The organism is Geodermatophilus sp. SYSU D01045, from assembly GCF_054050295.1.
This window is the reverse complement of the sequence record NZ_JBJGZB010000018.1, coordinates 1-54,805: the sequence shown is the minus strand read 5'-3', so window position 1 is coordinate 54,805 and position 54,805 is coordinate 1. Positions and strand designations below refer to the sequence as shown.

General features: G+C 76.4%; 60 protein-coding genes, 3 tRNA genes and 1 pseudogene (1 of these 64 cut by a window edge). 32 read left to right on the top strand and 32 right to left on the bottom strand.

The genetic code is table 11. The annotated features are described in order from the left end of the window. A protein-coding gene (locus tag ACI798_RS16080) for a glycosyltransferase (protein WP_457048377.1) crosses the window boundary here: on the bottom strand, positions 1-823 show its 5' portion. 104 nt of this gene lie to the left of the window's left edge; 823 of the gene's 927 nt are visible here — the first part of the coding sequence; its start codon is at positions 821-823; its stop codon lies off the left edge, out of view. Positions 824-902: 79 nt separating this feature from the next. Here ACI798_RS16080 and ACI798_RS16075 point away from each other — a divergent pair, with 79 nt between their 5' ends. Next, positions 903-1,955: an inositol monophosphatase family protein gene (locus ACI798_RS16075; protein ID WP_456941843.1), complete on the top strand. Its 1,053-nt coding sequence runs from the start codon at positions 903-905 to the stop codon at positions 1,953-1,955. On the opposite strand, the gene ACI798_RS16070 is transcribed toward ACI798_RS16075, so the two are convergent. Further along, a complete protein-coding gene (locus ACI798_RS16070) occupies positions 1,952-3,358 on the bottom strand; it encodes an FAD-dependent oxidoreductase (protein WP_456941792.1) in 1,407 nt (468 codons plus the stop codon). The two genes, ACI798_RS16075 and ACI798_RS16070, sit on opposite strands and share 4 nt — an antisense overlap. 75 nt (positions 3,359-3,433) lie before the next feature. On the opposite strand from ACI798_RS16070, the gene ACI798_RS16065 reads away from it, so the two are divergent. Next, the gene (locus tag ACI798_RS16065) at positions 3,434-3,742 is read left to right on the top strand and encodes a putative quinol monooxygenase (RefSeq protein WP_456941791.1); all 309 of its coding nucleotides are present in this window, start codon (positions 3,434-3,436) and stop codon (positions 3,740-3,742) included. 82 nt (positions 3,743-3,824) lie between these two features. On the opposite strand, the gene ACI798_RS16060 is transcribed toward ACI798_RS16065, so the two are convergent. From ACI798_RS16060 to ACI798_RS16030, 7 genes are all read right to left on the bottom strand, one after another. Then, entirely contained in the window at positions 3,825-4,634 is an 810-nt protein-coding gene (locus ACI798_RS16060; protein ID WP_456941790.1) for an Fpg/Nei family DNA glycosylase, read from the bottom strand. Next, a complete protein-coding gene (locus ACI798_RS16055; protein ID WP_457048376.1) occupies positions 4,627-6,000 on the bottom strand; it encodes a cryptochrome/photolyase family protein in 1,374 nt (457 codons plus the stop codon). Before ACI798_RS16055 ends, ACI798_RS16060 begins: the two co-directional genes overlap by 8 nt. 48 nt (positions 6,001-6,048) lie before the next feature. Next, complete coding sequence (locus tag ACI798_RS16050; RefSeq protein WP_456941788.1) at positions 6,049-6,369, bottom strand: GNAT family N-acetyltransferase; 321 nt, start codon at positions 6,367-6,369, stop codon at positions 6,049-6,051. A 124-nt stretch (positions 6,370-6,493) separates the two neighbouring features. Further along, on the bottom strand, positions 6,494-6,664 hold the full coding sequence (locus ACI798_RS16045; protein ID WP_456941787.1) for a hypothetical protein: 171 nt from the start codon (positions 6,662-6,664) through the stop codon (positions 6,494-6,496). Positions 6,665-6,712: 48 nt separating this feature from the next. Next, positions 6,713-7,009: a hypothetical protein gene (locus ACI798_RS16040; protein ID WP_110004333.1), complete on the bottom strand. Its 297-nt coding sequence runs from the start codon at positions 7,007-7,009 to the stop codon at positions 6,713-6,715. Positions 7,010-7,207: 198 nt separating this feature from the next. Then, positions 7,208-7,732 carry a hypothetical protein gene (locus tag ACI798_RS16035; protein WP_456941786.1) on the bottom strand — a complete coding sequence of 175 codons (525 nt, stop codon included), beginning with the start codon at positions 7,730-7,732 and terminating at the stop codon, positions 7,208-7,210. Between the two features lie 80 nt (positions 7,733-7,812). Then, positions 7,813-7,885, bottom strand: a tRNA-Arg gene (locus ACI798_RS16030). Positions 7,886-7,979: 94 nt separating this feature from the next. Between ACI798_RS16030 and ACI798_RS16025 the strand changes: the two genes are divergently transcribed. Genes ACI798_RS16025 through ACI798_RS16005 form a run of 5 tightly spaced genes read left to right on the top strand, consistent with a single transcriptional unit; the run spans position 7,980 to position 10,971 of the window. Then, a complete protein-coding gene (locus tag ACI798_RS16025) occupies positions 7,980-8,303 on the top strand; it encodes a hypothetical protein (RefSeq protein ID WP_456941785.1) in 324 nt (107 codons plus the stop codon). 44 nt (positions 8,304-8,347) lie between these two features. Further along, the gene (locus ACI798_RS16020) at positions 8,348-8,785 is read left to right on the top strand and encodes an SRPBCC family protein (protein ID WP_456941784.1); all 438 of its coding nucleotides are present in this window, start codon (positions 8,348-8,350) and stop codon (positions 8,783-8,785) included. 41 nt (positions 8,786-8,826) lie between these two features. After that, positions 8,827-9,681: an NAD-dependent protein deacetylase gene (locus tag ACI798_RS16015; protein ID WP_456941783.1), complete on the top strand. Its 855-nt coding sequence runs from the start codon at positions 8,827-8,829 to the stop codon at positions 9,679-9,681. Next, on the top strand, positions 9,678-9,977 hold the full coding sequence (locus tag ACI798_RS16010) for a biopolymer transporter Tol (protein ID WP_456941782.1): 300 nt from the start codon (positions 9,678-9,680) through the stop codon (positions 9,975-9,977). Before ACI798_RS16015 ends, ACI798_RS16010 begins: the two co-directional genes overlap by 4 nt. Before the next feature lie 31 nt (positions 9,978-10,008). Further along, positions 10,009-10,971 (top strand): MSMEG_6728 family protein, encoded by a 963-nt coding sequence (locus ACI798_RS16005; protein ID WP_457048375.1) that lies wholly within the window; start codon positions 10,009-10,011, stop codon positions 10,969-10,971. On the opposite strand, the gene ACI798_RS16000 is transcribed toward ACI798_RS16005, so the two are convergent. From ACI798_RS16000 to ACI798_RS15990, 3 genes are all read right to left on the bottom strand, one after another. Further along, positions 10,968-11,342, bottom strand: coding sequence for a phosphotransferase family protein (locus ACI798_RS16000; protein ID WP_457048374.1), 375 nt, complete (start codon positions 11,340-11,342; stop codon positions 10,968-10,970). The genes ACI798_RS16005 and ACI798_RS16000 overlap by 4 nt on opposite strands. A 480-nt stretch (positions 11,343-11,822) precedes the next feature. Continuing rightward, on the bottom strand, positions 11,823-12,242 hold the full coding sequence (locus tag ACI798_RS15995; RefSeq protein ID WP_456941779.1) for a PaaI family thioesterase: 420 nt from the start codon (positions 12,240-12,242) through the stop codon (positions 11,823-11,825). Continuing rightward, positions 12,239-12,601 carry a VOC family protein gene (locus ACI798_RS15990; RefSeq protein ID WP_456941778.1) on the bottom strand — a complete coding sequence of 121 codons (363 nt, stop codon included), beginning with the start codon at positions 12,599-12,601 and terminating at the stop codon, positions 12,239-12,241. The genes ACI798_RS15995 and ACI798_RS15990 overlap by 4 nt, the downstream gene beginning before the upstream one ends. 89 nt (positions 12,602-12,690) lie before the next feature. Between ACI798_RS15990 and ACI798_RS15985 the strand changes: the two genes are divergently transcribed. Beyond that, positions 12,691-13,389, top strand: a complete 699-nt coding sequence (locus ACI798_RS15985; protein ID WP_456941777.1) for a YbaK/EbsC family protein — start codon at positions 12,691-12,693, stop codon at positions 13,387-13,389. Here the strand turns inward: ACI798_RS15985 and mscL are convergent. The 3 genes from mscL to ACI798_RS15970 form a co-directional block, all read right to left on the bottom strand. Continuing rightward, positions 13,386-13,778, bottom strand: coding sequence for a large conductance mechanosensitive channel protein MscL (mscL, locus tag ACI798_RS15980; protein ID WP_456941776.1), 393 nt, complete (start codon positions 13,776-13,778; stop codon positions 13,386-13,388). The genes ACI798_RS15985 and mscL overlap by 4 nt on opposite strands. Before the next feature lie 12 nt (positions 13,779-13,790). Next, entirely contained in the window at positions 13,791-14,408 is a 618-nt protein-coding gene (gene cpaB / locus ACI798_RS15975; protein WP_457048373.1) for a Flp pilus assembly protein CpaB, read from the bottom strand. Between the two features lie 85 nt (positions 14,409-14,493). Further along, a complete protein-coding gene (locus ACI798_RS15970; RefSeq protein ID WP_457048372.1) occupies positions 14,494-14,844 on the bottom strand; it encodes an FmdB family zinc ribbon protein in 351 nt (116 codons plus the stop codon). Between the two features lie 237 nt (positions 14,845-15,081). Here ACI798_RS15970 and ACI798_RS15965 point away from each other — a divergent pair, with 237 nt between their 5' ends. Beyond that, complete coding sequence (locus tag ACI798_RS15965; RefSeq protein WP_457048371.1) at positions 15,082-16,104, top strand: methyltransferase; 1,023 nt, start codon at positions 15,082-15,084, stop codon at positions 16,102-16,104. Positions 16,105-16,170: 66 nt separating this feature from the next. On the opposite strand, the gene ACI798_RS15960 is transcribed toward ACI798_RS15965, so the two are convergent. Beyond that, the gene (locus tag ACI798_RS15960) at positions 16,171-16,968 is read right to left on the bottom strand and encodes a bestrophin-like domain (RefSeq protein WP_456941772.1); all 798 of its coding nucleotides are present in this window, start codon (positions 16,966-16,968) and stop codon (positions 16,171-16,173) included. Between the two features lie 180 nt (positions 16,969-17,148). Here ACI798_RS15960 and ACI798_RS15955 point away from each other — a divergent pair, with 180 nt between their 5' ends. After that, positions 17,149-17,601 carry an SRPBCC family protein gene (locus ACI798_RS15955; RefSeq protein WP_457048370.1) on the top strand — a complete coding sequence of 151 codons (453 nt, stop codon included), beginning with the start codon at positions 17,149-17,151 and terminating at the stop codon, positions 17,599-17,601. 16 nt (positions 17,602-17,617) lie between these two features. Here the strand turns inward: ACI798_RS15955 and ACI798_RS15950 are convergent, their stop codons facing one another. The 3 genes and pseudogenes from ACI798_RS15950 to ACI798_RS15940 all read right to left on the bottom strand — a co-directional run bounded on the left by ACI798_RS15950 (position 17,618) and on the right by ACI798_RS15940 (position 21,261). Next, on the bottom strand, positions 17,618-18,517 hold the full coding sequence (locus tag ACI798_RS15950) for an alpha/beta fold hydrolase (RefSeq protein WP_457048400.1): 900 nt from the start codon (positions 18,515-18,517) through the stop codon (positions 17,618-17,620). A 324-nt stretch (positions 18,518-18,841) separates the two neighbouring features. Then, positions 18,842-18,991 (bottom strand): annotated as a pseudogene (locus ACI798_RS15945) (DUF1232 domain-containing protein); the annotation flags it as partial. A 161-nt stretch (positions 18,992-19,152) separates the two neighbouring features. Next, positions 19,153-21,261 carry a SpoIIE family protein phosphatase gene (locus ACI798_RS15940; protein ID WP_456941768.1) on the bottom strand — a complete coding sequence of 703 codons (2,109 nt, stop codon included), beginning with the start codon at positions 21,259-21,261 and terminating at the stop codon, positions 19,153-19,155. Between the two features lie 145 nt (positions 21,262-21,406). On the opposite strand from ACI798_RS15940, the gene ACI798_RS15935 reads away from it, so the two are divergent. Beyond that, entirely contained in the window at positions 21,407-21,910 is a 504-nt protein-coding gene (locus ACI798_RS15935; protein WP_457048369.1) for an SRPBCC family protein, read from the top strand. Here ACI798_RS15935 and ACI798_RS15930 read toward each other — a convergent pair. Next, complete coding sequence (locus tag ACI798_RS15930) at positions 21,877-23,157, bottom strand: aminotransferase class I/II-fold pyridoxal phosphate-dependent enzyme (RefSeq protein ID WP_456941766.1); 1,281 nt, start codon at positions 23,155-23,157, stop codon at positions 21,877-21,879. The genes ACI798_RS15935 and ACI798_RS15930 overlap by 34 nt on opposite strands. Before the next feature lie 228 nt (positions 23,158-23,385). Between ACI798_RS15930 and ACI798_RS15925 the strand changes: the two genes are divergently transcribed. Then, positions 23,386-23,880, top strand: coding sequence for a MarR family winged helix-turn-helix transcriptional regulator (locus tag ACI798_RS15925; RefSeq protein WP_456941765.1), 495 nt, complete (start codon positions 23,386-23,388; stop codon positions 23,878-23,880). Positions 23,881-23,951: 71 nt separating this feature from the next. Then, the gene (locus ACI798_RS15920) at positions 23,952-24,353 is read left to right on the top strand and encodes a VOC family protein (protein ID WP_456941764.1); all 402 of its coding nucleotides are present in this window, start codon (positions 23,952-23,954) and stop codon (positions 24,351-24,353) included. Between the two features lie 4 nt (positions 24,354-24,357). Here the strand turns inward: ACI798_RS15920 and ACI798_RS15915 are convergent, their stop codons facing one another. The 4 genes from ACI798_RS15915 to ACI798_RS15900 are packed head-to-tail and all read right to left on the bottom strand — an operon-like array spanning position 24,358 to position 29,063. Then, complete coding sequence (locus tag ACI798_RS15915) at positions 24,358-25,878, bottom strand: carboxyl transferase domain-containing protein (RefSeq protein ID WP_456941763.1); 1,521 nt, start codon at positions 25,876-25,878, stop codon at positions 24,358-24,360. After that, positions 25,875-27,053 carry a CaiB/BaiF CoA transferase family protein gene (locus ACI798_RS15910; RefSeq protein WP_457048368.1) on the bottom strand — a complete coding sequence of 393 codons (1,179 nt, stop codon included), beginning with the start codon at positions 27,051-27,053 and terminating at the stop codon, positions 25,875-25,877. Before ACI798_RS15910 ends, ACI798_RS15915 begins: the two co-directional genes overlap by 4 nt. 20 nt (positions 27,054-27,073) lie before the next feature. Continuing rightward, positions 27,074-28,465, bottom strand: a complete 1,392-nt coding sequence (locus ACI798_RS15905; RefSeq protein WP_457048367.1) for an SLC13 family permease — start codon at positions 28,463-28,465, stop codon at positions 27,074-27,076. 4 nt (positions 28,466-28,469) lie between these two features. Beyond that, a complete protein-coding gene (locus tag ACI798_RS15900; protein ID WP_456941760.1) occupies positions 28,470-29,063 on the bottom strand; it encodes a 5-formyltetrahydrofolate cyclo-ligase in 594 nt (197 codons plus the stop codon). A gap of 72 nt (positions 29,064-29,135) precedes the next feature. On the opposite strand from ACI798_RS15900, the gene galU reads away from it, so the two are divergent. From galU to ACI798_RS15875, 5 genes are all read left to right on the top strand, one after another. Beyond that, the gene (gene galU / locus ACI798_RS15895; protein WP_457048366.1) at positions 29,136-30,053 is read left to right on the top strand and encodes a UTP--glucose-1-phosphate uridylyltransferase GalU; all 918 of its coding nucleotides are present in this window, start codon (positions 29,136-29,138) and stop codon (positions 30,051-30,053) included. Positions 30,054-30,084: 31 nt separating this feature from the next. After that, positions 30,085-31,479 (top strand): molybdotransferase-like divisome protein Glp, encoded by a 1,395-nt coding sequence (gene glp / locus ACI798_RS15890; protein WP_456941758.1) that lies wholly within the window; start codon positions 30,085-30,087, stop codon positions 31,477-31,479. A gap of 1 nt (position 31,480) precedes the next feature. After that, positions 31,481-32,098 carry a GNAT family N-acetyltransferase gene (locus ACI798_RS15885; RefSeq protein ID WP_456941842.1) on the top strand — a complete coding sequence of 206 codons (618 nt, stop codon included), beginning with the start codon at positions 31,481-31,483 and terminating at the stop codon, positions 32,096-32,098. Positions 32,099-32,287: 189 nt separating this feature from the next. Continuing rightward, positions 32,288-32,989 carry a divisome protein SepX/GlpR gene (gene sepX / locus ACI798_RS15880; protein ID WP_456941757.1) on the top strand — a complete coding sequence of 234 codons (702 nt, stop codon included), beginning with the start codon at positions 32,288-32,290 and terminating at the stop codon, positions 32,987-32,989. 179 nt (positions 32,990-33,168) lie between these two features. After that, positions 33,169-33,242 (top strand) — tRNA-Ala (locus ACI798_RS15875). A gap of 76 nt (positions 33,243-33,318) precedes the next feature. Here ACI798_RS15875 and ACI798_RS15870 read toward each other — a convergent pair. Then, on the bottom strand, positions 33,319-34,113 hold the full coding sequence (locus ACI798_RS15870; protein ID WP_457048365.1) for an ArsR/SmtB family transcription factor: 795 nt from the start codon (positions 34,111-34,113) through the stop codon (positions 33,319-33,321). A 100-nt stretch (positions 34,114-34,213) separates the two neighbouring features. Between ACI798_RS15870 and ACI798_RS15865 the strand changes: the two genes are divergently transcribed. Further along, entirely contained in the window at positions 34,214-34,399 is a 186-nt protein-coding gene (locus ACI798_RS15865) for a hypothetical protein (RefSeq protein ID WP_457048364.1), read from the top strand. 5 nt (positions 34,400-34,404) lie between these two features. Here ACI798_RS15865 and ACI798_RS15860 read toward each other — a convergent pair whose 3' ends face one another. The 3 genes from ACI798_RS15860 to ACI798_RS15850 form a co-directional block, all read right to left on the bottom strand. Further along, positions 34,405-34,989 (bottom strand): MFS transporter, encoded by a 585-nt coding sequence (locus tag ACI798_RS15860; protein WP_457048363.1) that lies wholly within the window; start codon positions 34,987-34,989, stop codon positions 34,405-34,407. Positions 34,990-35,115: 126 nt separating this feature from the next. After that, entirely contained in the window at positions 35,116-35,553 is a 438-nt protein-coding gene (locus ACI798_RS15855; protein WP_457048362.1) for a MarR family winged helix-turn-helix transcriptional regulator, read from the bottom strand. Positions 35,554-35,597: 44 nt separating this feature from the next. Then, positions 35,598-37,130, bottom strand: a complete 1,533-nt coding sequence (locus tag ACI798_RS15850) for a dolichyl-phosphate-mannose--protein mannosyltransferase (protein WP_457048361.1) — start codon at positions 37,128-37,130, stop codon at positions 35,598-35,600. Positions 37,131-37,184: 54 nt separating this feature from the next. On the opposite strand from ACI798_RS15850, the gene rsmI reads away from it, so the two are divergent. Both rsmI and ACI798_RS15840 read left to right on the top strand, forming a co-directional pair. Then, entirely contained in the window at positions 37,185-38,021 is an 837-nt protein-coding gene (gene rsmI, locus ACI798_RS15845; protein ID WP_456941751.1) for a 16S rRNA (cytidine(1402)-2'-O)-methyltransferase, read from the top strand. Between the two features lie 453 nt (positions 38,022-38,474). After that, the gene (locus tag ACI798_RS15840; RefSeq protein ID WP_457048360.1) at positions 38,475-38,948 is read left to right on the top strand and encodes an endonuclease domain-containing protein; all 474 of its coding nucleotides are present in this window, start codon (positions 38,475-38,477) and stop codon (positions 38,946-38,948) included. On the opposite strand, the gene corA is transcribed toward ACI798_RS15840, so the two are convergent. Further along, on the bottom strand, positions 38,915-40,009 hold the full coding sequence (corA, locus tag ACI798_RS15835; protein WP_457048359.1) for a magnesium/cobalt transporter CorA: 1,095 nt from the start codon (positions 40,007-40,009) through the stop codon (positions 38,915-38,917). The two genes, ACI798_RS15840 and corA, sit on opposite strands and share 34 nt — an antisense overlap. A 122-nt stretch (positions 40,010-40,131) precedes the next feature. Between corA and ACI798_RS15830 the strand changes: the two genes are divergently transcribed. From ACI798_RS15830 to ACI798_RS15795, 8 genes are all read left to right on the top strand, one after another. After that, on the top strand, positions 40,132-41,631 hold the full coding sequence (locus ACI798_RS15830) for an amino acid permease (RefSeq protein ID WP_457048358.1): 1,500 nt from the start codon (positions 40,132-40,134) through the stop codon (positions 41,629-41,631). A 102-nt stretch (positions 41,632-41,733) separates the two neighbouring features. Continuing rightward, positions 41,734-42,345: a hypothetical protein gene (locus ACI798_RS15825; protein ID WP_457048357.1), complete on the top strand. Its 612-nt coding sequence runs from the start codon at positions 41,734-41,736 to the stop codon at positions 42,343-42,345. A 36-nt stretch (positions 42,346-42,381) separates the two neighbouring features. Further along, a complete protein-coding gene (gene metG, locus ACI798_RS15820) occupies positions 42,382-44,178 on the top strand; it encodes a methionine--tRNA ligase (protein WP_456941746.1) in 1,797 nt (598 codons plus the stop codon). Beyond that, complete coding sequence (locus ACI798_RS15815) at positions 44,175-45,065, top strand: TatD family hydrolase (RefSeq protein ID WP_456941745.1); 891 nt, start codon at positions 44,175-44,177, stop codon at positions 45,063-45,065. Before metG ends, ACI798_RS15815 begins: the two co-directional genes overlap by 4 nt. A 26-nt stretch (positions 45,066-45,091) precedes the next feature. Next, positions 45,092-45,931 carry a hypothetical protein gene (locus ACI798_RS15810; RefSeq protein WP_456941744.1) on the top strand — a complete coding sequence of 280 codons (840 nt, stop codon included), beginning with the start codon at positions 45,092-45,094 and terminating at the stop codon, positions 45,929-45,931. A gap of 322 nt (positions 45,932-46,253) precedes the next feature. Further along, positions 46,254-47,345: a transglycosylase family protein gene (locus tag ACI798_RS15805; RefSeq protein WP_457048356.1), complete on the top strand. Its 1,092-nt coding sequence runs from the start codon at positions 46,254-46,256 to the stop codon at positions 47,343-47,345. Positions 47,346-47,364: 19 nt separating this feature from the next. Continuing rightward, positions 47,365-48,222, top strand: a complete 858-nt coding sequence (gene rsmA, locus ACI798_RS15800; protein WP_456941841.1) for a 16S rRNA (adenine(1518)-N(6)/adenine(1519)-N(6))-dimethyltransferase RsmA — start codon at positions 47,365-47,367, stop codon at positions 48,220-48,222. Beyond that, the gene (locus ACI798_RS15795) at positions 48,219-49,178 is read left to right on the top strand and encodes a 4-(cytidine 5'-diphospho)-2-C-methyl-D-erythritol kinase (RefSeq protein ID WP_456941742.1); all 960 of its coding nucleotides are present in this window, start codon (positions 48,219-48,221) and stop codon (positions 49,176-49,178) included. The genes rsmA and ACI798_RS15795 overlap by 4 nt, the downstream gene beginning before the upstream one ends. A gap of 2 nt (positions 49,179-49,180) precedes the next feature. Here ACI798_RS15795 and ACI798_RS15790 read toward each other — a convergent pair whose 3' ends face one another. Beyond that, the gene (locus tag ACI798_RS15790) at positions 49,181-49,768 is read right to left on the bottom strand and encodes a TetR family transcriptional regulator (protein WP_456941741.1); all 588 of its coding nucleotides are present in this window, start codon (positions 49,766-49,768) and stop codon (positions 49,181-49,183) included. A 29-nt stretch (positions 49,769-49,797) separates the two neighbouring features. Continuing rightward, positions 49,798-50,787 carry an acyl-CoA desaturase gene (locus tag ACI798_RS15785; RefSeq protein ID WP_456941740.1) on the bottom strand — a complete coding sequence of 330 codons (990 nt, stop codon included), beginning with the start codon at positions 50,785-50,787 and terminating at the stop codon, positions 49,798-49,800. A 186-nt stretch (positions 50,788-50,973) separates the two neighbouring features. Between ACI798_RS15785 and ACI798_RS15780 the strand changes: the two genes are divergently transcribed. The 3 genes from ACI798_RS15780 (at position 50,974) to ACI798_RS15770 (ending at position 53,590) form a co-directional block, all read left to right on the top strand. Beyond that, positions 50,974-51,046: transfer RNA gene (locus ACI798_RS15780), tRNA-Gln, on the top strand. 39 nt (positions 51,047-51,085) lie between these two features. Then, positions 51,086-52,597: a bifunctional UDP-N-acetylglucosamine diphosphorylase/glucosamine-1-phosphate N-acetyltransferase GlmU gene (glmU, locus tag ACI798_RS15775; protein WP_457048355.1), complete on the top strand. Its 1,512-nt coding sequence runs from the start codon at positions 51,086-51,088 to the stop codon at positions 52,595-52,597. 12 nt (positions 52,598-52,609) lie between these two features. After that, the gene (locus ACI798_RS15770; protein ID WP_456941738.1) at positions 52,610-53,590 is read left to right on the top strand and encodes a ribose-phosphate diphosphokinase; all 981 of its coding nucleotides are present in this window, start codon (positions 52,610-52,612) and stop codon (positions 53,588-53,590) included. A 45-nt stretch (positions 53,591-53,635) separates the two neighbouring features. On the opposite strand, the gene ACI798_RS15765 is transcribed toward ACI798_RS15770, so the two are convergent. After that, the gene (locus ACI798_RS15765; RefSeq protein WP_456941737.1) at positions 53,636-54,520 is read right to left on the bottom strand and encodes a hypothetical protein; all 885 of its coding nucleotides are present in this window, start codon (positions 54,518-54,520) and stop codon (positions 53,636-53,638) included. Positions 54,521-54,805 lie beyond the last annotated feature (285 nt).

Genomic DNA, 54,805 nt, shown 5'->3' with positions numbered 1-54,805 from the left:
GCGGCAGCTCGGCGAGCGCCAGCACGATCCCGGCGGCGCCGGGGGCGTCGCCGTCGCGGAGGTGGTCGAGGACCGCGCGACCCCGCCGGGCGAGGAAGACCGCCGTCTCCCGGACCGGCCGCTCGGCGTGCTGGGGGAGGAGCACCTGCACCGTGCGGGCGTAGTGCCACTCGCGCAGGAACACCCCGCGGGCGGTGCGCCCGCCCTTGCCGTGCCGGAAGACGGTGTCGGGCACCCGCAGCAGCAGGTGCCCGGCCGCGCGCAGCCGCCGGGAGGCGTCCCGGTCCTCGTTGTAGAAGAAGTACAGGGGGTCGAAGCCGCCGGCGGCGAGGAACTCCGCGCGGCGCACGAGCAGCGCGGTGCCGCTGAGCTCGGAGGCGGGGAACGGCGGGCCGGGCGGGTCGTCCTCCCCGGGGCCGTGCACCGCGGGCGCGGCCCAGACCGCCCGCGGCTCGGCGTCGAGGACCGCGGCCAGCCGGCGCAGCATGCCGGGGTCGGGCTCGCCGTCGGAGTTGACCAGCGCGACGTAGCGGCCCGTGCAGGCGCCGAGCGCGAGGTCCATGGCGCGCGCCCAGCCGAGGTTGCGCGGCGAGGACAGCACCCGGGCGTCGGCGTCGGGGTGGCAGTCGCGCAGGAGGGCGCGGGCGGCCGCGGAGGTCGCCGGCGCGGCGGCGTTCTCCACCAGCAGCGCCCGGCCCCGCCACCCCCGGCCGGTGGCCGCCGCGACCGCGGCGTGGTGCCGGGCGAGCATCTCCGGCGCCTCCCGGTGGACGAGGAACACGACGTCGACGTCGTCGAGGGAGGGGCGCGCGGGAGCCGTCACCGTGGCGCCCTACCCCGGGCGCGCCGGTGGCCTACCGTGCCGGGAGGGGACGGACGGCGGGGGGACCGTGGCGGGCACGATGCGGGTGGCGTCGACGGGCGAGGACCTGCGCGCCGCGGCCCGGCTGCTGGGCGTCGGCCCGGCGGCGCTGGCGCCCGAGCTGCTCGACCCCGGCGCGCGGCTGCTGGTCGGCGACGACGCCGCCGCGCACCTGCGGCGCCGCTGGACCGACGAGGGCACGACCGAGGCCGTCGTCCTCCACCGCTCCACGCACGTCACGGGCCGCGCGGCGCTGCTCGCCGTCGCCGCGGCCTGGGGCTGCTCGCAGGTCCGCGACGCGGGCACCGGCCGGGTGGTCGAGGTGGCGCCTCCGCCGGACGACGCACCGCTGACCGCGCGGTTCGCGCACCTCGCCGCGCTGGCCGCCACCAGGGTCGAGGTGGCCGTGGCGCTGGCCCGCGACACCGGCCGCGACCGCCGCAAGGACGACGGCAGCTGGTCGATGGCCGCCGACGAGGCCGCCCACGCCGCCGCGGCCGGGACGCTGGCCCCGCTCGGCGTGCCCGTGCTGTCGGAGGAGCGGCCCGACCCGGCCGTGCCCGACGGCGACCCGTGGATCGTGCTCGACCCGCTCGACGGCACCGGCAACTTCCGCGCCGGCCTGCCGCCGTGGGCGTTCTCGGCGGCGCTGGTGCACCGCGGCCGGGCGGTCGCCGGGCTCGTCGTCGACCTGTCCTCGGGGCGCCGCTGGGCCGGGACCGCGGACACCGGCGCGCAGCGGGACGGCGTGCCGGCGCGGGTGCGGGAGGGCAGCACCGTCGTCGCCCCGTCGGGCCGGACCGTGCGGGTGCCCGCGACGGCGCACCGCGTGCGGGTGACCGGCTGCACCGCCGTCGACCTGTGCCTGGTCGCCGACGGCTCGGCCGGCGCCTGGCACGACCTGGACCGCAGCGGCACGCACGTGCACGACGTCGCCGGCGGGCTGGCCGTGCTGGCCGCCGCCGGCGGGGTGGCGCTGACCGCGGACGGCGACCCGCTGTCCCTGCGGCCGGACACCGAGACGCTGATCCGGTTCGTCGCGGCGGCCTCCGCCCAGGGCGCGCGGGACCTGATCGAGGCGGTGCGGGACTAGCGCGCCGCGGCCGCCCGCACCGCGGCCAGCAGGGACTCGCGCTCGTGCAGCGTGGTCCGGGCGCGGCCGCGGGTGGCACCGAGGGCGACCTCGGCGGCGTCGATGGCCCGCCAGTCCTCCAGCAGCACCGGCTCGGCGCCGCGGGCGCGCAGCGTGCACACCAGGTCGTCGCGGTCGCCGTGCGGGCCGATCACCCCGGCCTCGGCGTCGGCCAGCAGCGACGCCACGGTCTCGCGGGCGTCGTGCTTGTTGGTGCCGACGACGCCGGTGGGCCCGCGCTTGATCCACCCGGCCACGTACTCGCCGGGGGAGCGGGCGCCCTCGCGCAGCACCCGGCCCTCCTCGTTGGGCACGGTGCCGGTGCGCGGGTCGACCGGCAGGCCGGGCAGGCCCTGCCCGCGGTAGCCGACCGAGCGGACGACGAGGTCGGTGGGCAGCACCTCGGTCTCGCCGGTGCCCACGGCCCGCCCGTCGCCGTCGACGGCGGTGCGCTCCACCTCGATCCCGGTGACCCGGTCGGTGCCGAGGACGCGCACCGGCCGGCGGTAGAAGCGCAGCCACAGCCGGCCGCGGCCGGGCTCGGGCCGGTGGCCGGCCCACTCGCGCAGGACGGCGAGGTTCCGGCTGGCGTTGCGGTCACCGGACAGGCGCTCCTCGGCGGCCGGGTCGAGGTCGAGGTCGGCGGGGTCGACGAGCACGGTGGCCCGCTCGAGCCCGTCGAGCTCGCGCAGCTCCATCGTGGTGAAGGACGCCTGCGCGGGGCCGCGGCGGCCGAGCACGGTGACCTCCTCGACCGGCGTCCCGGCGAGGGTGTCGAGCACGTGCTGGGGCATGTCGGTGGGCTCGAGCTCCTGCGGGGCGCGGGAGAGCACCCGGGCGACGTCGAGGGCCACGTTGCCGACGCCGACGACCACCGCCCGCCGCACGCCCTGCAGCGCGGCCTCGACCCGCGCGCGGTCGGCGTCGGGGTGGCCGCAGTACCAGGCGACCAGGTCGGTGGCGGCCAGGCTGCCGGTGAGGTCCTCGCCCTCGATCGCCAGCGCCCGGTCCAGCGCCGCCCCGTAGGTGTAGACGACGGCGTCGACGTGCGCGCGCAGGTCCTCGAGCGGGACGTCGGTGCCCACCTCGACGTTGCCGACGAACCGCACGCCGGGGTGGTCCAGCGCGCGGTGCAGGGTGTCACGGATCGCCCGCATCTTCGGGTGGTCGGGCGCGATGCCGTGCCGGACCAGGCCGAACGGGGTGGGCAGCCGGTCGAGCAGGTCGACGGTGACCGGGACCGGCGCCCGGCGGGTCAGCGCCTCGGCGGCGTAGATGCCGGCCGGGCCGGCGCCGACGATGGCGACCCGCAGCGGCCGCTCGCCGCCCGGGGCGGGGGATCCGTCGTCGGCCACGACTGGCATCCTGGCCCGGCCGGGGCGTCGTGCGCCAGATCACCGCCCCGGCGAGCCGACCGCCCACCGCAGAGGGGACCGCCCGTGTCCGTCGTCGTCGTCGCCACCATCAGCCCGAAGCCCGAGCACGTGGACGAGGTCCGTCAGGCCGTGCTCGAGACGGTGCCGCAGGTGCACGAGGAGCCCGGCTGCGAGCGGTACGCGCTGCACGAGGGGCGGGGGGTGTTCGTCATGGTCGAGCAGTGGGAGAGCCCCGAGGCGCTGGCCACGCACGGCAAGGCCGAGCCGCTGACCGCGCTGTCGGCGAGGCTCGAGGGCAAGCTCACCGAGCGCCCCGCCGTCCAGGTGCTCACCGCCCACCCCGCCGGCGACGCCGCCAAGGGCGCCCTCTGAGCTCACCCCTCCCGTCGAGATCACGTGATCTCGTACGTCCCGGTCGGCCCTGGCGTACGAGATCACGTGATCTCGGCAGCCGTCAGACCGCCTGGCAGACGGGGCACCAGTAGAGGTTGCGGCCGACCATCTCCTCGGTGCGCACCTCGGTGCCGCAGACCCGGCAGGGCAGACCGGTGCGCCGGTAGACGTAGTGCGCGTCCTCGCGGCGCACCGCGCCCGAGCGGCGGGAGCGGTCGGCCGGCTGCGTGGTCACGATCCGGCCCATCCGGACGCCGGCGCGCATGAGCACCACCAGGTCGTCCCACAGCGCCTGCCACTCCTGCGCGCCGACGTCGCGGCCGGGGCGGAACGGCGAGATGCGGTGCCGGAAGAGGATCTCGGCGCGGTAGACGTTGCCGACCCCGGCGAGCACCGACTGGTCCATCAGCAGCGCGCCGACCGCCGTCCGGCTGCGGCCGACCTTCGCGTACGACAGCGGGCCGCCCCGGCGCGTGCGCAGCGGGTCGGGGCCGAGCCGGTCGAGGATCGCGTCGACCTCGGGCTGGGTGAGGACGTCGCACGCCGTCGCCCCGCGCAGGTCGGTCCACACGCCCTCGCCCTTGGGCCCGTCGGCCACCCAGCGCATCCGCAGCGCGCCGCGCGGGGTCGGCGGGTCGCCGACGCCGGTCGTGTAGGTGCCGTAGAGGCCCAGGTGGACGTGCAGCACGTGGCCGCCGAAGTCGGCGAACAGGTGCTTGCCGTAGCTGGTGACCTCCTCGAGGACCCGCCCGTCGAGCAGCCCGGCGCCGGCGGCGAAGCGGCCCTGCGGGCTGGTGACGTGCACCGGCCGCCCGGCGAACAGCTCGGACTGCTCCCTCGCCAGCCGGTACAGGGTGTGGCCCTCAGGCACCGCGCACCGCCTGGTACCGGGCCAGCGCCACCCGGCGCTCCTCGGCGTGGTCGACGACCGGCAGGGGATAGCCCTCGGGCGGGCCGCCGGGCAGGGTCCACGGCTCGTGCACGTACCGGTCGGGGACGTCGCGCAGCTCGGGCACCCAGCGCCGCACGTAGACGCCGTGGGGGTCGAACTGCTGCCCCTGCCGGGTCGGGTTGAACACCCGGTAGTAGGGCGAGGGGTCGGTGCCGGTGCCGGCCACCCACTGCCAGCCGTGGTGGTTGCTGGCGAGGTCGCCGTCGACGAGGTGGTCGAGGAAGTACCGGGCGCCCCGGCGCCAGTCGACGTGCAGGTCCTTGACCAGGAACGACGCCACGATCATGCGCACCCGGTTGTGCACGTAGGCCTCGCCGTGCAGCTGCCGCATGCCGGCGTCGACGATCGGGTAGCCGGTGCGCCCCTCGGCCCAGGCCGCGAAGTGCTCGTCGGCGACCGGGCCGGTGTCGTACTGCATGCGAGTCATCTGCGGGGTGAACGGCTCCCGCGCGGTCTCGGGGCGGTGCCACAGGACGTCGGCGTAGAAGTCGCGCCAGATGAGCTCGCCGGTGAACTTCTCCACCGCCTCGGCGTGGTCCCCGGCCAGCTGCTGCGCCTCGGCGACCAGGGTCCGGGGGTGCACGGTGCCGTACTTGAGGTGCGCCGACAGCCGGCTGGTGGAGTCGGTGCCGGGGGTGTTGCGGCCGGTCGCGTAGCCGAGCAGCCGCTGGTCGCGGAACAGCGCCCACGCGTCCAGCCCGGCGCGCTCGCCGGCCGGGGGCAGCACGGTGCCGTCGAGGTCCTGCGCCGGCGGCAGGTCCTCGGAGCGGACCCCGTCGGCCCACGCGACGTCGTCGGGGAAGGGGGCGGGGGAGTGCAGGCCGCGCGCCCGCCAGGCCCGCGCGAACGGCGAGTAGACCCGGAACGGCGTGCCGTCGTCCTTGGTCAGCCGGCCGGGGGTGACGCCGTAGGGCGAACCGGTGCGGACGAACGGGACCTCGCCCAGCGCCCGCTCGACCGCCACGTCCCGCGCCCGCCCGTAGACGCCGGCGTCGGAGGACACGTGCACGCTCACCGCCCCCGTCTCGCGGACCAGGTCGGGGACGACGCGCGCGGGGTCCCCGGACCGGACCACCAGCGCCCCGCCCGTCTGCTCGCGCAGGTCGGCCAGGCAGCCGCGCAGGAACTCCCGCCGGGGCCGGCCCGCGGGCTCCCACAGCCGCGGGTCGACGACGAAGACGGGCACCACCGTGCCGTCCCGGCCGGCCGCCTCGACCGCGGCGACCAGCGCCGGGTGGTCGCGCAGCCGCAGGTCGCGGCGGAACCAGAGCAGGGCTGTCGGCACCCGCGCCAGGTTAGGTCGCCCGGCGCGGGGCCGCAGGTCAGCGCCGGGTCAGCGGTCGGCGGTGGCCAGCCCGAAGTGGGGCTTGTCGTCGTCGGCGACGAGGTCGAGCGTCTCGGGATGCTGCTGGATGTAGTGGCGCACGAAGGAGCAGTAGGGCAGGACGTGCAGTCCGCGCTCGCGGGCGGCGTCGAGGACGCCACCCACCAGGACCTTGCCGAGTCCGCGACCCCCCATGCTGGGGTCCACCTCGGTGTGCGGCAGGGCCATCGTGCCGTTCTCGACGTGGTAGCTGGCCAGTCCGACGACGCGCTCGCCGACCCGCACCTCGAACCGTCCCCGCTCGGGGACGTCGACCACCGTGGTCTCCATCGTTGCGTTCCCACCTCCGCTACGCCCCGGCGCCGTTGCCGGGGGCACGACGTGCATCTGGAACGGTAACGCCTCGGAGGCCGAGAGGTTTCCTGCGCGAACGGGTGTCCGCCGGAGGAGTCGGTCAGCCGGTGCCGCCCCACAGCGCCAGGACGGCGCCCGCGACGAACGCGATGGGGGCGAGGCGGAGCACGCTCGGGCCCCACGGGTCCTCCGGCCGGGAGGCGTGCGCGGCGCCGACGGCGAGCGCACCGACGGCGACGGCCAGGACCAGTGCCACGACGAGGAAATCCACGACGGCCTCCCTGCTCGCGCCTGGTACAGGTGTACTACGAAGCGGGGGTCAGGGGCGGGGGTTCGTGCGCGTCCATCCCCGGTCGTCCCGGCGGGCGCCGAGCGCGGCGCGGCAGCGGCGGCAGACGGCCTGCACCTCCTCGGCGTGCCGGCCGGACTCCGGCTGCACGTCGGCCCAGCTCACGTGCGGGAACCGGGCCAGCCGCGAGCGGGACAGCGACAGGCCGCAGACCGTCTCGTTGCGCCCGCGCTCCCACGCGTGCACCTCGCCGCTGGGGTAGCGGATGCCGTCGTCGGGGTCGGTCCACTGCCCGGCGGCCGCGACCGCGGCGTTGCGGAGTGCCATGCGTCCCCGGTACCCGCGGTGCCCGTCGGGGCCACCCCGACGGGCAGGAGGAACGCAGGCGCGTCCAGCTCGTCGCCTCCGACGCCACCCCGCCCGAGGTCCCGGCCGTCTCGGTGCACACCGACGACGTCGACGCCGCCCACGCGGAGGCCCGCGGGCTCCGCTACGGGATCGTGCACCCGCTGACGTCGCGCCCGGTCAGCTCAGGTGGTCGAGCCGGTCCCGCAGGAACTCCAGGTGGGCCTGCGCCCGGGCCGACACGCCGTCGAAGAAGGCCACCGCGGCGAGCATCTCGCGGTGGACCGCGCCGACGTCGACGCGGTCGGAGCCGAACGCGGTCTGCAACCGGATCAGGGCGCGGGACGTCACCGCCGTGTCCTCCGCGGCGTCGGGCCACAGCCCGACCAGCACGTCCTGGACCACGCTCCAGTGCGCGAAGACGTCGTCCCCGTCGAGGGTCAGCGGCTCCCCGGTCAGCGCCGGGAGGTCCTCGACGACCCCGAGCAGGGAGAGCCGGAGGTGCTCCCGCCAGGCCTCCAGGAAGCGGTAGACCACGAACCGGCCGGCCGGGTCCCCGGCGGTCAGCCGCGCGTACAGCAGGGCCGCCTCCTGGAGGACGCCCTCCCGCTGCTCGTAGGAGCCCTGCGGCCCGTCCCAGCACAGCGGCACGAGGAGCGCCTCCGGCGGCGCTGCAGGGACCGGCGACTCCGCGTCGTCCACCATGGTCCGGAACGGTAGAGGGCGGCCGCCGCGACCGGTACGCCGGACGCGGCGGGCGGTCACGTGCCCGCTGCGGACGACGGTGCCCCCGGCAGGATTCGAACCTGCGACACACGGTTTAGGAAACCGATGCTCTATCCCCTGAGCTACGGGGGCTCGTCGGCGCTCGGCCGACCGGGGCGTGCGGACCGAGGCTACCGGCACGCACGGAGGGGGCCCGCGGAGCGTCCCGGGTGTCTACCGTCGGTGCGTGTTGCTCGCAGTGGTCGAGATCGTGCTGCTGCTGGTGCTCGTCGGCCTGTTGCTGTCCCGCCTCGGCGTCTGGACGGCGGGACGGCGGGCCGCCCTGCCGCGGGCCCGGTGGGCGCCGGCGCACGACGAGGTCGACGGGCAGACGCGGGTGCTGCTCCGCCGCTCGTACCCGGGCACCGACGGGGTGCCGGTCGTCCTCGAGGACCGCGTGTTCGCGGCCTTCCCGGCCGACGACCCCGCCTGGGAGGCCCGCTTCACCGAGGCGATGGCCGGCGCCCGGTTCCGCTGCTCGTACCTGGACGCCGAGGACTCCGCCGGCTGAGCCTCCGCGGCGCGGCGGGCGGGGACGCGGGCAGGATGGCGGCCATGGGACAGGTCGTGGCCACCGCCGAACGCGTCGTCCGTGCTCCTGCCGAGCGGGTGCGGGCGGCCCTCGCCGACTACACCGGCACCCGCCGCGAGGTGCTGCCCGAGCAGTTCAGCGACTACCGCGTCGAGGCCGGCGGCCAGGGCTCCGGCACGCGGGTGCACTGGCGGTTCGCCGCGACGTCGAAGCGGGTGCGCGAGCAGGACGTCGTAGTCACCGAGCCCGACGGCACCCTCGTCGAGCGCGACACCCGCTCCTCGATGGTCACCACCTGGACGGTCACCCCGGCCGACTCCGGCAGCAGCACCGTGCGGGTGCGCACCACCTGGGACGGCGCGGGCGGCATCGGCGGCTTCTTCGAGCGCACCTTCGCCCCCAGGGGACTGCGCCGGGTCTACGACGACCTGCTCGGCCGCCTGGAGGGCCGGCTCACCTGACGACGGCGGCGCGGCGTGCGGTCACGGAGGACGATGGGCCGGTGACCGCCGCCCTCCCCGCCGTCCAGACCGCGGACGGCCTCGACGAGCTGGCCGGCCTGGTCGCCGACGGCGACGTCCTCGTCCTCTCCGGCGCCGGCCTGTCCACCGACTCCGGCATCCCCGACTACCGCGGCGCGACCGGCTCCCTGCGCCGGCACACGCCGATGACCTGGCAGACCTTCCGCCGCGACCCGCGCGGGCGGCACCGCTACTGGGCGCGCAGCTACGTCGGCTGGCCGCAGATGGCCGCCGCCCGCCCCAACGCCGGGCACTCCGCCGTCGCCCGGCTGCAGCGGGCCGGCCTGCTCGCCGGCGTCGTCACGCAGAACGTCGACGGCCTGCACCAGGCCGCCGGCGCCCGGGACGTCGTCGAGCTGCACGGCGGGCTGGACCGGACGGTGTGCCTGGCCTGCGGCGACGTCGCCCGGCGGGACGAGCTGCACCGCCGGCTGCGGGCCGCCAACCCGGCCTTCGGCCCGCGCGCGGACGAGGTGAACCCCGACGGCGACGCCGAGCTCCCCGACGAGGTGCTCGACGGCTTCGTCATGGTCGGGTGCACCGCGTGCGGCGACGGGCCGCTCAAGCCCGACGTCGTCTTCTTCGGCGAGACCGTGCCCCGCGACCGGGTGGACGCCTGCTTCCGGCTGCTCGAGGACTCCGCCGGCCTGCTCGTCCTCGGCTCCTCGCTGACCGTCATGAGCGGCTACCGGTTCGTGCTGCGCGCCGCCGAGCTCGGCATCCCGGTGGCGGTGGTCAACCTCGGCCCCACGCGCGGCGACGCCAAGGTCGACGTGAAGGTGGACGCGCCGCTCGGCGAGGTGCTGCCCGAGCTGGCCCGCCGCTGCGGCGCGTGACCCGCCGCGAGGTCCAGCACACCGAGGACGGCCGCTGGCTCGTCGTCGACGGGCGGCGGTGGCGGAAGGCGGACCCGGCCCTCCCCGACGACGTCCGCGCCCGGCTGCTCTCCCACCTCGGCACGGCGCGCGCGGCGGTGCGGGCGGCCACCGACCCGGCCGCCGTCCGGGCCGCCCGCGACCGGGTGCAGCTGGCCAAGACCGGGCTGGGGGAGCGCGGCCCCGCCTGGTGGGAGCAGGACGACGACGCCCGCCGTGCCCGCTGGGAGGCGGCGCTGGAGGCGCTCGGCGGTTGACCGCCCACCCGACCGGGCAGGAACCGCCGCGATGCAGACCTTCCTGCCGGTGGCCGACTTCGAGGAGAGCGCGCGGCTGCTGGACTCGCCGCGCCTGGGCAAGCAGCGGGTCGAGACGCTGCAGGTGCTGCGCGCCCTGGAGCTGCCCGACTACGGCTGGTCCTCGCACCCGGTCGTGCACATGTGGCGCGGGCGGACGGCGGCGCTGGTCGTCTACGGCCTGGCGATGGTGCGGGTCTGGCGCGAGCGCGGGTTCGCCGACAGCACGCGCACGCTGATCGCCGAGTTCGCCCCCGACGTGGAGGGTGCCGGCCAGGACGAGCTCGCCCGTGCCGGGATGCTGCCCTCCTGGGTCGGCGACGAGGCGCTGCACCTGTCCCACCGGTCGAACCTGCTGGCCAAGGAGCCGGACTTCTACCGGCCGCGGTTCGCCCCGCTGTTCGGCGCCGAGCCCGACGATCTGCCCTACGTCTGGCCCGGCCCCGACGACGTCCCGCCGGCGGCCGCGCCCGAGGGCACCCGGGTGTGGGTGGTGCGGCCGCGGGCGCACAACGAGCTGGGCGCGTGCCTGGCCGCGGGCGTCGTCGGGCTCGGCACCCAGTCGGGGGTCGACGTCGACGCCACGGGCCTGTCGCCGGCCGAGCTGCGCGCGCTGGCCAAGGAGATCTCCGGGCGCCGGCCGAGCAAGGACCTGCGCCAGCTGTCGGCCTTCCTCGACGAGATCCGCCCCGGCGACCCGGTGGCCCTGCCGATCGAGCACGGCGCCGGCCTGCTGGTCGGCGAGGTGCTCGGCGACTACCGGTTCGACGGCCGCGAGCTGCTGCCGCACCGCCGCCCGGCCCGCTGGGACCGGGTGGTCCCGCGCGCGGCGGCCCGCCCGCCGGCGACGCTGCAGGACCCCCGGGCGCTGTTCTCCGTGGTGCTCGACCCCGACGTGCTGCCGCCGTCGTCGGCCGGCACCACCTACCGCGAGCCGGCGCTCCCGCTCGTCTAGTCGAGCACCCCGGCGAGTACCGCCGCGGCCTGCGCCCGCCGCTCCGGGTGGTGGGCGCCGACGACGGTCCACCAGGCCGCGGCGTGCAGCCGGCGCAGCTCCAGCCAGGGCGCCAGTTCGGCGTCGGACGGGCCGCCCATCGCGTCCAGCGCGGCCCGGCCGTCCAGCCGGGAGGTGAGCCGCAGGCAGGCGAGGTCCCACTCCGGCGGGCCGGCGCAGGTGTCCTCGAGGTCGGTCCACCGCCGGCCGTCCGGCGTGGCCAGCAGGTTGCCGGGGTGCGCGTCGCCGTGCAGCGCCTGCACCCGGCCGCCCAGCCGGGGACGGAGGACCTCCACCCGCTCCGCCATCCGCGCGCGGACGGCGGGCTCCACGCCCCACGCGCCGGCCCGCTCGGTGAAGACGGCGAGGTCGTCGAGCGGGGTGTCCAGCGCGCCCGGTCACGGGCAGGCCGGCGAGCACCTCGTGCAGCGCGGTGAGCGCGGCGGCCACCCCGGCCGGGGACGGTGGCCGCGGCAGCACCTCGACGTGCCGCCAGAAGGTGAGCGTCAGCCCCCCGTGCACGTGCGGTCCCGGCGGCAGCAGGTCGCTCGGCGGGACGACCGCGGCGCCGGCCGCCGCCAGCGCTGCGGCGAGGGCGACCTCGCGGCCGGCCGGGCGGGCCGGGTCGGGGCGCAGCAGCGGCGTCAGCGTCGCCACCCGCGCCACGACCGGCACGGGGGCGAGGTGGACGACGACGTTGACGCCGTCGTGCAGCACCCGCGGCCCGGCCGACCGGACGCCGTGCGCGGCGGCCACCGCGGTGGCGGCGGCCACCGCGGTGGCGGCGGCCGCCGCGCGCCGGGCCCGGTCGCTCACGCCCCCGGGAACGGCACGTTCTGCAGGCGCACCTGGCCGCGGGCGACGAGCTTGCCGTCCTCGGCGCGGGTGAGCTGCACCAGCCACAGCTGCAGGGTGCGGCCCTGCTGCACGGGCTCGGCGACGACGTCGAGCCGGCCGGCGGTGACCGGCCGCAGGAAGTCGGTGCTGTTGTTCACCCCGACGGCGAACTGGCCGCGGTCGGCGACGGCGGTGCTGGCACCGATCGACGCCGCCGACTCGATCACCGCGCAGTAGACGCCGCCGTGCACGACGCCCCACGGGGTGTGGTGGTCCGGCCCGAGCTCGACGGTGCCGGTGACCCGGGTGCCGCTGACCTCGGCGACGTCGAACCCGGTGGCCGCGACGAACGCGCTGGCCCTGCTCCGGTCGACGTCGGGCACGTGCGCGCTCATGCGGCGTCCCACACGAGGCAGAACGGGTGGCCCACCGGGTCGGCGTAGACGCGGAAGTCGCCCCCGCCGCCGGGCAGTCTCCGCGCGCCCAGGGCGAGCACCTCGGGCTCCGCCTCGTCGACGTCGGCCACGTACACGTCGAGGTGGAACTGCTGCGGGCGCTGCGGGTCCGGCCAGTCCGGCGGGACCAGGTCCGGCGCCTGCTGGAACGCCAACCGGTGCCCGCGGCCGCTGACCACGACCCAGTCGTCGCCCGGGCCGCCCTTGCTCACCTCCAGCCCCAGCAGCTCGGCGTAGAAGGTGGCGAGCGCGTGCGCGTCGGGTGCGTCGATCACGACGGAGTGCAACTGGCCGATCATGGGCCCCATCCTGGCCGGTCGGCACCGTCCCCACCGCCCGCGATCGGGCCGTCCGTCGCAGGGATCCGGCCAGGGGGCAGGATCGGGACGTGCCCGACCCGACCGACCGGCCCCCCGTCCTCGGCTCGCTGACCTGGGTCCCGGCCGCCTCGCGCGCCGACCTGCTGGCCGGCCCGGTCGCGGCCGCGCTGGCCGGCCTGCCCGGTCCGGCGTGGGTCGCCCCCGTCGACGACGCGCTCGCCGACACCGCCGCGTTCACCGAGGCGTACGGGGTGCCACCGGAGGCCTCGGCGAACTGCGTCGTCGTGGCCGCGCGCCGGGCGGGGCAGACGACGCTGGTGGCCTGCGTCGTCCTGGCCACCACCCGCGCCGACGTCAACGGCCTGGTCCGGCGGCACCTGGGCGCGCGCAAGGCGTCGTTCGCGCCGCAGGACGTGGCCGTCGCCGAGAGCGGGATGGCCTACGGCGGGATCACCCCGGTCGGGCTGCCGGCGTCGTGGCCGGTGCTGGTCGACGCCGCGGTGGCCGCTGCCGGGCTCGTCGTCGTCGGCTCGGGGACCCGCGGGGCGAAGCTCGCCGTCCCGGGGGCGGTGCTGGCCGCGCTGCCGTCGGCGGAGGTCCTCGACGGGCTGGGGGTGCCGGTGGTCGAGGCGCCCCCGCCGCCACCGGCGGCCGCGGCCGAGCGGGCGCCCGACGACCGCGACGTCGGCTGGGGCGAGCGCCCCGACGACTCCGACCCGGACCGCCGCTACCTGGAGGACCGGCCGCCGCACTGGGGCTCCGACTAGGGCCGCGGATCACCCTGCCGGTCGCGCAGCAGATCGCGGATCTGGGCGAGCAGCTCCACCTCGGTCGGCGCCGCGGGCCCGGCCTCGACGCCGCGCCGGCGCCGCTCGGCGATCCGCTTCGTCGGCAGCACGACGACGAAGTAGACGACCGCCGCGGTCAGCACGAACGTGATCACCTGGCTGACGAACGCGCCGTAGGCGAACGTCTCGCCGTTGACGGTGAACTCGCCGCCGACACCGCCGCCACCGGTGACCAGCGCGATCAGCGGGGTGAGGAACGAGTCGGTGAACGCGGTGACGACCGCGGTGAACGCGGTGCCGATGACCACCGCGACGGCCAGCTCGACGACGTTGCCGCGCAGCAGGAAGTCCTTGAATCCCTTGAGCACGCGGCCATCCCCTCACGGCGACCGCGGCAGGCTCAACGTCAGCGTGGCGGTGGTGGCCGCAGCGGCGAGAGTGGCGGCCGTGGCCTCGTCGACGGCGAGCACGAGCAGCCCGCCGTCGTCCCCGCCGGACCGGGGTGCGGCGAGGACCAGCGCGCCGCGGGCCACCGCCTCGGCCCGTCCCGCGCCCGGCGCGGTGGCCAGCACGTCGACCCGGTCCCCGGCGGCGGCGAGCCCCGCGACGGCGAGGTCGGCGAGCCGGACGGGCGCGGCCACCTGGCCGGCCGGCAGCAGCGCCGTCAGGCCCGGGCCGAGCAGCCGGACGTCGGTGACCGGCTCACCGGCGCGCAGCGGCGCGGCCAGCACCCGGCCGGTCAGCTCCGCCGGGTCGGCCGCGACGCCGGCCGGGACCGCGCCGGCCGGCAGCTCCGCGGTGGCGAGCAGGTCGGGGGTCAGCACCGTCCCGGCCGGCAGGTCGCCGGCGGCGGTGACCACCGGGGTGCCGGCGGGCGGGGCCGCGGCCGGGACCGGCGGCGGGCGCAGGGCGAGCAGCAGCGCGCCGACGGCGAGCGCCGCCGCCAGGCACCGGCGCAGCAGGAGGGCGGGGGAGCGGGGACGGCGGAAGCGGACCACCGGCCCAGGCTCGCCGCCCGGTCGCCCCGGCGGCGCCGGCGCGGGCGGGCTGTGGAGCGGCCGCCCGGCTGTGGACGGCCGGGGCTCAGCTCGCGGCGGCCTTGCTGCCGCCGCCCGAGGACGAGGACGAGGGCGAGGACGAGGAGGAGGACGAGGAGGACGACGAGCTGCTGCTCGACGACGACGTCGAGGAGGACGACGAGTCCGAGGACGACGACGCGGTGCTCGTCGACGAGTCGCCGGAGGACGAGCCGGACCGGCTGTCGGTGCGGTAGAAGCCGGAGCCCTTGAAGACCACGCCGACCGAGCCGTAGACCTTGCGCACGGGGGCGTCGCAGGTCGGGCACTCGGCCACGGCCGCGTCGGTGAAGGACTGCACCACCTCGAACTGGTGCTTGCCCTCGGGGTTGGTGCAGACGTACTGGTACGTGGGCACGGCGTGGCACTCCTGGTCGAGCGGGGGTGGGGCGGGCCCGGCGCCGGCGGAGGCTGGCACTCGGGGCCCTCGACTGCCAATGATGCGCCACGCCGCGACCCGCCGTCCACGGATGTCGGCGAGTGTCACCTCTGCGGCGGGTGAGCCGGATCGCGGTGGGGGCGCGCGTCAGCCCCCGGTGCGGTCGAGGTGCGCTACCGTCGCGCTCTCCGGGCCGAGGGGGGCTCGATGGCCAGGATGCCCGACCCGAGAGCGCTGGCCGAGGTGCTGCGCAGCGGGGACCTCCGCGCGCGGCTGCGCGCCGCGCGGGAGGGTCTGACCGGGGTCCGGCTGCAGCTGGTCGCCGCCGCGCTCGACCTGGGCGTGCTCGACGCACTCGGCGAGGGCCCGGCCGGCACCCAGCAGCTGGCCGGACGCCTGGGTGTGGTCGACCGGGACCTGCTGACCGCCTACCTCCGCGTGCTCGCTGCCGCGGGGCTGGTCGCCGGGGAGGGCTCGTGGCGGCTCACCCGGTTCGGCCGCGCGGTCGTCGGCGACGACCCGGTGCGCGCGACGTACGAGGGCTTCGGCGGCTACCACACCGAGCTCTACCGGGACCTGCCGGTGCTGCTGCGCGGTGGCCCGGGGCGGCGCGACACCGCCGAGGACGGCGAGGTGATCGCCCGGCTCTCTGCCGCGATCTCCCCGCTGGTCCGCGCTCACCTGGTCCGCACGGTCACGGAGCGTCGGCCGCGCCGGGTGCTCGACGTCGGGTGCGGTGCCGGCCTGTACCTGGCGGCGGTGCTCGAGGCGGCCCCGGACGCCACCGGCGTCGGTGTGGACGTCGACCCCGACGCCGCTGCAGTGGCCCGGCGCACGCTGAGCGAGCGGGGCCTGGCCGACCGGGCCGCTGTCGAGACGGTCGACATCCGCAGGGCGCTCGCCGCCGGTCGCCCGGGCGCCCTCACCGACGGCATCGACCTGGTCCTGCTCGCCAACGTCGTCCACTGCGTGCCGGTCGACGAGCGCGTGGAGCTGCTGCGCGCGCTCGGCCGCCTGCTCGCACCCGGCGGCGCCCTCGTGGTCGTCACCACCGTGGTCGGGCCGCAGCTGTTCAGCCGGCACCTGGACCTGCTGCTGCGGGCGCAGGAGGGCCGCATGGAGCTGCCCGCCGTCGACGTGCTGCTCGGTCAGCTGCGCGAGGCGGGGCTGCAGCCGCACCCCCCGGAGCGGATCGGCCCTCCTGCGGCCGCGCTCAGCACGGTGACGGCGAGCCGCTGAGGACGTCGGCCACCCGGGGATCGCGGGCGCGCTCCGAACGCTGCCCGCAGAGCCGGCGTGGGTCGGCTAGTCGCCGTCCGCGGGGCTCCCGAAGTCGTCGAGCACGCGCTCGAAGGCCGTGGGGTGCACGGCGACGTCGCCGGCGAACGGGTAGTTGAACCCGACCGCGACGAACAGGAGCACGCCGATGAGCACCGAGAGGCTGCCCACCATGACGAGGTGCAGCGCGGTGCGTTCCAGGCCGAACAGGAGCGCGAAGCCGACGGTGACGAGGGCACCGACGACCAGCGCGACCCACAGGCTGGCGGGGATCCCGCTCTCGACGAAGTCGAGCCGCTGGCTGCGCAGGCTCACGAGCTCGTTCAGCCGGTCCACCTCCGCGCCCACGAACTCCTGCTCCCCGGGCGTGGTGACGGGCGTGCCGGCGAGCAGGTCCGCCATCTCCTGCAGGACGTCCCCCGCCTCGGGGTCCCCCGGGCGTCCGTCGGCCATGGCCGGCCACGAGTCCTCGACCACCTCGGTCGCGTACTGCAGGACCAGGTCCCGCATCTCCGCCTGCGACTCCCCGGGCAGGCCGACGCTGTCCCGGTAGAGGGTCCGCAGGGCGCTCGCCTCCTGGCCGACCACCTCCTCGGCCCTGGTGAAGCTCTCCCAGGCGACGATGACGACGAAGGCCAGCAGCACCGCGTAGATGACACCGACGACCGCGATGATGAAGCCCACCACGTCGTTGTGCTCACCCCGTGCCAGCGCCGGCCAGCGCCGCCGGATCCCCAGTTGGACGAGCAGGACCACCGCGGGGAAGACGACCACCAGCCCGATGAACACGAGCCACCCCGGGGCGGAGAGGATGCTCCGGACCATGCTGCCCTCCCGGCGCTGCCGATCCCGCGCGCCCGGGATCGCGTCGTGGTCGAGGGCAGCGTCGCACTCCCCGCCGGGGGCAGGAACCCGATCCGGCCCCGCTGCGGGCCGATCCGTCGTCCCCCGGTGGCAGGGTGTCGGTGCCGCCGGGGCGGCGGCACGGCGAGGGAGCGAGGCGGCATGCAGGACGTGGAGGTCCGCCGGCACGTGGCGGCGCCGGTGGAGCGCGTGTGGGCGGTGGTCACCAACCTCGCGGGGTCGCCGCAGGTGGTCCGGGGCATCGACGCGGTGGAGGTCCTCACGCCGGGGGAGTTCGGCGTCGGGACGCGGTGGCGGGAGACCCGCACGATGATGGGGCGCTCGGCCACCGAGGAGATGACCGTCACCGCGGTGGAGCCGCAGCGGTCGTACACGACCGAGGCGGTGCGGCCGGGCGTCCGGTACCTGTCGACGGTCGCGGTGACCCCGGCCGGCGACGGCGGGAGCGACCTGGCGATGACGTTCGGGGCCCGGCCGACGTCCACGCTGGCGCGGGTCCTCGGGGCGGTCACCGGCCCTCTCGGCCGGCGCGCGGTGACCCGGGCGCTGGAGGCGGACCTGGCCGACATCGCCACCGCGGCGGAGCGGTCCTGACGCCTCGGGTCCCCGGTCAGCGGCCGACGAAGCGCAGGACGGCGTCGTTGACGAACGCGGGGGCGTCCTCGTGCACCAGGTGGGAGGCGCCCGGCACGACCACCTGCTCGGCGGAGGGCAGCAGGTCGGCGAGCCAGTCGCCGAGCGCCCGCGTGATCGCCGGGCTGCGCTCGCCGGTGAGGAGCAGGGCCGGGGCGCGCACGGTGCGCAGCTCCGCCTCGGTCACCGGCGGGAACCCCGCACGGAACTCGGCCTGCAGCGTGTCCGCGCTCTCGCGCACCTGCTGCCGGCGCTCGGGTGTCATGGCGGCCAGGGCCCGCCGGCCGAGCACGCCACGGGCGAAGAGCTCCAGCGCCCGCCCGGGGTCGCCGCGCCGGTAGGCCCAGGCCATGGGGGCGGAGGTGCGCAGCCCGAACCCGAGCACCGCGAGCGTCGCGCGCGGCCGGCGGCGCAGGGCGCGCGCCAGGTCGGCCGGCCGCGGGCGGGGCCCGGGGCCGAGCACCAGCGGTAGCAGCGGCGGCTCCTCGAGGACCAGGCCGCGGACGACGTCCGGGTGCTCCAGCGCGGTGAGCAGGCAGACGTACGCGCCCCACGAGTTGCCGACCAGGTGCGCCGGCGAGGCGTCCAGCGCCCGCAGCAGCGCGACCAGGTCCGCGACGTGCACCGGCATCGGGTCCGCCGCGCCGGCGGGGACCGGTGCGTTGGGGCGGGCGAAGCGGCGGCTGTAGGCGATGGCCCGGCACCGCGCGCCGAGCGGCCCGAGCTGCGCGGACCACGTGCGCAGGTCGCCGAGGCCGCCGTGCACGAGGACCACCGGCTCGCCGGCACCCAGCTCCCGGTAGGCCAGCGACACCCCGTCGACCGTCACGTGGCGCAGCGCCTCGAACCCGCTGCCCTGTGCCTGGGACACGGCCATGCCCGCTCCTCGGTCCGGCGGGCGTCCCAGCGTCCTCGCCCGCCGGCCCCGAGGGCAACCGGCGCGACCGCGGCTCAGCCGGGCAGGCGCGCCACCCGGCGCACCGCGGCCAGGCCGGCGTCCGTGCCCGGCCAGTGCCGGCTCAGCGGGGCGGCGCCCGCCCCGCGGGACACCCCCCCCCCCCACAAGCCCCCCCCCCCCCCCGCCGCCGCCCTCCACCCCCACCCCCAAAACTCCCGGAACAACACCACCCCCCCGCCCCCCCCCCCCCCCCCCCCCCCCCCCCCCCCGGCGGACCACCGAGCGCAGCACGAGGGCCACGGCGACCGCGTCGTCGGCGTACCCGATCACCGGGATGACGTCGGGCACCAGGTCGACCGGCAGCGCGAGGTAGCCCAGCAGCAGCCACAGGCGTACCCGGACCCCGCGCGGCAGGGAGCGGTCGGCGGCCAGCCGGCGGACCAGCCGCAGCACGTCGGGCAGCAGCCGCACCAGCTCCCGCGCCCGCAGCTCGTCGGGCCGGGCCGCCCAGAGCGCCGCCACCAGCACCAGCCAGCACAGCAGCAGACCCCCGGCGATCCCGGCCAGCGTCCACGCCCACCCGGGCACCGCGTCCTCCTCGCGCCGGCGCGACGCTACGGCGCCGGCTGCGGCTGCACCACCTCGGACGGGCGGGGCGTCCTCGGCGCCACCACGGGCGCGACCGGCTGCAGCCGCAGGCAGAGCAGCACGACGTCGTCGTGCAACCGCTGGCCGCCGGTGAGCTCGGTCATCACCGTGTCGCACCAGGACCGGGGGTGGGCGCCGTCGAGCCGGGCGGCGACCGACGCCAGGCGGGCGAGGCCGGCGTCCACGTCGGCGTCGCGCCGCTCGACGAGACCGTCGGAGTACCAGAGCAGCGTCGAGCCGGGCGGGACCTCGACCTCGTCCTCCGCGCGGGGCCCGGCGGCGACCGACAGCGGCCGCGACCGCCCGCCGGTGAGGTACCGGACGTCGGAGCCGGTGACCAGCAGCGGGGGCGGGTGGCCCGCGCAGGCGTAGCGCAGCCGGCAGGTGGCCGGGTCGTACTCGCCGTAGCCGATGGTGGTCAGCGCCGCGCCCGGGACGGACGACGACGCCCGGTCCAGCGCCTCGAGCACCGCGGCGGGGCCGTCGTGCGGCGCGGCGGCCAGGACGCTCAGCGCCGAGTGCAGCCGGCCCATCGCCGCGGCGGCCCGCAGGTCGTGGCCGACGACGTCGCCGACGGCGAACCCCACCCGGCCGAGGGGCAGCGGGAAGGCGTCGTACCAGTCGCCGCCGATGTCGTGCTGCTGGTCGGCCGGGCGGTAGCAGCCGGCGAGCTCCACGCCGGGCAGCCGGTCGGGGACGGCGGGCAGGAAGGCCCGCTGGAGCTGGTGGGCGGCTTCCCGCTCCTCCTCGTACAGCCGGGCCCGGTGCAGCGCGGGACCCATGAGCTCGGCCAGCGTGCGCGCCATCGCCTCGACGTCGTCGTCGGCCTCGTCGTCGGCCTCGTCGTCGGCCGCGTCGCCGTCGGCGAAGCGGAAGCCGAGGGCCCCGAACGTCGTGCCGGCGACCCGGGCGGGCACCGCCAGCCCGGCCGGGTCCCCGGTGCGGACGGTGGCGCCGCGCCGGACCGCGGTGGCCAGCGGGGACGGGTCGCCGAGCGGCAGCGCGGTCTCCCCGTCCCCGTCCGTGGTCCACACGCGCAGCCGGCCGCCCTCCCGGTCGACCACCCCGACGGCGCCCGAGCCGGCGAGCAGGGCGATGCCGGAGCGGACCAGCACCGCGGCGATCGCGTCGGTGGTCGCCGCGGTCGCCAGCCCCGCGGTCACCTGCTGCAGCGCCTCGACCCGGCGGCGGGCGGCGGTCTCCCGGCGGGACGCCGACCGGGCCCGGTCCCGCTCGGCGATCTCCACGGCCAGCAGCCAGGCGCCCAGGACCGCCACGGCGATGAACGCCTGCAGGGCGGCGGCCTCCACCCGCGGGGTGTCGTGGAACGGGGCCCACGGCCCGCGCCCGACGACGGTCATGACGTTGGCGGTGACCGCGACCACCAGGCCGGCCTCGGTGACGACGGCGACGCCGTACCGGACGGCCAGCCAGGTGAGCCAGGGGATGGTCAGCCAGGCCACCGGGACGCCGACCGGCCAGAAGACGGCCGCCGTCACCGCGGCGGTCAGGAGCAGCACCGCCACCCGCCGGGCCGCGGCCGGCCGGCCCCGGCCCAGCCGCCAGGTCAGCACGGCCCCGCCGACGGTCAGCACGCCGAGCCCGTCGCCGGCCCAGAACGGGACGAGGCCGTCGAGCACCGCGGGCCCCTGCGACCAGTGGATGGTGACCGAGCCGAGCAGGCCGCCGACGAGCGGGCCGGCCAGCACGGCGCAGAGCAGGAACGCCGTCAGGTCGCGGCGGCGGCCCAGGTCCGGGGCGGGGGCGAACCGGCGCAGCAGGAGGGCGCCGACGAGGGGCTCGGCGGTGTTGGCCAGGGCGAAGCCCCAGGCGGCGACCGGGCCGATGCCCATGGACCGGTCGATCACCACCTCGACCAGCGCGGCCGTGGCGAGGACCCAGGGCCACCGGCGCCGGTCGCTGAGCACCAGCGCCGAGAGGGTCACCCCGGCCGGCAGGAACAGCACGGCACCGGTGCTCGACGCCTCGAACAGCAGGAACGAGGTGAGCGACCCGGCGGTGTACCCCGCGGCGACGGCGAGGACGAGCCGCCAGGGCACGGACAGGCGCGTCATCCCGGCCTCCGACCACTGGAGGGCCCCGCGCGCCTGTTCGACGGAGGCGGCCTCACCGTCGACCCTGGCAGGCGCCGGGCCGGAGCGGTAGGGGTGATCGTCCCGGCCCTGGCCCGCGGACGCCGGCGGGTGCAGCATCCCGCGGGTGAGCCTGCGCATCCCGCCGTCGGTGTCGGTCGAGGTCGAGGTCGGGGCGCCGCCGGAGGCGGTGTGGGCGGTGCTCGCCGACCCGACCCGGGTGGGGGAGTGGAGCGGCGAGTGCGTCCGGGCGGCCTGGCTGCCCGGCTCCTCGGCGGTGGCCCCGGGTGCGCGCTTCCGCGGCTGGAACCGGTCGGGCCGGTCGCGCCGGGCGCGGGTCTGCGAGGTCACCGAGGTGGACCCGGGGCGGGTGCCGGCCTGGCGGACCGTGCCCACGGGGCCCTACCGGGACCGGACGCACTGGCGGGTCGCCCTGGCACCGGCCGGCACCGGCACCCGGATCGGGCAGCGCTACGACCTCACCGGCATGCCGGCGGCGACGGAGCGGGTCGCGGCGCTGCTACTGCCCGCGCACCGCGACCGCACCGCCGGCCTCCGGGCCGACCTCGAGCGCCTCGGCCGGGTGGCGGCCGCGGGTCAGGCGACGGCGAGCGCCCCGCCGAGCTCCTGACCCGCGGTCCCGGCGTCCCGGGTGGCCCGGACGGCGGCGGCCACCGAGCCCGCGGCGGCCTGCAGCTGCTCGGCGGTGTGCGTGGCCATCACCGACAGCCGCAGCACCCCCTTGCCGCGCGGGACGGCGGGGTGGGCGACGGCGTTGCAGTACACCCCGGCCTCGTAGGCGGCCCGCCACGCAGCGGCGGTCGCCTCCTCGCTGCCGGTCGGGACGGCGATGACGGCGCCGCTGCCGGGCAGGGGCGGGGCGCCGGCGACGGAGAGCTCGACGCGCAGCCGGGCGCCGTTCTCCTGCAGCCGGTCCCGGCGCCCGGGCTCCTCGCGCAGGATGCGCAGCGCGGCCAGCGCCGCGCCGACGCCGGCCGGCTCGTTGGCGGCGCTGAACACGTAGGGCATCGCGCTGGCCCGGATGCCGTCGGCCACCGCCTTCGACGTCAGCACCGCCCCGCCCACGCTGGCCAGCGACTTGCTGAAGGCCAGCGTCACCGCGTCGACCCGGTCCAGGACGCCGCAGTGCTCGGCCGCGCCGCGGCCGAGCTCGCCGAGGACGCCGAGGCCGTGCGCCTCGTCGACCACCAGGCGCGCGCCGTACGCGGCGCACAGCTCGGCGAGCCCGGCCAGCGGCGCGGTCTCGCCGGTCATCGAGTAGACGCCGTCGACGACGACGACCGCGCCGGCGTGCGGGTCCAGCCGGTCCAGCCGCCGGGTCAGCGACCCGAGGTCGTTGTGCCGGAACCGGATCACGGTGCCGCGGCTGGCCGCCGCCCCGGCGTGCACGCTGGCGTGCGCGTGCGCGTCGACCAGCAGGGCGTCGTCGGGGCCGCAGGCGGTGGACAGCAGCGCGACGTTGGCGTTGACCCCGGAGGAGGTCAGCACGGCCGCCTCGACGCCGTAGTGGTCGGCGAGCTCCTCCTCCAGCTGCAGGTGCAGCCGGGTGGTGCCGTTGAGGACGCGGCTGCCCGAGGTGCTCGTGCCGAACCGGCGGACCGCGGCCACGGCGGCCTCGACGACCCGCGGGTCACCGGCCAGGCCGAGGTAGTTGTTGCTGCCCAGGTTCACCCGCGGGACGCCGTCGTCGTAGACGGTGACCGGCTCGGGCGCGCCCGCCGTCGGGACGCCGTGGGTGCCCACCCCGGCGCGGTCGTGCTCGCGCAGCAGCGCGGCGAGGGGGTTGCCCAGCAGGGGGGCGAAGGCGTCGCGCCGCCCGGTCGCGGGGGTCGGTGCGGGCTGCTCGCCGTGGGGCACGGGGTCTCCGTTCGGGTGGTGCTGTTCAGGAACCGGCCGGTCCGCCGACCGCAGCAACCCTCGGTGGCCGGTGACTGTCCGTCAACGGTGCATCGGCTCACAGTCCGGGCGAGTGACACCCGTCCCCCAGGCAGGCGTCACGCGGTGGTCGACCGCTCACAGTGCGTACCACCGGATCCGGTGGTGGGCGGCTCATCCGGGTGACGACGCGCCGGTACCGTCGCCGCCGTGACCGCGCGCTGGCTCGACGACACCCAGCAGCGGGCCTGGCGCGCCTGGCTCACCCTCGCCGAGCTGCTCCCGCGCGAGCTCGACGCGCAGCTCCAGCGCGACGCCGGCCTCTCGCACGCCGCCTACGTCGTGCTCGCGATGCTGTCCGAGGCGCCCGGCCGCAGCCGGCGGATGAGCGACCTCGCCCGGCGGGCCAACCAGTCGCAGAGCCGGCTCTCGCACACCGTGGCGCGGCTGGAGGACCGCGGCTGGGTCCGCCGCGAGCGCTCGCCCGAGGACGGCCGCGGCAACGTCGCCGTGCTCACCGACGCCGGCTGGGACCTCGTCCGCAGCGTCGCGCCCGGGCACGTCGACGCCGTCCGCGGCGCGCTGTTCGACCCGCTCACCCCCGGGCAGACCGAGGTGCTGCGCGAGGTGCTCGAGACCGTCGTCGAGCACCTGGACCCCGACCGCTCCCGCCGGGTGCCGCACGGCGGGGACGCCGCCGGCTGAGGCGCGGACGCCGGGCGGTGGCCGCCGCCGGGGGCTGGTCCGGGAGGTCACCGCGGCCTAGCGTCCCCGCCATGGGAGCGCGCCTGGCCGCCTACCTCAGCTACCGCGACGCACCGGCCGCCCTGGCCTGGATGGCGGCGCTCGGCTTCACCGTCGTCCGGCGGTCCGACGCCGCCGACGGCACGGTGGCGCACGCCGAGGTCCGCTGCGACGACGTCGTCCTGATGGTCGCCAGCGACGACGCCGGCTACGTCCGCCCGCCGCTGCTCGGCCGGTCCACCGGGTCCGGGCTGTACCTGGTGCTCGACGACCCCGCCGACGTCGACGACCGCTTCACCCGCGGCGTCGCCGCCGGCGCGACGCCGGTCATCGCCCCGGAGGACACCGAGTGGGGCACCCGGCGGGCGCGGCTGGTCGACCCCGGCGGCCAGGAGTGGAGCTTCGGCACCTACGCCCCCGGCGTCGCCCGGTGAGCCGTCAGCGGCCGAGCCGCCGGTAGCGGTGCAGCCGGCTGCGGTGCCGCTCGGCGTCGTCGCGGCCGAGCAGCCCGGCCAGCTCCTCGCCGAGCACCCGGCCCAGCCGGCGGCAGAACTCGACCGGCTCGTCGGCGGCGTCGGGGCGCTCGGGCACCACCCGGTCGACGATCCCGGCCCGCCACAGGTCGGTCGCCCGCACGCCCTGTGCGGCGGCCATCTCCGGGGCCCGGTCGACGGTGCGGTGCACGATCGCCGCCGCGCCCTCCGGCGGCAGCGGACCCAGCCAGCCGTTGGCCGCGGCGAGCACCCGGTCGGCGGGCACCAGGGCCAGCGCGCCGCCGCCGGTGCCCTGGCCGAGCAGCACCGCGAGCGTCGGCGCCCGGAGCGTCACCAGGTCCTCGAGGCAGCGGGCGATCTCGGCGGCCAGCCCGCCCTCCTCGGCCTCCACCGACAGCGCCGCGCCCGGGGTGTCGATCAGCGTCACCAGCGGCAGGTGCAGCTCCGCGGCCAGCCGCATCCCGCGCCGGGCCTCGCGCAGCGCCGCCGGGCCCAGGGGCGCCGACAGCGACTGCCCGCGCCGGTCCTGCCCGAGGACGACGCACGGCGCGCCGCCGAAGCGGGCCAGCGCCAGCAGCAGGCCGGGGTCCTTCTCGCCGGCGCCGGTGCCCGACAGCCCGACGACGTCGGTGGCCGCGGTCCGCAGCAGCCGCCGCACGCCCGGCCGGTCGGGCCGCCGGGACGCGGTGACGACGTCCCACGCGCTGCGGCCGTCCTCCGGGTCGTCGTCCTCGGTGCCGTCCTCGGGCACCGGGCGCTCGGCGTCGCGGACGTCGGCGTGCCAGGTGCGCCGCGCCGACAGCACCGACAGCGCCCGGTCGGCGAGGTCGGCGACGTCCTCGTGCGGCACGACGGCGTCGATGAGCCCGCGCCGGGCGAGGTGGTCGGAGGTCTGCACGCCGGGCGGGAACGGCTCGCCGTAGAGCGCCTCGTAGACCCGGGGACCGAGGAAGCCGACCGCCGCGCCGGGCTCGGCGATCGTCACGTGCCCCAGCGACCCCCACGAGGCGAGCACCCCGCCGAACGTGGGGTCGCGCAGGTAGACCAGGTAGGGCAGGCCCGCGGCCTTGTGCCGGGCGATCGCCGCGGTGATGCCGACCATCTGCAGGAACGCGACCGTGCCCTCCTGCATCCGGGTGCCGCCGGACACCGGGGCGGCCAGCAGCGGCAGGCCCTCCTCGGTGGCCCGCTCGATGCCGGCGACCAGCCGCTCGGCCGTGGCCACCCCGATGGAGCCCGCGAGGAAGCCGAACTCCCCGGCGACGACGGCCACCCGCCGGCCGCGCAGCCGGCCCTCGCCGGTGACCACGGCCTCGTCCTGGCGGCTGCGCTCGGCCGCGGCGCGCAGCTCGGCGGCGTACCGCGGGTCGACGTCGCGCGGGCCGATCGGGGCGTCCCAGCTCGTCCACGAGCCGGGGTCGAGGACCAGGTCGCGCAGGCTGCGGGCGTCGAGCCGACGGGTCACGCGGAGAGCCAGGCGCGGACCGTCTCGTCCGACCCGCCGAGCACCGGGGGCGCGGCGTGGTCACGGCGGGTGGTCTCGGTCTCGCCGTCGGGACCGGCGGCGAAGAACCGCAGCGGCGGGCCGGGCAGCGACAGCCGGCCGAGGGTGGCGTGCTCGACGTCGACCAGCAGGCCCTGCGAGAGGGTCTGCTCCCAGCCGTAGACCTCGTCGATCGTGCGCACCTTGCCCGCCGGGACGCCCGCCGCGGCCAGCCGGGCGAGCAGCGTCTCGGCGTCGACGTCGGCGAAGGTCCGCTCGAGCAGCTCGACGACCTGCTGCCGGTTGCCCACCCGCTCGCCGTTGGTGGCCAGGCCCGGCGCCTCCGGGTCCAGGCCGAACTCGGCGCACAGCCGCCGCCACAGCGACTCCGACCCGCAGGACAGCTGCACGCTGCCGCCCTTGCAGTGGAACAGGCCGTAGGGGGCGATCGAGGGGTGGTGGTTGCCCTGCGCGCGGCCGACCTGCCCGCCCACCGTCCACGCCGTCCCCTGGAAGGCGTGCACGCCGACGACGGCGGCCAGCAGCGAGGTGCGCACCACCTGGCCGCGGCCGGTCCGCTCCCGCTCGTGCAGCGCGGCGAGCACGCCGTAGGCGCCGTACATGCCGGCCAGCAGGTCGCCGATCGGGACGCCGACGCGCTGCGGGTCGTCCGGGCCCGGGCCGGTCAGCGACATCAGCCCGGCCTCGCCCTGCGCGATCTGGTCGTAGCCGGCGCGGCCGCCCTCGGGGCCGTCGTGGCCGAAGCCGGAGATCGACAGGGTGACCAGCCGCGGGTTGAGCTCGGCGAGCACGGCGGTGCCGAAGCCGAGGCGCTCGAGCGTGCCGGGGCGGAAGTTCTCCATCAGCACGTCGGCCCGGCGGACCAGCTCGCGCAGCAGCTCCTTGTCGCCCTCGTCCTTGAGGTCGAGGGTCACCGACTCCTTGTTGCGGTTGGCCGACAGGAAGTACGTCGACTCCCGGTCGCCCTGCTCAGGCTGGACGAACGGCGGCCCCCACCCGCGGGTGTCGTCCCCGCCGCCGGGGTTCTCCACCTTGATCACCCGGGCGCCGAGGTCGCCGAGCATCATCGCGGCGTGCGGCCCGGCCAGCGCGCGGGTCAGGTCGACGACGAGCACGCCGTCCAGTGGTCCGGTCACGAGCCCTCTCCCGTCGGGGTCTACAGCCAGCCGGGGACCACGAAGACCAGCCAGGCGAGGAACGGCCCGGCGGCCACGACGATCCCGGCGTAGGCCAGCATCTGCTTGTAGAAGCGGTCCCGGTCCACCCCCTGCGCGTTGGCCAGGACCAGCGCGCCGTTGGTCGAGAACGGGCTGACGTCGACGATCGTCGACGACACGGACAGCGCCACCACGACCCCGACGGCGCCGATGTCCCCCGACTGGAGGAACGGCACCGCCAGTGCGATGGCGACGCCGATGATCGCGGTCGACGACGCGAACGCCGACACCACCCCTCCGATGTAGCAGAGCAGCAGCGCGACGAGCAGCGGTGCGCCCAGGCCGATGACCGCCTCGCCGACGTAGTCGATCGTGCCCGCCTCCTGCAGCACGAAGACGTAGCTGAGCACCCCGGCGATCAGCAGCACCGTCGACCAGCTGATCTGGCTGACCGCGTTCTTGTGCCGGGCGGCGGCGAACAGCACGAGCACGGTGGCCACGGTGATCGACACGAAGCCGATGTCGAGGTCGAACACCAGCGCCAGCACCGCGACGGCGGCCAGCCCGACCAGCGTGAGCACCTGGTCGAGGGTGATCGGCTGCGGCGCGGTCGCGTCGTCGTCCGGACCGTCGCCACCGCCGGTGGTGTCGGGGCCGACGGCGGGACCAGGCGGAGCGCCGTGCCCGCTGACCACCGGCTCCTCGGCGCGCTCGGCGTGCGCGGGGACCGTGGCCGCCACGCGCCGGCCGAGCAGCCGGCGCCCGCCGAGCACGAGGAACAGCACCACGCCGATGGCGAGGTTGAAGAACAGGCTGCCCAGGAAGACCGCGCCCGGGCTTCCGGGCAGCCCCTCGGCGTCGACGATCTCGTTGACGGTGACGCCGTAGACGCTGATCGGCGAGAACCCGCCGCCCTGCGCGCCGTGGACGACCATCATCCCCATGAGCAGCGGGTTGATGTCGTAGCGCGCGGCGAAGCCCAGCGCGATCGGCGCGACGATCGCCACCGCGGCGGGGGACAGCGCGCCGATCGCGGTGAGCAGCGCGGTGACCGCGAACATGATCCACGGGATCGCCGCCACGTAGCCGCCGACCAGCCGCACCGCCCCCCGCACCAGCAGGTCGACCGTGCCGTTGTTCTGCGCGATCGCGAACAGGTACGTGACGCCGATCAGCGTGACGACCAGCTCGGCCGGGAAGCCGGCGAGGATGTCGTCGGTGGTCAGGCCGACCGACAGCGTGCCCACCAGGAAGGCCGCGGTGAACGCCAGCGCCCCCATGTTGATGGGCAGGAAGGTGGCGATCGCGAAGATGGCGACCAGCGCCAGGATCGTGACGATCTCCGGGGACACGGGTGGCTCCTCGACGTCGGCGCTGACGGGTCGACCCACCGTGTCACCTACTGGCCGGTATCTCCTGCCAGCCGCCGGAGGGGGTGACGACGGCGGTCACCGGGCGGTCGTGCTCGAACGCCGGCAGCCGGTCGACCAGGTCGTCGTCGAAGACCAGCGCCGCGACCACCGCGCCGGGGCGGACGTGGTCCAGCGCGCGGTCGTAGTAGCCCCCGCCCCGGCCCAGCCGCACGCCGGTGCGGTCCACCGCCAGGGCCGGGACGACGACCACCTCCGCCGTCCCCAGCGCCGTCGGCCCCAGCCGCGGGCCCACCGGTTCGAGCAGCCCGAACCGGCCGGGCGCCAGCCGGCCCGTGTCGACGGCCCAGCGCAGCTCGGCGCCGCTGTCCGGGACCACCGGCAGGAGCACCCGGGTCCCGAGCTGGGTGAGCACCGCGGGCAGCCGCCCGTGCCCGGGCTCGGTCTCGTCGGGCACGAAGGCGGCCAGCAGCCGGACCCCGGCCAGGCGCTGCAGGAGCGCCGCGGCGACGGCGGCGGCCGCGGCGGCGCGCTCGGCCGGGGGGCGGGCCCGGCGGCGGGCGAGGACCGCCTCGCGCAGCGCGGCCTTGGCCGCTTCGCCGTCCTGCGCGGGGGTCACGCGGGGAGGCTAGTGCGCGGTCACCTCGAGGGGCCGGGAGCGCGGACGACGGGCTGGATAGGCTCCCACCCCATGTCGACCCCGACGCCGCGTCCGGCGCGCAAGGCCGTCATCCCCGTCGCGGGGATGGGGACCAGGTTCCTCCCCGCCACCAAGGCCGTGCCCAAGGAGCTGCTGCCGGTCGTCGACCGGCCGGCGCTGCAGTACATCGTCGAGGAGGCCGCCCGGGCCGGCCTCGGCGAGGTGCTCATGGTCACCGGCCGGAACAAGGCCGCGATCGAGGACTTCTTCGACCGCACGCCCGAGCTCGAGACCGCGCTGGAGAAGAAGGGCGACGCCGGCCGGCTGGCCGCCGTCCACGAGTCCACCGAGGTCGCCCAGGTGCACTTCGTCCGGCAGGGCGAGGCCCGGGGCCTGGGCCACGCGGTGCTCCAGGCGGCGGCCTTCGTCGGCGACGAGCCGTTCGCCGTCCTGCTCGGCGACGACCTGATCGACGCCCGCGACCACCTGCTCGAGCAGATGCTCGCCGTCCAGGCCGAGCACGGCGGCTCGGTGATCGCCCTGCTCGACGTCGGCCGGGAGAACATCGACAAGTACGGCGCGGTCGCGGTCGAGCCCGGCTCGTCCGACGGCGTGGTGACGGTGACCGGCCTGGTGGAGAAGCCGCCGGTCGACGAGGCGCCGAGCAGCCTGGCGATCATCGGCCGGTACGTGCTCGCGCCCGAGGTCTTCGGGGTGCTGCGCGAGACCGCGCCCGGCCGCGGCGGGGAGATCCAGTTGACCGACGCGCTGGCCACGCTGGTCGAGCGCGGCGAGCCGCTGCACGGCGTGGTCTTCGACGGCCGCCGCTACGACACCGGCGACAAGCTCGACTACCTCAAGGCGGTCATCCGGCTGGCCGCCGAGCGCGAGGACCTGGGCCCCGCGCTGCGCTCGTGGCTGACCGAGTTCGTCGCCGACCTGCCCGCCGAGGGCGCGTCGCAGGCCTGACCCGCTCCCCGCAGGGGGGACGATCGCAGCGATGAGCGAGAACGGCACGCCCGGGGCGCGGGACACCACGGCGCTGGACCTCCACAGCGGGGCCACCCTCGACCCCCCGACGTCGCCGCGGCTGCCGGTGCACGCCACCGCCGCGATCGACCGCGCCCCGGCGCCGCCGCCCCCGGCGGCGGCCGCCGGGCCCGAGACGCCGGCGCTGCGCACCGTCGAGACGCACCTGGACGAGATCCTCGCCGCGGTGCCGCAGCCGGAGCCGATCGAGCTCGCCGTCCTCGACGCCCAGGGCCTGCTGTGCGCCGAGGAGGTGGTCAGCGCCCGCGCGCTGCCCGCCTTCGACCAGGCCGCGCTCGACGGCTACGCCGTCCGGGCCGAGGACGTCGCCGCGGCCACCCCGGACGAGCCGGTGGAGCTGGCCGTGGTGGGGGAGACCGTCGCCGGCGCGGCCGGCCCGACCGCGCTCGCGCCCGGGCTCGCGCAGAAGGTGACCGCCGGCGCGATGCTGCCCACCGGCGCCGACGTCGTCGTCCCGGCGGTGTGGACCGACCGCGGGCTGGTCCGGGTGCAGGTGCACGGCGCGCCGGAGGCCGGCAGCTACGTCCGGCGGGCCGGCGACGACGTCTCGCCCGGCACCGTCGCCGTCCGCACCGGCACCCCGATCGGCCCGGCGCAGATCAGCCTGCTCGCCGCCGTCGGGCGCGACCGGGTGCAGGTCCGGCCCCGGCCGCGGGTCGCCGTCCTGTCCGCCGGCAGCGAGCTGGTCGACATCACCGCCCGGCCCGCGCCCGGCCAGGTGGTCGACGTCAACACCTACGCCCTGGCCGCCGCCGCCCGCGACGCCGGCGCGGCCGCCTACCGCTGGGGGATCCTGCCCACCGACCGGCGCCGGCTGACCGAGGTGCTGGAGAGCCAGCTGCTGCGCAGCGACCTGGTGCTCGTCGCCGGCACCTTCGCCGAGGAGGGCGACATGGTGCAGGAGGTCCTCGCGGAGCTGGGCCCCATGCGCTTCCGTCAGGTGACGATGCACCCGGGACCGGTGCAGGGCTTCGGCCGGCTGGGCCGGGACGAGGTCCCGGTCATCTGCGTACCCGGCGAGCCGGTCGCCGCGCTGGTGTCCTTCGAGGTGTTCGTGCGCCCGGCGATCCGCTCGATGCTGGGCAAGCGGCAGCTGTTCCGCCGCACCGTGCAGGCGATCTCGGCCGAGCGGCTGGTCTCGCCGCTGGGCTACCGGCAGTACCTGCACGGCCAGGTCATGCGCCACCCCGACGGCGGCTACGTCGTCGAGCCGCTCGGCGACGGCGACGAGGCGATGCTCGCCCGCATGGCGCGGGCCAACTGCCTGATCGTCGTGGACGAGGACGTCACCGAGGTCGCCGAGGGCGGGCTCGTGACGGTCATGCCCCTGCTGCTGGGGGGCTGAGCTGGACCCGGCGCAGCACCCGGGCTGGCCCGCCCACCTGGCGCACGGCCCGGTCGAACTCCACCCGCTCCGCCGCGGCGACGCCGGCGAGTGGAGCCGGCTGCGACTGGCCAACGAGTCCTGGCTGCGGCCGTGGGAGCCCTCGGCCGGGGTGGCCTGGTCGGTGCGGCACACGCCGGCGGCCTACCGCGCGATGCGCCGCTCGGTCGCCCGCCGCGCCCGGGCCGGGACCGCGCTGCCCTTCGCCGTCCGGGTGGACGGGCGGCTGGCCGGGCAGGTCACCGTGGACAACGTCGTCCGCGGCGCGCTGCGGTCGGGGTCGCTGGGCTACTGGATCGACCGGGAGGTGGCCGGGCGGGGGATGGCCTCGCTCGCGGTGGCGCTGGTGTGCGACCACGCGTTCGGCCCCGGCGGGCTGCACCGGCTGCAGGCCGACATCCGCCCGGAGAACGGGCCGAGCCAGCGGCTGGTCGAGCGGCTCGGGTTCCGCCGCGAGGGGCTGCTGCGCCGGTACCTCGACATCGACGGCGACTGGCGCGACCACATCGCCTACGCCCTGCTGGCCGAGGACGTCCCGCAGGGCGTGCTCGGGCTCTGGGCCACCCGCGCGCCCCGCTGACACGTCTCTATCACGTTCACGCTTCGTGAGCAGTCGACTACGTGTCGACACGCCGCTTGGCAAACCACATCCGTCTCACGACTCGTCGCGCGACACGCCCAGGAACATCCCTCGACCTGGGGATTCGCGTGCATAACCTGCCGCGGCAAGTGACTCGTGTGACGGGTGGTGTTCTCGATGGGGTCAGGCGTGCTTCTCGCCGCGCTGGTCGTGCTGTGGTTCGTCGTGCTGGTGCCGATGGTGGTGACCCGCGGCGACTCCTCGTCGACCCGCGCGGAGGTCACCCGGGGCCGGACGCTGCAGCGCCGGCGCGTGGGCGACCCGGTCCGCGCGGCGGAGACCGAGCGGGTGTCGGTGGACCGCGACCTGCTGCGCCAGACCGGCGAGCTGCGGATCGACGTGCACGCCGTCCGGCGGCGCACGCTGGCCGGGCTGCTGGCGCTGACGCTGCTGGCGCTGGCCGGCGCGCTGACCCTCACCCCGTGGCTGTGGGTGGCCCAGGGGCTGCTCGACGTCGCGCTGGTCGGCTACCTGGTGGTGCTGCGCGCCGCCGTGCGCCGGGAGCGGGCCGCCGCCCGCCGGGCCGCCCGCGCCGCCGCCCGCTCGACCGCGCGCCCGGCCGCCCGGCCCGCGCCGCGGCCGGCGCCCCGCGTGGCCGAGCCGCTGGTCGCCGAGCCGGTGGTGGCGGACGACGAGCCGGTGCACCCGACCGTCGGCCTGCCGCACCCGAGCCTGCCGCTGGCGCCGGTGCACCCGCTGCGCCCGGCCCGCGTGGTGGCCGCCCGCCCGGTGCCGGCCGGCTGGCAGGACAGCGCCGTCGTCGGCCTGGACGACGACGACATCGGTTTCGCCGACATCGACCTGTACCAGCCGCGCGTGGTCAACGGCTAGACGAAGAGCCTCCCTGCCCCCCACCGTGGAAGGACCCCGTCCTCCCCACCCTTCGCAGGCTCAGGGTGGGACCCGGGACGGGCCCAGCGGCGGGATCCTGCAGGGAGGCCGTTCGACCCCGGGTGCCACCCCGCTGGTGGCGCCCGGGATCGCGGGCGGTAGTCTTGGGCCCGCAGTCAGGGGCTGTAGCGCAGTCCGGTAGCGCACCTCGTTCGCATCGAGGGGGTCAGGGGTTCAAATCCCCTCAGCTCCACCCAGACCGCACCACCGCCGACGCCGTCGGGGCACCCGCCCCGGCGGCGTCCGCCGTTCCGGGACCCGGACGGCGGTCAGGCGGGCGTCGGCGCCATCTCCCACGGCGCCTCGGGCAGCACCTCGCCGGTCTCCAGCAGCGACTTGAGGTTGGCGCACACGGCCGGCCAGCCCTGCGACACCTGGCCCAGCTCGGTCTCGCCGGCCAGGTTCTCGTGCCGCACGGTCAGCCGGACGATGCCGCCGTGCTCCTCGACGAGGAACGTCACCACCGAGTCCCCGCCCGGGGGCTCCTCGCCGTCGGCCTCCCCGAAGGTGACCACCAGGCGCCGCGGCGGGTCGGTCTCGAGCACCTTCCCGCCGGCGTCGGCGATCCCCGAGCCGTCGGTGCGCCGGTGCTCCCAGCGCGAGCCGGGCCGCCAGTCCGAGACGTTCGCGTGGCCCCAGTAGCGGGCCGTGAGGTCGGCGTCGGTCAGGGCGTGCCAGACCTGCGCGGCCGAGGCGCGGACGTACGTGACGTAGACGTAGGTCGGGACCCGCTCGCTCATGGCGTGCTCCTCTGCTGCGGTGCGGATGGCGGACAGCGCCTGCAGGCGCGGCCGGTCGAACGCCGCGATCCACCGCCGCTCGATCTCGGCGATCGGGACCGGGTTCAGGAAGTGCAGCCGCTCGCGGCCGCGCCGGACGGCGGTGACCAGCCCCGCAGCGACGAGGACGTCGAGGTGCTGCGTGGCCGACTGGCGGGCCATGCCGGTGCCGGCGCACAGCTCGCCGAGCGTCTGCCCGTCGCGCTCCCGCAGGCGGTCCAGCAGGAGTCGCCGGGTGCGGTCGGCCAGCGCCTTGAAGACGGCGTCCTCGCCTCCGGGCTGCACGTCCCGATCGTGCAGGTATATACCTGCACGTGTCAACGGGCGGCGGCCCTGCGGTCACCACCGTGGCCGGGGAGGACGCCGTCGCCGCGGTGCGGCGGCCGTGGCCGGCCGGGACCACGGGCGCCTGCGGCTGTTGCCGCACCCGTACCTGCACTGGACGGCCGGCGACGGGACGGTGACCCGCGGCCGCCCGCGGGTGCCGGCGCTGCCCGCCGGGGCACCCGCGCCCGGCCCGCCGTCGCCCGTGCAGCTGCGCGACGGCCAGGAGTACCGCTGGACCCGCTGAGCGGGTCAGGCGCGGGCGCGCTCCGCGGCGGCCTCGTCGTCGATCGCGGCCGGGGCGCCGCCGAACTCGTCGGCCACCTCACCGGCGACGTCGTCGGCCCGGCCGTGCGCGTCCCCGCCCGGGCCGGCGTCGGCGGCGGCACGCATCCGGTGGCCGGTGGCCAGGGCGCCGACACCGAGGGCGACCGCGGCCGCGCCGACGACGAACGGCACGTGGATGCCCCAGGCGTCGACCATCTGCCCGGCGACGAACGGCGCCAGCCCGCCTCCGATGAACCGGACGAACCCGTAGGCGGCCGAGGCGACCGGGCGCTCCACCGGCGAGACGAGCATGACCGCCTGGGTGGTGAGCGTGTTGTCGATGCCGACGACCGCGCCCGAGGCGACCACGCAGGTGATCAGCGCGGAGCGGACGTCGGTGAACAGGCCGATGAGGAGCAGCAGGACGGCGAAGGTGCCCAGCGCGCCGTAGAGCGAGGGGGCGGTGCCGAAGCGGGCCTGCAGCCGTGGCGCGGCCACCATGGAGAACAGGGCGACCAGCAGGCCCCAGCCGAAGAACACCCAGCCGAGCTGGATCGCGCCGAGCTCCATCGGGGTAGGGCGCGTAGCCCAGCATCGAGGCCGATGCCCGTGAAGCTCACGACGCAGGCGAAGGCGACGGCGTAGACCGCCTTCGGCTGCTTCCACGTGCTGGTCCCGGCGGCGGAGCTGGCTGGGTCACCTCCGGGGTGGGGTCGTGCCGGCGCAGCGCGCCGGCGAGGGGTCGAGGGCCGGCAGCGCGTCGGCGATGCGGCGGACCTCGTCGGGGGAGAGGGCGGCCAGGGCGGCGTCCACGCGCCGGGCCCGCCGGGCGCGGCGCTGCGCCAGGCGGTCGGCACCCTCGGCGGTGAGGTCGAGCAGGACGACCCGGGCGTCGGCGGGGTCGCCGCCGCGGCGGAGCAGGCCCTGCGCGGCCAGGCACGCGGCGAGGGCGCTCATCGAGGGCTGGGGGACACCCTCGGCGGCGGCGAGCTCGGTGACCCGGGTGGGGCCCTGGCGTCCCAGGCGCGACAGCGTCGCCGCGGCGGTGCGGGACGGGCCGTCCTCGGGGTCGGTGAGGACGCCCGGCCGCAGGACGACGTCGGCGAGCCGGTCGTCGACGGTCCGATCGCTCACGTACTCAGTTGTACGGCCCAACTATCTGTCGTGCCGCGGGCTCCTCAGAACCAGGACGGGAACCACATGCGCAGCAGCCAGTCGGCGTGCGACAGCGGGCGCCCGGCGAGCACCGGGTAGAAGAAGGCGAAGGTGCCGGCCACCAGGGCGACGTAGCCGCTGACCGCCGCCAGGCCGGTGCTGCGCCGCCACGGGGGAGCGTCCGGGCGGCCGAGGACGTCTTGCAGCACCAGGGTCACGGCCAGCACGAAGAACGGCAGCACCGGCGCCATGTAGAAGACGAACATCGTGCGCTCGGGGTTGAGGAACCAGGTGCCCCAGCCGGCGGCGACCGTGACGGCGACCAGCAGCGCGGCCGGGTCGCGGCGGGCGACGACCCGCCAGGCGGTCCAGGCCAGCGCGGGCGCGAACGCCAGCCACAGCGTCGGCGTCCCGACCATGAGGATGTAGCGGACCATCTGGTCGCCCGCGGCGTCGGTGAGGCCCTGCGGGTTCCACAGCAGGATCGGCCGGCCGTTCACCAGCCACGTCCACGGCCCCGACTCCCAGGGGTGCGGCGTGGACAGGCCGTTGTGGAAGGTCCACCACTCGGCGTGCATGTGCCAGAACGAGCGCAGCGCGTCGGGGACCCACGGGAACGCCGTCTCCGGGTTGCGCTGCGCCCACCAGCGCCCCTGTGCCGTCTCGCCGAGGAACCACCCGGCGAAGCTGGCGACGTAGGTGAGCACCGGGACGGCGGCCAGCGCCCAGGTGGCGCCGGGCAGTCCGCGGCGCAGCGCCGTCGCCGTCGGCCTCGGGACCCCGGCCTCCCGCCACGCCTGCCGGTCCCACCACAGCGACAGCACCGCGCAGGACGCGAGGAACCAGATGCCGCTCCACTTCACCGAGCAGGCGCAGCCGAACAGGAGGCCGGCGGCGATCCGCCAGCCCCGCGGGCCGAGGCGGAACCCGGTGGCGGGGACCGGCCGGGAGCCCGCGACCCGGGCGCGCACCCGGTCGCGGTCGACGACCAGGCAGGCGACGGCGGCCAGCACGAACACCTGCAGGAAGACGTCGAGCAGGCCGATGCGGGAGACGGTGAAGGCGAAGCCGTCGAGCGCCAGCAGCAGCCCCGCGACGAGGCCGAGCAGCGTGGACCCGGTCAGCCGCCGGGCCAGCCGGGTGAGCAGGACGACGGCGAGCGCGCCGGCCACCGCCGAGGGGAACCGCCAGCCCAGGCTCGTGTAGCCGAACACCTGCTCGCCGGCGGCGATCAGCCACTTTCCCAGCGGCGGGTGGACGATGAACGTGTAGCCGCGGTTGTACTCGTGGCCCCAGACCAGCAGGTCGTGCGCCTCGGGCGGGTAGTAGGCCTCGTCGAACAGCAGCGTGTCGGGGTAGCTGATGCCCACCAGCCGGCCGGCCAGCGTGGCGACGCCGAGCACCGCGGCCAGGACCCACGACAGCAGCCGGTCGCCGGGCAGCGGCGGGATGCGGTCCACCCGCGGCCGGGGCACCGGCCAGCGGCGCGGGGGACGGGCGGGGACGTCGTCCGGCGGGTCCCCGGCGCCCGTGCGCTCGGGAGCCAGGACCGCCATGCGCCTCAGGGTATGTGGGAGGACCGTGCCCCCCGGCGTGACAGGCTCGTCGTCGTGACCGGACGGCTCGTGCTCGGTGGTGCGCCCCTCGGCCAGCCCGGCGACGTCGGCCCGCGGCTGCGGCGCGTCATGGCCGAGGCCGACGTGCTCGCCGTCGAGGACACCCGCCGGCTGCACCGGCTGGCCACCGACCTGGAGGTCACGCTCACCGGGCGGGTGGTCACCTTCCACGAGTCGGTCGAGCGGGCGCGGCTGCCCGGGCTGATGGCGGCGCTCACCGACGGCGCGACGGTCCTGCTGCTCACCGACGCCGGCATGCCCTCGGTCTCCGACCCCGGGTACACGCTGGTGCGGGCGGCGATCGAGGCCGGCGTCGAGGTCACCTCGGTGCCCGGGCCGTCCGCGGTGACGACGGCGCTGGCGGTCTCGGGGCTGCCCGTCGACCGGTTCTGCTTCGAGGGGTTCCTGCCGCGCAAGGCGGGGGAGCGGCGGTCCCGGCTGGCCGCGCTCGCCGACGAGCGCCGCACGATGGTCTTCTTCGAGTCGCCGCACCGGCTGGCCGAGGCGCTGACCGACTGCGCGGCCGCGTTCGGGGACTCCCGGGAGGCCGCCGTGTGCCGGGAGCTGACCAAGACGCACGAGGAGGTCCGGCGCGGGCCGCTGTCCTCGCTGGCCTCGTGGGCGGCCGACGGCGTGCGCGGGGAGATCACCCTCGTCGTCGCGGGGGCCACGCCGGAGCCGGTGTCGCTGTCGGCCGCCGAGCTGGCCGCGCTGGTGGCGGGGGAGGAGGCCGCGGGCGCCACCCGCAAGGACGCCATCCGCGCCGTCGTCACCCGCACCGGCCTGCCCCGCCGCACCGTCTACGACGCCGTCGTCGCCGCCAAGTCCTGAGGCCGCGGCGCGCTGTGTGTACGAACCGCCGTCTGTGGACGTCGTCGGACGCCCCGGCGGCGGGCCCGGTCAGCGTCCAGGCGTGTCCACGACTCTCCCCGACGCCCTCCGCGACCGCGCGCGGGCGGCGGCGCGGCTCCTGCTCCCCGGTGCGGTCGTGTCGGGGCCGAGCGCCGCGGTCCTGTGGGGTGTGGACCTCGCCGGCGAGCACGACGACGTCGAACTCGTCCTGCCACCGGGATCCCACCCGCGCCGCGTCCCGGGGATCCGGGTGCGACGGCTGACCCTGTCGGCCGGTGACGTCCGTCTGGTGCACGGCGTGCGCGTGCAGTCGGCCGTGGCGGCGGCCCTCCGCGTGGCCGCCCTGCTCGAGCCGGGTGAAGCGGTCGTCGCCGTCGACCGGATGGTCGCGGCGGGCGTCGTGGACCTCGAGGCGCTGAGGGCCCGGGCGGGGTGCCCGGTGAGGCGTCCGGGCGCGTCCGGCGGGCCTGCGCCCGGGCGGACGGCCTCGCCGAGTCACCGCAGGAGACCCGGCTGCGGCTCCTGGTCGTCGACGGCGGGCTCCCCGCGCCGGTCGCGCAGTACGTCGTCCGGCACGAGGGGTCCTTCGTGGCCCGGGTCGACCTCGCCCGGCCGGTCCTGCGGGTCGCGGTCGAGTACGACGGCGCGTGGCACGCCGAGCCCGGGCAGTTCGCCCGCGACCGGCGGCGGCTCAACGCCCTGCAGGCAGCGGGGTGGACCGTCGTCTTCGTGACCGCGGCCGACACCTGCGGGACCCCGTCCGGCTGCTCGCGACGATCCGGGCGGCGCTGCGGCGGTGAGCAGGACGTGCACCCGACGCGCTCCCGGCGCGGTCGTGCCCGCTCCGTGTGCACACAGCGCGGGCACGGGTGTCACAGCCAGCCGTTGCGCTTGAAGCCGCGGTAGAGCAGGGAGCAGGTCACGAGGATGAGCAGCCAGACCATCGCGTAGCCCCAGCGCCACTGGAGCTCGGGCATGTGCTCGAAGTTCATCCCGTAGATCCCGGCGATCGCGGTCGGCACAGCCACGATGGCCGCCCACGCCGAGATCCTGCGCATGTCCTCGTTGTCGGCCATCGAGGTGCGCGCGAGCGAGGCCTGCAGGATCGACGACAGCAGCTCGTCCAGGGAGCCCACCTGGTCGCGCACCCGGATCGCGTGGTCGAGGACGTCGCGGAAGTAGGACCGCATCGGCTCCGGGACCGAGTCGACCTGCCGCTCGGCCAGCTTCTGCAGCGGCACCTCCAGCGGACCCACCGCCCGCCGCAGCGACATCAGCTCGCGCTTGAGCTGGTACAGCCGGCCGATGTCGTCGGTGCGCTCGGGGCTGAACACCGACGCCTCGAGCTCGTCGACGTCGTCCTGCACCTGCTCGGCGACGTCGACGAACGTGTCGACGACGTGGTCGGCCACCGCGTACAGCACCGCCGACGGGCCCAGGCAGAGCAGGTCGCGCTGCTCCTCCAGCCGCTGCCGCAGCTCGGTCAGGTCGTTGTGGTCGCCGTGCCGCACGGTGATCACGTGGCGCGGGCCGAGGAACACCATGACCTCGCCGGTGTCGACCACCTCGCTGGTCGCGGTCAGCTGCTCGTGCTCCACGTACCGCGCCGTCTTGAGCACCATGAACAGGTCGTCGTCGTAGCGCTCGAGCTTGGGCCGCTGGTGGGCGTAGACGGCGTCCTCGACGGCGAGCGGGTGCAACCCGTAGCGCTCGGCGATCGCGCCGAGCTCGGCCTCGGTCGGCTCGAACAGCCCCAGCCAGACGAAGCCGTCCCGCTCGACGGCGGCCTCCAGCGCCGCCATCGGGTCCACCGGCGGCTCCCGGCGTCCCTGCACGTAGACGGCGCAGTCGACGATCGCGTCGACGCCCGCCGCCCGCGCCGTCGCGGGCCGTGGCGCCCCGGCCGGCCGCGGCCGGGTGGTCGGCACGAACGGCACGGGAGGGGCATCGGCCCGCTGGTCGGTCACCGGTGTGCCTCCTCCCGTCCCGCCGCCGCGGCGGGGCGACAGAAGCGTAGGCGTGCGGGCTCGCGGCCCTCGTGCCACGCTGCCCGTGGGGCCGCTGCCGGGTACCGACCGAGGAGGACGCCGTGGCCGCAGACTCGCGCCGGGTCAAGTCCGTCGAGGAGTCCATCCGCGACACCGACGAACCCGAACACCGGCTCAAGAAGAACCTCTCCGGCCTGGACCTGGCGGTCTTCGGCGTCGGGGTGATCATCGGCACGGGGATCTTCGTGCTCACCGGGGTGGTCGCGCGCAGCCAGGCCGGACCCGCGGTGGCGATCTCCTTCGTCATCGCCGGCGTCGTCTGCGGGCTGGCCGCGCTCTGCTACGCCGAGTTCGCCTCCACCGTCCCGGTGGCCGGCTCGGCGTACACCTTCTCCTACGCGACCTTCGGCGAGTTCATCGCCTGGATCATCGGCTGGGACCTCGTCCTCGAGCTGGCGCTGGGAGCGGCCACGGTCGCCGTGGGCTGGTCGGGCTACCTCAACCAGCTCCTGGACGACGTCGGCCTGGCACTCCCGACGTCGATCGCGGGGGAGACGGCGTCGTTCAACGTCCCGGCGATCGTGATCGTGCTGGCGATGACCGCCGTCCTCGTGCTCGGCATCAAGCTGTCCTCGCGGGTCACCGCGGTGATCGTGGCCATCAAGCTGGCCGTCGTCCTGCTGGTGATCGTGGTCGGCGCGTTCTACCTCGTCGCCGACAACTACTCGCCGTTCGTGCCGCCCGCCGAGAACGCGGCCGGCGGTGGCGAGAGCTGGCTGGACACCCCGCTCATCTCGGTGCTCACCGGCTTCAGCCAGGGCACCTTCGGCTGGGGCGGCGTCCTGGCCGGCGCGGCCATCGTGTTCTTCGCCTTCATCGGCTTCGACATCGTGGCCACCGCCGCCGAGGAGACCCGCAACCCGGCCCGCGACCTGCCCCGCGGCATCATCGGCTCGCTGGCCATCTGCACGCTGCTCTACGTCGCCGTCTCGCTGGTGGTCGTCGGCATGCAGAACTACACGGAGCTCAGCGAGAGCGCGCCGCTCGCCGGGGCGTTCGCCGCGAACGGGCTCACCTTCTTCTCGAGCATCATCTCGCTGGGCGCGCTCGCCGGACTCACGTCCGTGGTGATGATCCTGATGCTCGGCCAGTCGCGGGTGCTGTTCGCGATGAGTCGCGACGCACTGCTCCCACGGTCGATCGGGACCGTGCACCCCCGGTACGGCACGCCTTACAAGATCACCATCGGCACCGGGATCGTCGTCGCCGTCCTGGCCGGGCTGGTGCCGCTCTCCGAGCTGGCCGAGCTGGTGAACATCGGGACCCTGTTCGCCTTCTTCCTCGTCTCCATCGGCGTGTGGATCCTGCGGCGCACCCGCCCGGAGCTGCCCCGCTCGTTCCGCGTGCCCCTGGTGCCGCTGCTGCCGATCGTGTCGGCGCTGGCCAGCCTGTGGCTCATGGCCAACCTGCCCACCGAGACCTGGCTGCGGTTCCTCGTCTGGATGGCCGTCGGCGTCCTCATGTACTTCGTCTACGGACGACAGCGCAGCCGCTTCGCCACCGGCTCAGCCCGGGCGGAGGAGACCGGCAAGCGCCTCTGACTCCTCACCCCCGGGGGTGAGGAGGACTCCGCCGTCCCTCCTGCGCCGGCCCGCGCGGGACGACCTGACCGGTGACCGACGTCCCCGGCCAGGAGCAGACCCGTGGCGACCAGCGTCCTCGACGCACCCCTCCCCGCACCCGTGCCGTCCGTGCCCCGGCGGTGGCCGGCGGCCGTGCTCGCGCTGGCCGCCGTCTGCTGGTTGGAGGCCGCGGCGCTGCTCGCGGCCGGGCTGACCGGGCTCGACGGGCTGTTCTCCGCCGCGTCCCGGCCGCCGGCGCCGGTCGTCGTCGTGGTGCTCGGCGGGCTGGCCGGCTGGATCGTGCTGTGCGCGGGCAGCGGCCTGGCGGCCCTGGAGGGCGGACGGCGGCTCGTGAACGGCCTGGCCTGCGCCGAGGCGGCGGGCGTGGTGGTCCTGCTCGTCGTCAGCCAGGTCACCCCGCTGGTCGGCGACCTGCCGACGACGCTGCCGCTGCCGGCCGTCGCGCTGCTCGCCCTGGCGGTGCCGGTCGGCAAGCTGCTGCTCACCTCGGCGCCGGCCACCCTCGCCTGGGCCGCCGCGGTCCCGCCGCGCACCCGCCCGGCCGCCCCGGCCCGCCACCCGCGGCTGCGCCTGGCCACCGTCGCGGTGATCGGGCTCGCCCTCGGCGCCGTCGCGCTGACCACGCCCGTCGCCGGCGAGCTCCCGCCCGCGAGCACCGTCGCCGGTCACTGACGAGGCGGGCAGCAGCCGCTCACTACCCTCGGTGTCGTGAGTGATCGGCACATCCTGACCGCCGTGGCCTGGCCCTACGCCAACGGCCCGCGGCACATCGGCCACGTCTCCGGCTTCGGCGTCCCCTCCGACGTCTTCAGCCGCTACCACCGGATGGCCGGCGACCGGGTGCTCATGGTGAGCGGCACCGACGAGCACGGGACACCGATCACCGTCGCCGCCGACGCGGAGGGGGTGACCCCGCGCGAGATCGCCGACCGCAACAACCGGATCATCGTCGGCGACCTGCAGGCGCTGGGCCTGAGCTACGACCTGTTCACCCGCACCACCACGGTCAACCACGCGCAGGTGAGCCAGGAGATCTTCCTCGGCCTGCTCAAGAACGGGTACGTCTTCCCGCAGACGACGCTCGGCGCGATCAGCCCCTCCACCGGCCGCACGCTGCCCGACCGCTACATCGAGGGCACCTGTCCGATCTGCGGCTACGACGGCGCCCGCGGCGACCAGTGCGACAACTGCGGCAACCAGCTGGACCCGACCGACCTCATCAACCCGGTCAGCCGGATCAACGGCGAGACGCCGCGCTTCGTCGAGAGCGAGCACTACTTCCTCGACCTGCCCGCCTTCACCCGCTCCCTCGGCGACTGGCTCGACAGCCGCCGGGGCTGGCGGCCCAACGTGCTCAACTTCGCCAAGAACCTGCTCGAGGACCTCAAGCCGCGCAGCTACACCCGCGACATCGACTGGGGCGTCCCCATCCCGCTCGACGGCTGGCGCGACCGGCCCGACAAGCGCATCTACGTCTGGTTCGACGCCGTCGTCGGCTACCTGTCGGCGTCCATCGAGTGGGCCCGCCGCTCCGGCGACGCCGACGCCTGGCGCCAGTGGTGGCAGTCGCCCGACGCCGACGCCTACTACTTCATGGGCAAGGACAACATCGTCTTCCACGCCGAGATCTGGCCCGCGCAGCTGCAGGGCTACAACGGCGAGGGCGACAGGGGCGGCAGCCCCGGCTCGCTCGGCCGGCTGGCCCTGCCCACCGAGGTGGTCTCCAGCGAGTTCCTCACCATGGAGGGCCGCAAGTTCTCCAGCAGCCGCCAGGTGGTCATCTACGTCCGCGACTTCCTCGCCCGCTACGACGCCGACGCGCTGCGCTACTTCGTCGCCGTCGCCGGCCCGGAGACGCAGGACACCGACTTCACCTGGGCGGAGTTCCTGCGGCGCAACAACGACGAGCTCGTCGCCGGCTGGGGCAACCTGGTCAACCGCACGGTGTCGATGGCGGCGAAGAACGTCGGCGCCGTCCCGACGCCGGGCGAGCTGACCGACGCCGACCGGGCGCTGCTGGCCTCGACGTCGTCGGCGTTCGGGCCGATCGGCGACCTGCTGGCCCGCAACCGGCAGAAGGCCGCGGCCACCGAGGCCATGCGGGTGGTCGGCGAGGCCAACAAGTACCTGTCCGACCAGGCGCCGTGGAAGCTCAAGGAGGACCCGGCCCGCCGGGACACCGTGCTGCACACCGCGCTGCAGGCGGTCAGCGACTGCAACGCGCTGCTCACGCCGTTCCTCCCGCACTCGGCGCAGAAGGTGCACGAGCTGCTCGGCGGCACCGGCGTCTGGTCGCCGGCGCCGCGCGTGGAGGAGGTCACCGACCTCGACGACGGCTCGCCCTACCCGGTCATCACCGGTGACTACGGCGACGCGCAGGCGGTGTGGGCCTCCCGCCCGCTGCCGCCGGGCACGCCGCTCTCCCCGCCCACCCCGGTGTTCCGCAAGCTCGACGAGTCGATCGTGGCCGAGGAGCTGGCCCGGCTGGAGGACGGGACGAAGTGAGTCGCTCGGCCGCGTCCCGCGCGAACCGGCGGGGCGAGCCGCCGCCGTCCCCGGAGCCGCTGCCGGCGCCGGCGGTCGACAGCCACACGCACCTCGACATCGTCCTCAACGGCTTCCGCACCGACGAGCCCGCGGACGACGGCGCGGTGGACGCCGAGATCGCCGCGGCGGCCGCGGTGGGGGTCCCGCGGCTGGTGCAGGTCGGCGTCGACGTGCCCTCCTCGCGGTGGGCGGCGGAGCTGGCGGCCCGGCACCCCGGCGTGCTGGCCGCCGTCGCCGTCCACCCCAACGAGGCCGGGGAGGGCGCCGCCGACGACGACGCGCTGGCCGAGATCGACCGGCTGGCGGCGCTGCCGCGGGTGCGCGCGGTGGGGGAGACCGGGCTGGACCGCTTCCGCACCGGGCCCGAGGGCTGGGCGGCGCAGGAGGCCTCCTTCCGGGCGCACGTCAGGATCGCGAAGGAGCACGGGGTCGCGCTGGTCGTCCACGACCGGGACGCGCACGAGGAGGTGCTGCGGGTCGTCGACGACGAGGGCGCGCCGGAGCACGTGGTCATGCACTGCTTCTCCGGCGACGCGGCGTTCGCGAAGGCCTGCGTCGAGCGGGGCTTCGTGCTGTCCTTCGCCGGCACGCTGACCTTCGGCAACGCCGGCTACCTCCGCGAGGCCGCCGCGCTCACGCCGCTGGACCAGCTGCTCGTCGAGACCGACTCGCCCTTCCTCACGCCGGTGCCGTACCGCGGCCGGCCCAACGCCTCGCGCCTGGTGCCGCACACCGTCCGGGCACTGGCCGAGGTCACCGGCGTGGACCTCGTGCAGCTCTGCGACGCCCTGACCCGGACCGCCGAGCGGGTCTTCGGAACCTGGGAGCCCGACCGGGGCGGCTGACCGCCCCGGCGATGCACACTGGTCGCGTGGGTCGCCTCATCGCCGTCGTGCTGTTCATCGCCGTCCTGGTGCCCGGTGTGCTGCTCGCCCGCGCGTGGGCCCTGGCGGCGGGCCGCCGCGCCGTCGCGTCCGCCGCGATCGACTTCTCCACGCCCACCCCGGAGGGCGTCGCCACGCTGCAGCGGCAGGCGCAGCACGGCCGCCGCGTGCGCCGGCTCGGGCTGCTCCTCGGTGTCGTGGGGATCGTCGCCAGCGTCGTGATGTTCGCCGAGGCGTCGGTGTTCCTGTGGCTGCCCGCCCTCGTCGTCGGCCTGCTCGCCGGCGTGCTGCTCGCGGAGGCGACCCGCCCGCGGCCGCGCTGGCGGATGTCCGACCCCGCCCGCCGGCCCCGGCGCGGCGAGCAGGTCTCGCCGTGGCTGCTGTGGACCACGCGTGCCGTCGTGCTCGCGGAGGTCCTCGTGACCGTCTGGATGTGGCGGCGCGGGGACCTCGCCGACACCGTCGCCTGGGTCGCGCTGCTGGTCCCGCTCGTGGCCTGGCTGCTGGCCGAGACGGCGCTGCTCCGCGTCCTCGTCCGCCCGCTGCCCGCCGAGGGCGCCGACGTGCCCGTCGACGAGGCGCTGCGCACCTGGACCGCGCACCTGGTCACCGCGGCGACGAGCGTGCTCGCGCTGCTGCCCCTCGGCACCCTGCTGCTGGTCGCCGGCATCGACCTCGGTGACCGGGTCACCGAGAACGTCGACCTGCTGCCGGTCGCGCTGGTCGCCGGTGGTTTCGCGGGCCTGGCCGCTGGCCTCGCCGTCGCCGGTTTCCTGCTCACCTGGCTGCGCCCGGTGCGGGCGGACGAGCGGGCGCTCGCCGGCTGAGACCCACCCCGGTGCCCGATCGGGGGACCGGCCACACCGTGACGTCGGTCACCGCCTGATCCCACGCACCGCGTCCGTCACGGCTGTCACGTGCGGCGCGTCCGTGACAGTGCGTGTCGGCGCGGCTGCATGTCGACGTGTCGTCCCTCTGGTTCACTTCCTGCGCACCGTTGCTAGACGTGGCGCACTCGTTATCGTGTCGTGACTGACAGCCGGGGTGGGATCGCCGGACGGCGTCCGACGGTCCCGGGAACCCCTGCGCTGTCGGCTGCCGCTCGGGTGTGCGACCCCCTGCCCGGTCCCTCGACCCCGTGGAAGTGTCGTGCCCCGAACGCTGAAGCTCGCCCTGTTCGCCCTGGTCCTGCTCGGGCTGGTCGGCGGGTCCGTGGCCTGGTTCACCGCCCAGAAGTCGCTCACGCTCACCGTCGACGGGCAGGCCCGCGAGGTCAGCACCTACGCCGACACCGTCGGGGAGGTCCTCGAGGAGGAGGGCCTGCAGACGCAGTCGCACGACGTCGTCCTCCCGCGGCCCGCGGCCGCGGTGGCCGACGGCGACACGGTCGTGGTCAACCGCGCCCGGCCGCTGCAGCTCACCGTCGACGGCGTCACCCGCGAGGTCTACGTGACCGCGCTGTCGGTGGACGAGGCCCTCGACCAGCTCGGCTACCGCGCCGAGGACATGGTGCTGTCGGCCAGCCGCAGCGAGCGGCTCCCGCTCGACGGCATGGCGCTGTCGATCACCACGCCGAAGGCCGTCACGCTCGTCGTCGACGGCGCCACCCACGTGGTCACCACCACCGCGGCCACCGCCGGCGCACTGCTCGCCGAGCAGGGCGTGACCCTCGGCGAGCACGACCGGACGAGCCTGTTCGCGACCCAGCCGCTGCTCAACGCCATGCGGCTGCAGGTCTACCGTGTGCAGGTGACCGAGCAGGTGGTCACCACCCCGATCCCGCACCAGACGGTCCGCACCGACGACCCGAACGTCTTCGAGGGCGACGAGACCGTCACCCAGCCCGGCGTCGACGGCGAGCAGGCCACCACCTTCCGCGTGACCGTCACCGACGGCGTCGAGACCGCCCGCGAGCAGCTGAACACCGCGGTCACCCGCCCGGCGGTCGACGAGCTGGTCAGCGTCGGCACGAAGGAGCGCCCGGCCCCGGAGCCCTCCACCAGCGGCCTGGACTGGGACGCGCTGGCGCGGTGCGAGGCCGGGGGCAACTGGTCGATCAACACCGGCAACGGCTACTACGGCGGGCTGCAGTTCAACCAGAGCACCTGGCTGGCCAACGGTGGCGGCCAGTACGCCCAGTACCCGCACCAGGCCTCCCGGGAGCAGCAGATCGACATCGGCGAGCGGCTCTACGCCGCCCGCGGCGCCTCGCCGTGGCCGCACTGCGGTCGCTACCTCTGATCCCCCGGAGAACCCCCCGCTGAGCACACCTCCCGAGCAGGCCGACGGGCTGCTGGGCCCGGCCGCGATCCGCGAGCTGGCCCAGCAGCTCGACCTGCGCCCGACCAAGACCCTCGGGCAGAACTTCCTGCACGACGCGAACACCATCCGCCGGATCGTGCGCACCGCCGAGCTGCGGCCCGACGACGTCGTGCTCGAGGTCGGGCCGGGTTTGGGCTCGCTGACCCTGGGCCTGCTGCCGGCCGCCGCCGCGGTCACCGCGGTCGAGATCGACCCGCGGCTGGCCGCCCTCCTGCCGGCCACGGTGGCCGCCCGCCGGCCCGACCTCGCCGGCCGGCTGACCGTCGTCGAGGCCGACGCGCTGCGGGTCACCGAGCTGCCCGGGCCGCCTCCGACGGCGCTGGTGGCCAACCTGCCGTACAACGTGGCCGTGCCCGTCCTGCTGCACCTGCTCGAGCTGCTGCCCTCCCTGCGCCGGGCGCTGGTGCTCGTCCAGGCGGAGGTGGCCGAGCGGCTGGCCGCCCCGCCGGGCGGGGCCGCCTACGGGGTGCCGTCGGTGAAGGCGGCCTGGTACGGCACCGCCCGGCGGGCCGGGAACGTCGGCCGCCGCGTGTTCTGGCCCGAGCCCAACGTGGACTCCGGGCTGGTCGCGCTCGACCGGCACGACCCGCCGCCCGGCGACCGCGCCGCCACCTTCGCCGTCGTCGACGCCGCGTTCGCGATGCGCCGCAAGGGCCTGCGCGCGGCGCTGGCCCGCTGGGCGGGCAGCCCCGCCGCCGCGGAGGCCCGGCTGCGCGCGGCGGGCATCGACCCCGCGACCCGCGGCGAGCAGCTGTCGGTGACCGACTTCGCCCGGCTGGCGGCGACCGCGCCGTGAGCTGGTCCTCGCCGGGCGGTCCCGGCCACACCCGCGGCGACGGCTCCGTGGCCGCGCACGCCCCCGCCAAGGTCAACGTGTCGCTGGCGGTCGGCCCGCTGCGCGAGGACGGCTTCCACGACCTGCAGACGGTCTACCTGGCCGTGTCGCTGCTCGACACGGTGACCGTGCGCCCCGGCGAGGGGCTGTCGGTCACGGTGACCGGCGAGGGCGCCGGCGGCCCCGACCCGGTGCCCACCGACCGGCGCAACCTCGTCTGGCGGGCCGCCGAACTGCTCGCCGAGCACGCCGGGGTCGCCGCCGACGCCGCCATCGCCGTCGACAAGGCCATCCCGGCCGCCGCGGGGCTGGCCGGCGGCAGTGCCGACGCCGCGGCCGCGCTGGTCGCCCTCGACGCGCTGTGGGGCACCCGGGCCACCCGCGGCGACCTCACCGCCCTGGCCGCGCAGCTGGGCAGCGACGTGCCGTTCTCCCTGGCCGGCGGGGTCGCGCTGGGCAACGGCCGCGGGGAGCGGCTCACCCCCGTCCTCGCCCGGCGGCCGTCGCACTGGGTGCTCGGCATCGCCGAGGGCGGGCTGTCGACGCCGGCCGTCTACGCGGAGCTCGACCGGCTGCGCGCCGAGGGCCGGGTGCCCGGCGGCGCCACGTTCCCCTCGCCCGAGCCGGTGGTCGCCGCCCTGCGCAGCGGCCCGGTGGACGCCCTCGCCGCGGCGCTGGCCAACGACCTGCAGGCGGCCGCGGTCTCGCTGCGCCCGGCGCTGCGCCGCGCCCTGCGGGGGGCCGTCGACGCCGGCGCCGCCGCCGCGGTGGTCAGCGGGTCGGGCCCGACCGTGGCCGCGCTGGCCGCCGACGAGGACGCGGCGGTGCGGCTGGCCGCCGTCCTGGCGGGGGAGGGTCTGTTCCGCACCGTCCGGGTGGTGCACGGGCCGGTGCCCGGGGCCCGGCTGGTCGGCTGAGCTCAGCCGCCCCGGTGCCGCAGCGCCGGGGCGGGGTCCAGGTGCGCGAGCCCGTGGAAGGCGAGGTCCACCAGCCGGGCCGCCACCTCCGCCTTGCCCGGCGAGCGGGTCCCCAGCCACCAGTGGCCCACCTGCGCGACCATCCCGACCAGCGCCTGGCTGTAGAGCGCGGCCAGCCGCGGGTCGTAGCCGCGCGCGCCGAACTGCTCGCCGAGCAGGTGCTCGACCCGGCGGGCCAGCTCGCCGATCAGCGACGAGTACGAGCCGGGGGAGTCGCGGGACAGCACGCGGAAGCCGTCGGTGTCCTCCTCGACGTAGTCCAGCAGCGCCAGCGCCGCCCGCTCCAGCAGCGCCCGCGGGCTGCCGCCGGCGGCCAGGGCCGAGGTGAACCGCTCGAGCACCTGCGCCATCTCCCGGTCGACGACCGCGGCGTAGAGGCCCTCCTTGCCGCCGAAGTGCTCGTAGAGGACCGGCTTGCTCACGTCGGCGCGGGCGGCCAGCTCCTCGATCGAGGTGGCCGCGTAGCCGCGCTGCGCGAACACCTCCCGGCCGACCGCCACCAGCTGCTCGCGCCGCTGGGAGCGGTCCATCCGCGCTCGTCGCCGGGGCGGGCCCGCGGTCAGGACGCCGCGGCGCCGGCGGCCGGGACCCGCCGCTTGGCCGCCAGCCGGACCGGGTCGGGCCACTTGACCGAGTGCGCCCAGCCGAGCTTCTCGAACACCCAGATCACCCGGGCGCTGATGTCGACCTGACCGCGCAGCACGCCGTGCCGGGCGCAGGTCGGGTCGGCGTGGTGCAGGTTGTGCCAGGACTCGCCGGCGCTGAGCACGGCCAGCGGCCAGAAGTTGGTGGCGCGGTCCCGCGAGGCGAAGGGCCGGCTGCCCACCACGTGGCAGATCGAGTTGATCGACCAGGTCACGTGGTGCAGCAGCGCCACGCGCACCAGCCCGGCCCAGAAGAACGCCGTCCACGCGCCCGTCCAGCTGCCGGTCACCAGTCCGCCGACCGCCGTCGGGACGGCCAGGCTCAGGAACGCCCAGAGGATGAACAGCCGGCTGGTGATCCGCAGGCCGCGGTCCTTGAGCAGGTCGGGGGCGTACCGCTCGGCGTTGGTCTGGCGCCGGTCGAACAGCCAGCCGAGGTGGGCGTGCCACATGCCCTTGAGCAACGCGCGGGTGTCGGTGCCGTACCGCCACGGCGAGTGCGGGTCGCCCTCGCGGTCGGAGAAGGCGTGGTGCCGGCGGTGGTCGGCCACCCACTGCACCACCGGGCCCTGGACGGCCATGCAGCCGACGACGGCCAGCGCGATCCGCAGCGGGCGGCGGGCCTTGAACGAGCCGTGCGTGAAGTACCGGTGGTAGCCGACGGTCACCCCGAGCAGGGTGAGGAAGTAGAAACCGACGGCCAACCCGACGTCCAGCCAGGACAGCCCCCAGCCCCACACCGCCGGCACGACGGCGGCCAGCGCGAGGAACGGCACGACGACGAACACGTAGAGCGTGAGCTGCTCCAGGTTCCCCTTCGCCTTGCCCAGCGCGTTGGGCGGCAGGCCCTTGTCCGGGTCTGCGGGACGGAAAGCCGCCGGCCGGGTGAGGGAAGGAGCGGACACGTGGCCTCCAGGGATCGTCCGTCGCGGGGCCGCGGTCGACGTCCGGCGGCTACGGGGCCGTAACCTACGTCACCGTAGGGAGGACCGCTCCCCGAGGGGGAGACGCCGCCCGGGCGGCTCCCGTGCCCGCCTCCGGTGCGCCCCCTAGGCTCGTCCCACGCGCCGCCGTGCGGGGACGGCGCGCGGTGGGGGATGGGGTAATCGGCAGCCCGCCGGCCTTTGGAGCCGGGAGGTCTCGGTTCGAGTCCGAGTCCCCCAGCAACGTCCCGCCCGGTCGCACCCGTCGTCGAGGAGATCCGTGAGCCCGCAGCAGCCCGTCGCCGCCGTCGTCGTCCTCGCCGCCGGTCAGGGGACCCGGATGCGGTCGACCACCCCGAAGGTGCTGCACGAGCTGGGCGGGCGCAGCATGCTCGGCCACGTCCTCGCCGCGACCGCGCCGCTGGCGGCGGGCACCACGCTGGTCGTCGTCGGGTCCGGCCGCGAGGCGGTCGAGGAGCACCTGGCCGCCGTCGCGCCGGACGCCCGTGCCGTCGTGCAGGAGGAGCAGCGCGGGTCGGGGCACGCGGCGCAGGTGGCGCTGGAGGCGGTTCCCGATCTCGAGGGCCCGGTGCTCGTCGTCAACGGCGACTCCCCGCTGCTCACCACCGGCACCCTGGCCGCGCTCGTGGCGGCCCACCACGAGGCCGGCAGCGTCTTCACCGTGCTGACCGCCGAGGTCGGGGACCCCACCGGCCTCGGCCGGATCGTGCGGGGGGAGGACGGCGCGCCGCGGGCCATCGTCGAGGAGAAGGACGCGCCCGCGGAGCAGCGCGCGATCCGCGAGGTCAACGCCGGCGTGTACCTCGCGAACGCCGCCACGCTGCGCCGGGTCCTCGCCGGGCTGTCCACCGACAACGCCCAGGGCGAGCAGTACCTGACCGACGCGCTGGCGCCGCTGGTCGAGGGCGGCGCCCCGGTGGCCGCCGTGGCGGCGGAGGACCCGGTCGACGTCCTCGGCTGCAACGACCAGCGGGAGCTCGCCGCGCGGCGGCGCACCCTCAACGACCGCGTGCTCGACGCGCTCATGGTCGCGGGCGTCGCCGTCGTCGACCCGGCCACCACCTGGGTCGACGTCACCGCCTCCGTCCGGCCGGGGGCCCGGCTGCTGCCCGGCGTCCAGCTGCACGGGACGACGACGGTCGCGGCCGGCGCCGTGGTCGGCCCGGACACCACCCTGACCGACTGCACGGTGGGGGAGGGCGCCAGCGTGGTGCGCACGCACGCCACCGGCGCCGAGGTCGGCGCGGGGGCGGAGGTCGGGCCGTTCAGCTACCTGCGGCCGGGCACCCGGCTGGCGGCCCGGTCCAAGGTGGGCGCCTTCGTCGAGACGAAGAACGCCGTCGTCGGCGAGGGGTCGAAGGTGCCGCACCTGTCCTACGTCGGCGACGCCACGATCGGCCGCGGGTCGAACATCGGTGCGGCGACCGTCTTCGTCAACTACGACGGCGTGGCCAAGCACCACACGACGATCGGCGACGCCGTCCGTGTGGGATCGGACACGATGCTGGTCGCGCCGGTCACCGTCGGGGACGGCGCCTACACGGCCGCGGGCTCGGTGATCACCCAGGACGTCCCGCCGGGGGCCATGGGTGTGGCGCGGGCCAGACAGCGCAATGTGGCAGGCTGGGTGGGACGCCGTCGCCCGGGCTCCGCAGCCGCGCAGGCCGCGGCGGCAGCGACAGCAGCAGCGGCCGAGGACCCGGCCGGGAGCCGGCCCGCGGGTGACGCACCGGACCGGCCGGCGGACCCCGAGGCCACCCACGAGCAGTGAGGCAGTGAGCCGATGAGTGCGATCCGGCAGACCACCAGCAAGAGCCTGATGCTCTTCTCCGGCCGGGCGTACCCCGAGCTGGCCTCCGAGATCGCCGGGCACCTCGGCGTCACGCCGACCCCCACGGCCGCCTACGAGTTCGCCAACGGCGAGCTGTTCGTCCGCTTCGAGGAGTCGGTCCGCGGCTGCGACGCCTTCGTCGTGCAGAGCCACACCGCGCCGATCAACACCTGGCTCATGGAGCAGCTGATCATGGTCGACGCGCTCAAGCGCGCCTCGGCCAAGCGGATCACCGTCGTCGCGCCGTTCTTCCCCTACGCCCGGCAGGACAAGAAGCACCGCGGCCGCGAGCCCATCTCCGCCCGACTGGTGGCGGACATGTTCAAGACCGCCGGCGCCGACCGGCTGATGGTCGTCGACCTGCACACCGCGCAGATCCAGGGCTTCTTCGACGGTCCGGTCGACCACCTGTTCGCCCTCGACCTGCTGGTCGCGCACGTGCGCGAGCGCTGGGGCGACCGCGACATCACCGTCGTCTCGCCCGACTCCGGCCGTGTGCGGGTGTCGGAGCGGTGGAGCGACAAGCTCGGCGGCGTCCCGCTGGCCTTCATCCACAAGACCCGCGACCCGATGAAGCCGAACGAGGTCGTCGCCAACCGCGTGGTCGGCAACGTCGAGGGCCGGGTCTGCATCCTGGTCGACGACATGATCGACACCGGCGGCACGATCGTGAAGGCCGCCGAGACGCTGTTCGAGGCCGGTGCCGCCGACGTGATCGTCTGCGCCACGCACGGCGTCCTCTCCGGCCCGGCCGTCGACCGGCTGAAGAACAGCAAGATCAGCGAGGTCGTCGTCACCAACACGCTGCCGATCGAGCCGGCCCGCCAGTTCGACAAGCTCACCGTCCTCTCGATCGCCCCGCTGCTGGCGCGGGCGATCAAGGAGGTCTTCGAGGACGGCTCGGTCACCAGCCTCTTCGGCGGCGCCAGCTGACGCTGCCGGGACCGCCGCACCGCGGTCCCGGCAGCGTTTGCGGCGTCAGTCGGTGAAGTCCCGCGAGAGGCAGGCCCGCTGCCGGGCGTCGAGCCCCTCCAGGACGACGGCCCGCTGCCGCGCCGTCGCCGGGGGCTTGGTCAGCGTGGTCACCGGCCGGCGCGAGGTGTAGGTGAAGGTCACCGAGTAGCGGTCCTGCACGCGCGGGGGCATCGCCCGGTGGAACAGCGAGCGGGTGTCGACGAGCAGGCACGTGCCGGCCGGCCCGGTCGCCTGCCGCCACTCCGACCGGGGCACGAGGCCCTCGATCTCCTGGTCGGAGACGAAGCCCGACACATAGCCCAGGGACCGGGTCACCCGGTCGGTGTGCACCCGGTCCAGGTACTCGAAGGGCCCCCCGTCCGGGCCGACGTCGTCCAGCCAGACGAGGATCTTGAACATCCGGTGGTCCTCGAGGTCCCGGTGCCACTGGCGCACGCCGACGGCCCGGGAGGTCGCCCGCTCCAGCCGCAGGTCGGCGCCGTAGTACCGCGCGGGCAGGCCGAGGTGGACCTCGACCACGTCGAGCAGCTCCTGCGCGAGGCCCCACCGCCAGACGGCGGGCTCCTCGAGGACCTCGTCCACGGACAGCAGCGTGGTGTCCTGGCCGGTGTCCGGCTTGGCCGCCAGCCGCTCCTTGAGCGCGAGCAGGCCGGTCCACAGCTCGCCGCTGTGCGGGAGCCCCAGGTCGTCGAGCGCGACCAGGCGGATGCCGTCCCGCCGCACGTCGTCCAGCAGTGCGCGCCGGTCGGCCGGGAGGGCCGGCAGGGAGGAGGCGTACTCCTGCACCCGCCGCTCGTGACGACGCTCGACCAGGGTCCGGATGGGCGGGACCCGGGCGATCGCCTCCCGCTTGGCGCGGCTGACCACCCGCGTGGTCGTGTCCAGCATCAGCATCTCCTCGGCGTGTGTGTCGAGCACCGGTGTCCCCGGTGCCGCGGTGCGGTGACGCGGTGGTGCCGTGACGCAGTGCGGTGACGCGGTGGTGCCGGGGCGCAGCACTGCGGGACCCGCCGCACGCCGGTGGGCGGCGGGACGGGAAGGGGCCGTCAGCCGGCGCGGCGGCCGAGGGCGCGGTGGGTCCAGCCGGCGGCGGTCCAGGCCTCCCGGTCCAGGGCGTTGCGGCCGTCGAGCACCCGCTTCTGCTGCACGACCTGCCCGAAGGTGACCGGGTCC

What these genes read in the sequence shown, in the direction of transcription:
- ACI798_RS16075 (WP_456941843.1), top strand. Translation starts at nt 903, where the DNA reads ATGCGGGTGGCGTCGACGGGCGAGGACCTGCGCGCCGCGGCCCGGCTG.
- ACI798_RS16070 (WP_456941792.1), bottom strand. Translation starts at nt 3,358, where the DNA reads ATGCCAGTCGTGGCCGACGACGGATCCCCCGCCCCGGGCGGCGAGCGG.
- ACI798_RS16050 (WP_456941788.1), bottom strand. Translation starts at nt 6,369, where the DNA reads ATGGAGACCACGGTGGTCGACGTCCCCGAGCGGGGACGGTTCGAGGTG.
- ACI798_RS16040 (WP_110004333.1), bottom strand. Translation starts at nt 7,009, where the DNA reads ATGGCACTCCGCAACGCCGCGGTCGCGGCCGCCGGGCAGTGGACCGAC.
- ACI798_RS16035 (WP_456941786.1), bottom strand. Translation starts at nt 7,732, where the DNA reads ATGGTGGACGACGCGGAGTCGCCGGTCCCTGCAGCGCCGCCGGAGGCG.
- ACI798_RS16020 (WP_456941784.1), top strand. Translation starts at nt 8,348, where the DNA reads ATGGGACAGGTCGTGGCCACCGCCGAACGCGTCGTCCGTGCTCCTGCC.
- ACI798_RS16005 (WP_457048375.1), top strand. Translation starts at nt 10,009, where the DNA reads ATGCAGACCTTCCTGCCGGTGGCCGACTTCGAGGAGAGCGCGCGGCTG.
- ACI798_RS15995 (WP_456941779.1), bottom strand. Translation starts at nt 12,242, where the DNA reads ATGAGCGCGCACGTGCCCGACGTCGACCGGAGCAGGGCCAGCGCGTTC.
- ACI798_RS15990 (WP_456941778.1), bottom strand. Translation starts at nt 12,601, where the DNA reads ATGATCGGCCAGTTGCACTCCGTCGTGATCGACGCACCCGACGCGCAC.
- ACI798_RS15965 (WP_457048371.1), top strand. Translation starts at nt 15,082, where the DNA reads ATGCCCGACCCGAGAGCGCTGGCCGAGGTGCTGCGCAGCGGGGACCTC.
- ACI798_RS15960 (WP_456941772.1), bottom strand. Translation starts at nt 16,968, where the DNA reads ATGGTCCGGAGCATCCTCTCCGCCCCGGGGTGGCTCGTGTTCATCGGG.
- ACI798_RS15955 (WP_457048370.1), top strand. Translation starts at nt 17,149, where the DNA reads ATGCAGGACGTGGAGGTCCGCCGGCACGTGGCGGCGCCGGTGGAGCGC.
- ACI798_RS15950 (WP_457048400.1), bottom strand. Translation starts at nt 18,517, where the DNA reads ATGGCCGTGTCCCAGGCACAGGGCAGCGGGTTCGAGGCGCTGCGCCAC.
- ACI798_RS15940 (WP_456941768.1), bottom strand. Translation starts at nt 21,261, where the DNA reads ATGACGCGCCTGTCCGTGCCCTGGCGGCTCGTCCTCGCCGTCGCCGCG.
- ACI798_RS15920 (WP_456941764.1), top strand. Translation starts at nt 23,952, where the DNA reads ATGGGAGCGCGCCTGGCCGCCTACCTCAGCTACCGCGACGCACCGGCC.
- galU (WP_457048366.1), top strand. Translation starts at nt 29,136, where the DNA reads ATGTCGACCCCGACGCCGCGTCCGGCGCGCAAGGCCGTCATCCCCGTC.
- glp (WP_456941758.1), top strand. Translation starts at nt 30,085, where the DNA reads ATGAGCGAGAACGGCACGCCCGGGGCGCGGGACACCACGGCGCTGGAC.
- ACI798_RS15860 (WP_457048363.1), bottom strand. Translation starts at nt 34,989, where the DNA reads ATGGAGCTCGGCGCGATCCAGCTCGGCTGGGTGTTCTTCGGCTGGGGC.
- ACI798_RS15850 (WP_457048361.1), bottom strand. Translation starts at nt 37,130, where the DNA reads ATGGCGGTCCTGGCTCCCGAGCGCACGGGCGCCGGGGACCCGCCGGAC.
- ACI798_RS15790 (WP_456941741.1), bottom strand. Translation starts at nt 49,768, where the DNA reads ATGGACCGCTCCCAGCGGCGCGAGCAGCTGGTGGCGGTCGGCCGGGAG.
- ACI798_RS15770 (WP_456941738.1), top strand. Translation starts at nt 52,610, where the DNA reads ATGAGTGCGATCCGGCAGACCACCAGCAAGAGCCTGATGCTCTTCTCC.
- ACI798_RS15765 (WP_456941737.1), bottom strand. Translation starts at nt 54,520, where the DNA reads ATGCTGGACACGACCACGCGGGTGGTCAGCCGCGCCAAGCGGGAGGCG.